Raw genomic sequence first — 57,501 nt, 5'->3', positions numbered from 1 at the left:
ATCCTGACGCTCTGGCCGGTCCTGGGCTACTGGGACCTGCTGCTCGCCCGGGCCCTCGCGGGGCCGCGGGCCGCCGTCGTGCTCCACGACCCCGTGCCTTTGGTCCGCGCCGTGGGGTACGGCAGGATCGCCGCCGCGTTCGTCTCCCGCGTCCCGCGCCTGGCGGCCGTGGTGGTGCACAGCCGGGAGGCGGCCGCCGAGGTGGAACGGGCGCTGCCCTCGGCGCGGCCGCAGCTCCTGCCCCACCCGATGCTGGTCCCCGCCGCGGACGCCGCGGAAGCGGCGCGCGACAGGGATCCGGCGGTGGCCGCGGCAACCGGGGGCCCGCGCGGCGCGGCTCCCAAGCTCCCTGCCCGGGTGGCCGGCGGTTCTGGTGCCGTCCCGCCCGCCGCGCCAGCTGGCTCCCCGGCCGGCACGTCGGCCGGGACGTCGACGACCGCCCGCACACGCCGGCCCGTGGTGCGCGTGCTCGGGCAGTACAAGGCCGGGCGCGACACCACGGCCATGGGCCTCCTCGCCGAGTCGCTGGGCGCCGAGGCCGAGCTCCGGGTGACCGGACGGGGCTGGCCCCGCGTGGCCGGGTGGCGCGTGGACGAGCGCTTCGTCGACGAGGCCGAGCTGGACGCACTGATCCGCGGCGCCGACACCGTGGTGATCCCGTACGAGCGGTTCTTCCAGAGCGGGATCGCGGTCCGGTGCCTCGAGCTGGGGACGCCGTTCGTGGGTCCCGGCGGCTCGCACCTGGAGGACCTCCTCGGCGCCGGGTCGCCCCTGCTGGTCGGCGACGGCTGGACCTGGGACGACGCCGTCCGCCACGCCCTGCGCGCCGGACGCGGCGAGATCGTGGCCGCCGGACGCGCGTACCACCTCGACGCCGAGGCGTCGTGGGCCGGTTTCGGGGACCTGTCGTGAGCGCCCCGACCGCCGTGGCCCTCGCGCGGGCCGACGAGGCGACGCCCGTCCGCCCGGCGCACGCCGCCGCACGGCCGGTCCGCCCGGCGCACGCCTCCGCGGCGGCGCGGCCGCGGCCATGGCGGAGGTTCAGGGCACGGGCCAGGGACAGCGACGCGCTGTGGCTGGGCGGCTTCCTCGCGGCGGCCGCGGCCGTCCTGGCGGTGCTGCTCCCGTACCCGGGGCCGACCGCCGCCGTCCTGGCCGTCGGGTTCGTCGCGTGGCGCGGCTGGGTGGCCGGACCCGAGCGTTCCGTGGGTGTCGGAGTGTGCGGGGCGCTCCTCGTGGTGTCGTTCCTGCCCCCGCTGCACACCGCCTTGCCGGGCTGGCTGGGCCCCGCCGCGGGCTCCGCCTGGCTGCTGGCCTTCGCCTTCCGCAGACCGTTCCTGCCCCCGTGGCGCACCGGGGCGTGGACCCTGGTGGCGCTGCTGCTGTTGGGCATGCTCGCGGGGGTCCTGTGGTGGGAGGTCACGGTCTCCCGGCTGGCGCTCGCCGTCTCCGGCTTCCTCGTCCTGCTGACCCTCGGCGCGGGGAAGGCGAACGCCGCGGAGCGGCGTTGGATCCTCGCGACGCTCGGGTTCGTCGGCGTCGTCGCCGCGGTCGCGTGCAGCCTGGAGACGTTCGTCCTGCGCCGGACGCTGTTCCCGCCCGAGGAGGGGGAGGATCCGCGCATCCATCCCCTCCTCGAGGGCACCGTCCGGGGGGAGGCGACGTTCGGCCACCCGCTGGTCGCCGGGTTCGCGATGCTCGTCGCCTTCGGCGTGGTGCTCACGGCGAGGAACCGCTGGTTCGTCAAGGCGCCGCTGCTGGCCCTCCTCGCCGTCGGCATCCTGGCCTGCGGCAGCACGTCCGTCTACGCGGCGGCGGTGGTGGTCGGCGGGCTGTGGCTGGTCACGGCGGTCCACCGCCGGTGGGTCACGGTCTGGATGGGGCTGGCGGTGGGGACGGGCGTGTGGATCTACTTCAACCAGCGCCTGTTCGAACCGGTCAGCGCCGACGTCAGCGGCACCAACGCCGCGCACCGGCTCAACTCGCTCGTGGGGATGCCGCGGCTGGTCGAGCTGCGGCCGCCCGGACAGGCGCTGCTCGGCACCGGCTGGGGCTCCGAGAGGTTCAACTACGGCAACGACTACCTCATCAACGACAACTTCTTCGCGGTCGACAACCAGTTCGCGTCCGTCCTGATGTCGGCCGGCACGGTCGGCCTGCTCCTCTTCGTCGGCGGGCTGGCATGGATCCTGGTGCACGCCGAACGGCGGATGCTGCCGCTGCTGGGTGGGGCGCTGATGATGTTCGCCAGCTTCGACGTGCTGCTGTGGGCCACGACGGGGGCCGCCCTGGTGGTGCTCCTCTCCATCTCCTCGGCCGCCCCGCGTCCGGGAGGCCGCGGGGCACCATGTGCCGAACGGGCCGACGGGCTGGCGCGTGTCGATGCCCAGGCCCGCGCCCGGTCCGCCGCGGCGCTCCGCCGCCGCGCCGCGGCGGACCGGGTGGCAGCGCGCGCAGGACTGCGCCGGCCCGGCGTGTTCCCGCGCCGGCGCCTCCCCGACGGCAGGTTCCCCGTTCGGCCGGCGGAGGACCCATGCTTCGACACGCAGGGGATGCGTCGCCCCGGCGTCTTTCCTCGCGGGATCTTCGCGGCGTGGTACCCCGCCCCGGCCGGGGAGGACCAGTGGGCGGACACCGAGGGCATGCGGGTGGCGGGCGTCTTCCCGCGCCGCCGGTTCCCGGAGCGGGACTTCCCGGTGCCGCACGGCGCCGCGGGTCCCGCGAGGGCCAAGCCCGGGCCGGCCCCGCGGCGCGCGTCCCCGCCCGACGACGCCGTGTTCGCGTACCCGCTGCGTCCGCTGGTCGGGCTACGCGCCGCCCGTGCCAACGCCCGCACGCGGCGCCGTGGCCGCCACGCCGGTCCGAAGGTCCCCGCGGCGCAGCCCGACGTAGTCCCGGATGCGCTGCCCGTGGAATAGCCGGAGCCAGAGCAGGTTGGTGTTGCCGGCCACGATGTTGCCGGCGACCTTCGCGAGCGCGGCCCCGACGGCCCCCAGAGCCGGAACGAGCAGTAGCAGCAGGACCAGGTTGGCCGCGAGCGCCAGCACCAGGGAGAGGCTGCGTAGCCCGGGCCGTCCGCGTGCGTTGAGGCCGGCGCCGGCCACCGACCCGGGGTTGCCCAGCACGACGCCGAGCAGCAGCAGCGCGATCACGGGAACGGCGGGCGCGAACCCGGGCCCGAAGAGGAACGGCACCGCCCACGCCGAGGCCGCCAGGAGCGCCACGGCGCCGAGGAGCGTCACCGCGGTGGACAGGCGGGCGGCGCGCTGGAGGCGGGCGTCGTCGTTCCGGGCGGACTCGGCGGCGAAGACCACGTCCCGGACCGCCGCGTTGAAGACGAGCGCGGCGTCGGCGATGGTCACCGCGACGGCGTAGATGCCCAGCTGCTCCGTGTCCGAGAGCGGCACGATGAGCAGCTGGTCCGCGCGGGACAGCGCGATGCCGACCACGAGGCCGGGCCACAGCGCCGACGCGTAGCGCGCCAGGTCGGCCGGCGCGGCGGGGCCGGGGGGAGCGTTGCGTGCCGGGGAGCGGCCGAGGAGACCCAGGTAGACGAGTCCGCCGGCCAGCGGGCTCGCCGCGAAGACGACCGTCGCGGACAGCGGCGTGAGCTCTCCGGCGGCGGCCAGGGCGGCGATCGCCCCCAGCCGCAGCAGGGCCCCGGATGCCTTTTCCAGGCCCACCAGCCGCCAGCGGTGCCGCCCGGCCGCCACGCCGCGGAGCAGGCCCACGGACAGCGACGGCGCGATGGCGGCGCCCGCGAGCGAGACGAGGAGGGCCAGCCCGGGGTCGCCGGCCGACAGCGCCGGGGCGAGGACGAGGATCGCGGCCGTGCCCGCGAGCCCGGCCGCCAGCAGGATCCAGAAGATCGCGAGCGCCGTGCGCCGGCCGATGCCGGACCGCCGGGCCGTGAAGTGCGTGACGGCCTCGGGCAGACCGAGGGTCAGTGCGCCGGTGGCCAGCATCAGGGGGGCCGTCGCCGCGGCCAGCTCGCCGCGCCCGCCGGGGCCGAGCGCCTGGGCGAGGAGCGGCGCGGCCGCCAGCCCGGCCGCCAGCGCGACGCCGCCGCCGGCGGTGGTCGAGACGATGCCCCGGAGCAGGCGCGACACGCTAGGCCGGATCCGCGGACGGGGTGGAGTCGACGGCCGCGGGGAGCGCGTGCGCCACGGCGGGGAACCCGGACGGCCGCGCGGGGCCCGTGGGTCGAGCCGGGTCCGGACCTGGCGTCCGGCGGGCCGTCCGGTCGTAGGCGTCCTCGAGTGCGGCCGTCCGGACCCCGACGTCGAATTCGGCCAGGACGCGCCGCCGTCCGGCGCTGCCCATGCGGGCGGCGAGCCCGGCGTCGTCGAGCAGGGTGCGCAGGTGCGCGGTGAGTCCGGCGTTGTCCCCCTCGGGGGCCAGCAGCCCGGTCACGCCGTCGGCCACGGCCTCCGGGACCCCGCCCGAGCGGTAGGACACGACCGGCAGCCCGGCCGCGGCCGCCTCCAGGAACACCATGCCGAATCCCTCGCGGGAGCCGTCCGTGGCGCGCAGCGAGGGTGCGCAGAAGATCCGGCCGCGGCGCAGGACGGAGTCCACGCCGGCCGGGGGCCGCCACCCGAGGAAGTCGACGTCGACGCCGATCTCCAGCCCCAGCTCGCGGGCCTCCCGTTCCAGCGCGGGGCGGAGCGGGCCGTCGCCGACGATGGCCAGCGTCGCGGGGCGGCCCTGGCCGCGCAGGTCCGCCAGCGAGCGCAGGAGGTGGTCGACGCCCTTGAACTCGATGAGCCGGCCGGCGAAGACGATGTCCCAGGTGCGGCCCGCGGCCGCGTCTGCGGCCGCGTCGCGGTCGGCCGGGGGCCGGAGCGGGATGCCGATCGGGATCCTCAGGATCTTCCCCGGGGGACAGCCCAGTTCCGCGAGCCGCCCGGCCACGAAGCCGGACACCGCGACGACGGCCTCGGCCTGGGCGAAGAGCCGCCGCAGCCTGCGCCGGTAGCGCGGGCTCGACACCAGCGGCAGGTGGTTGACGTCGTACCCGTGCGCCGTGGCGATGAGTGGGAGTCCGAGCCGGCGCGCGGTGGGGGAGATGAGCAGGGCCTCGGGCAGGAAGTGCGCGTGGATCAGGCGGGCGTCCACGGAGCGGAGCCGCCGCTCCACCGCCGGGCTCCAGCGGGTCCGTCGGAAGAGGCCGCGGCGGATCCTGCCCGCGGACGTGGCCGGGAAGACCACCTCATCGGCGTCCGACGCGACCGGGGACGGCCGGCGCTCCAGCCCGACGGCGACCGGGAGCCAGCGGCTCATCGCGTCCATCTGGTGCCTGATGAAGGTCTCGCTGGGCGGCAGCAGCGTGGACCGCCAGACCGCGACCGTGCCCGCTGCCTCCTCACCGGGCGTCTCCGCGGCGCCGCCCGCCACGCTCACCGCGCGTCGGCCTCCGCGCCCCATCCGCCGCGCGGGGCCGGGATCGCGGCCGGGCCCTGGTCAGGGACGCCGGCCTGGTCCCGTGCCGCGCTCCGCTCCCGCGCCGCGATCCGGTCCCGTGCGGCGCTCCGGTCCCGCGCCGCGCTCCGGTCCCGTGCCGCGCTCCGGGGCGCGCGCCGGCGTCGTGCCGTGGAGGCCAACTCGACGTAGGCCGCGGCGATGTCGCTCCACTGGTAGTGCCGGCGCGAGCGGGCGAGGGCCAGCGAGCCCAGCCGCGACCGGAGGTCGGCCGACCACAGGACGCGCAGGCAGGCTTCGGCCACGGCCTGCGGATCGGGCGCGACGAAGAGCGCCGCGTCGCCGAGGACCTCACGGTTGTAGACGGTGTCGCGCGCGACGATCGGCGCGGCGCAGGCCATGGCCTGGACCAGGGCGGGGTTGGTGCCTCCCACGCTGTGCCCGTGGAAGTAGACGCCCGCCTGGCTCCAGAGCGCGTGCAGCCGCACGTCGTCGGACAGGTGGCCGAGCCACGTCACGGCCGGCTCCTCCGCGGCGAGGCTGCGCAGGCGGTCCTCCACCGGGTCCTGGTATCCGGCGCCCCCGATGAGGATGACCGGGAAGGAGCGCCCGATCACTCGGGCGGCCTCCATGAACGCGTCCACCGAGTTCTCGGGGACCATGCGCGCCACGAACAGCGCGTAGGCGTGCGGCCGGGCCCCGCCGGGCAACGGCTCGGTGGATGTCCCGGCGGCCGCCACCGGCCCCGCCGTCGTCCCGGGGTCCGGGATGTCGCCGCCATACGCGATGAAGGTGCTGTCCCGGCCGAAGTCCACCTGCCAGCGCCGTTGGATCTCGCGGGAGTCGGCGACGAGGTAGTCCGCGAACCGCGCGGTGCAGTGGGCCCCCGCGAGGAACATGAGCTTGGCCAGCCGTCCCCACTTCTCGCGCTCCCACTCGATGCCGTCGACGTTGACGACGGTCGGGATCCGCGCGAGCTTGAGCAGCGGCAGCCAGAAGCCGTTGGCCACGTTCATCACCAGCGCGACGTCGGGACGCCGCAGCAGCGCCGCGTGCAGCGCGGACGTCAGGCCGTAGGTGAGTGTGCTGAGCTGCTTGGTCTCGAGCCCGTGCGTCTCGATGGACCGGATCCGTGGATCCCGTCCCGGATCGTCCGCGCGCAGCGCGCCCGGCCGGCTGTAGACGGTCACGTCCCAGCCAGCATCCGCGAACGCGGGCGCGAGCTTCCGCACGGCCGTTTCGAATCCCCCGTAATAGCTCGGATATCCGCGCGTCCCCAGCACGGAAATCCTTTTCCCCTTGGACATCCTTGTTCCCCCATCGATCTCTGCGCCCGAATGATGCGCAGCCCCTGCCGGTCACTCTAGGCGCTCAGCCGGCATCTGTCCCGCAAAGTTTTGGCCTGTTGCGTCAGACGGCCTGGCCGGCGATGACCTTCTTCGCGGCCGCGAGGTGCGCGGACGTGCACTTTCCCCCGTAGCCGGCCCGCCACGTCCAGCCGTCGGACGACGTCCCGGACAGCTTGGTCCCCATCGCGAGCGCCATGCAGTCGGCCATGAACTCGGTGCCGTTGGACCGGCCGTAGACCGTGTCCATGCGGGAAGCGAGGGTGCCGGGCCGGTAGTCGTAGGCCCGGTACTGCAGGATGTGCGCGCACTCGTGGTACTGGATCGCGACCGCCTGGGGGTGGTTCGGATCCAGCGTCCCGCCGCGGAGGCCGGCCGTGTCCAGCGTGATGGACTCCTTCCACCGGCCCGGCGATCCGCTCATGGACGCGAAGTTGCCCAGACCCCGCCCGGCGGTGATGGGCACGCCCCGGCACCAGCGCGCGACGTTCTTCGCGGCCGACTGCCGCCACGCGAGCTTCCCGACCGCGGTGCCGAGGGCGACCCGCGTGACCTTCGCGGCGCCGATCCAGCCGGACGTGCCGCCGTACTCCACGTGGATCCGCCCGTTGAGCGCGCGGTTGGTGCGGGTGGCGTGCGTGTAGTCGGCGGGCAGGGTGGCGACCCGGGTGGGGGAGTGCGCCGTCGCGTAGAGGTACGCGGCCACGTTCGTCTGGTATTTAGCGACGACCGCGCGGCGCAGGGCGGCCGCGGGCGCCCAGCCGGTCTTGCCGGCCGAGTAGACCTGCACGTGCCCGCCGGAGACGCGGCCCGTGGAGACCGCGCTGCGCCCGGCGGCCAGGGAGACGACGGCGGAGCCCGCGCCGGGCCGCGTCGTCACGGCCACCGCCCGGGTGGCCTGGTACTGGATCTGGTCCAGCTTCCTGGCGTAGCCGGCGGGGAACCACCCGGTCCGGCCGGCGTGGCCGACCTTGATCCAGCCGTTGCCCGAGTCCTGCGCCACCAGGTACGCGCCGGTCCCCACGGTGACCAGCCGGGCGCCCGCCGCGGACGCCGTCGCGCGCAGGCCGAACGGCCGGACGACCCGGTGGAGGGCCGGGGGGCGGGCCGGCGCGGCCGCCGGGAGGGGCAGCGCCGCCGGGAGGTGCAGGGCAGTGGGAGACGAGGCGGCGGGCGCGGCCGTTGTGGGGGCGGCCGTGGCGGGAAGCGGCACGAGGGCTCCGACGAGCAGAGCGGCGGCAGCACTGAGGAGGAGGCGTCGCATGGGGGACCTTTCGGGGGGCGTGGGGCGGCAACGTGGCCCCAAACCGCGGCGCGCAATCCGTGACGGATCCCCCTGCGCACCCCGACGTCCAACGACGTCGTCAGCGTAGCCGACGCGAACCATCCGGGGGCCGGCGACACCTAAACTGGAGGGCATGACATCAGCGGAACCCCTGGTCCTCGGCATCGAATCGTCCTGCGACGAGACGGGCGTGGGCATCGTGCGCGGCACCGAGCTGCTGGCCAACGCGGTCAGCTCGTCCATGGACGAGCACGTGCGCTTCGGCGGGGTCATCCCGGAGATCGCCTCCCGCGCCCACCTGGACGCGCTCATCCCGACCCTGCGGTCCGCGCTGGACACCGCGGGCGTCTCCCTCGACGACGTCGACGCGCTCGCCGTCACCTCCGGTCCTGGCCTCTCGGGGGCGCTCATGGTCGGCGTCGCCGCCGCGAAGGCGCTGGCGCTGGCGACCGGCAAGCCGCTGTACGCGATCAACCACCTCGTGGCGCACGTGGGCGTGGGGGTGCTCGACGGCGGGGCGTTGCCCCGCAGCCTCGGCGCCCTGCTGGTCTCCGGCGGCCACACGGAGATCCTGCGGGTCGACGCGCTGGCCTCGGACGTCACGCTGCTCGGGGCGACCATCGACGACGCCGCCGGCGAGGCCTACGACAAGGTCGCCCGCCTGCTCGGACTGGGCTACCCGGGAGGGCCGGCGATCGACCGGATCGCCCGCGGGGGCAACCCGAAGGCGATCCGCTTCCCGCGGGGGCTGACGCTGCCGAAGTTCATGGGGACCGCGGACAGCCCCGGCCGGCACCGGTACGACTTCTCGTTCTCGGGGCTGAAGACCGCCGTCGCCCGCTGCGTCGAGCAGTACGAGGCCCGCGGCGAGGAGATCCCCGTCGCGGACATCGCCGCGTCCTTCCAGGAGGCCGTCGTCGACGTGGTCACCTCGAAGGCGGTGCTGGCGTGCCGGGAGCAGGGGCTGGAGAACCTGCTGCTGGGCGGGGGAGTGGCGGCGAACTCGCGGCTGCGCGAGCTGCTGGCGGCGCGCTGCGCCTCGGCGGGCATCGCGCTGCGGATCCCCCGGCCCGGGCTCTGCACCGACAACGGGGCCATGGTCGCGGCGCTCGCGGCGCAGGTGGTCATGGCCGGAGGGCGCCCGTCCGGCATCGCGTTCGGCACCGACTCCGGGCAGCCCGTCTCGGCGATCACGCTCTAGCCGCGACGCTCTGGCCGCGACGTCCGCCGCGGGCCGCCGGGAGCGCGGCCGCCCGCTAGGCCAGGCGCATGCGCGCGACGTTGTCCTTCACGACGGAGAGCAGGTCGCCCCCGTTGTCCCGGGCGATGTCGCGCTGCCACTGGTAGCCCGCGCCGCCGCGGATGATCCGCTCGACGTCCGCCAGTTCCGCCACGCAGCCCAGCTTCCTGGCGACCGGCTCGAGCCGCTCCAGCTCCCGCTCCAGGTGCTCGGTGACGAGCATCTCGTCGCCCGCGGCGTTGAGGATGATGATGGCCTCCATGCCGTAGCGGGCCGCCCGCCACTTGTTCTCGACGCGGTACCACGGCGGCATGACCGGGATGGTCCCGCCGTTGTCGAGGGTGGTGGACATGTCGTCCACGAGACACTGCGTCAGGGCGGCGATCGCGCCGATGTCCTGCAGGCTGGAGAGGCCGTCCGCGATGCGCATCTCCACGGTGCCGAACCGCGGCACCGGGCGGACGTCCCAGCGGATCTCGGTGATGTCGTCGATGACGCCGGTGTGCACCATGTCCGCCACGTAACCCTCGAAGCCGGCCCAGGTCTCGAACTGGTAGGGCAGCCCGGCGGTCGGCAGCTGCTGGAACATCAGCGCGCGCTGCGAGGCGTAGCCGGTGTCCTCGCCGCCCCAGAAGGGGCTGGAGGCGGACAGCGCCTGGAAGTGCGGCTGGAAGTTGATCAGGCCGTCGACGATCGGCAGCGCCTTCTCCCGGCGGTCCAGGCCCACGTGCACGTGGACCCCGTAGATGACCATCTGCTGCCCCCACCACTGCGTGCGGTCGATGAGGCGCGCGTAGCGCTCCTTGTCCGTCACGGGCTGCAGCTTCGGCGGCGCGAAGGGGTGGGACCCGGCGCAGTACAGGTCCACGCCCATCGGATCCGTGACCTTGCGCAGCTCCACCAGGTTGCGGTGCAGCTCGGCCTTCGCCTGCGCCACGGTGGTGCACACGTCCGTGACGATCTCCACGGTGTTCAGCAGGAGCTCCTGCTTCACGTGCGGGTGCTCGTCGTCCGCGTCCAGGCCCCCGTGCAGCGCGTGGACCCCGGCGAGCACCTCGTTGGCGACGGAGCGCAGGTCGCCGGTCTCGGAATCCACCAGCGCGACCTCCCACTCCACGCCGAGGGTGGACTGCCGCGAAGGGGCGAAGTCGATCTGCATCCAGTCTCCTGACAGGCGAAAAAGGGGGTAGGCGAGCCCATTCTACCGGCCGGGGTAGCCTTGAAATCGTGGCCCTACGCAAGACGATTCCTACTGTGGCGTTCCTCACCGCCGCCCTCGCGCTGTCCGCCTGCACCCCCGGATCCCCGGCGGGTGGCGGGGACGCGACGCCGGGCGGCGCGCCGGCGTCGTCCGCGCCCGGTCCCACCGCCGCGTCCGAGCCGGAGCGCACCAGCTGGGGCCCGCTGGTCGGCGACGTGCGCGCCGCCCGCGCCGCCGTCGCCGAGATGAGCCTGCCGGAGAAGACCGGACAGGTGTTCGTCGACTACTACACCGGCACTGACCCGGCCGCCGAGCTCGCCACGGCGCGGCGCCTGCACCTGGGCGGGGTGATCGTCATGGGCGACAACGTCCCGCTGGCGCGCGGCGGCGACGCGGACGGCGGGGCCGCCGGAGCGGGCGCGGCGGGCGGGGCGAGCGGCGTCGACACGAAGGCGCTGGCCCGCGTCACCGCGCGCTTCCAGAAGGAGCTCTCGGCCGGCCGCGACTGGCCCGGCATCGTCTCCGTGGACCAGGAGGGCGGCACGGTGGCGCGGCTGAAGTCGCCGCTGACCGAGTGGCCCACCCCGATGGCGTTCGGCGCCGCCGGGGACGCCGAGCTGACCGAACGGGCCCAGCGGGCGATGGACGCCGAGCTGGCCGGGCTGGGGTTCACCGTCAATTTCTCCCCGGACGCGGACGTGACGATCGGGCCCGCGGACCCCGTGATCGGCGCCCGCTCCTTCTCCTCCGACCCGGAGTCCGCCGCCGACCACACGGTGGCCGCCGTGCGGGGCGCGCTGGCCGCGGGCGTGCTGCCGGCCGTCAAGCACTTCCCCGGGCACGGTTCGGTGACCACCGACTCGCACGTCGGGCTGCCGGTGCAGGACGCCGGCGTCGAGGAGCTGCGCGGCCGGGACTGGGTCCCCTTCGAGCGTTCGATCGAGGCGGGGGCGCCGATGGTCATGCTCGGCCACATCGCGGTGGACGCGCTGGAGCCCGGCGTCCCGTCGTCGCTCTCGGCGGCGTCGTACAAGGCACTGCGGGGGCTCGGCTTCGAGGGGGTCGCCGTGACGGACGCCCTGAACATGGGGGCCGTCGAGCAGTCCGCGCCCGGCGGCGGGGCGGCCGTCGAGGCGCTCGCCGCCGGGGCCGACCTGCTGCTGATGCCGACGGGCGTCGCGGAGGCGCACGCGGCCGTCGTCGCCGCCGTCGAGTCCGGCGAGGTGCCCGAATCCCGGCTGGACCAGGCCGCCGCCCGGGTCGTGGCGATGATGATGTGGCAGGGCCGGATGGCCGAAGACGCCGGCGACGCGCTGCCCGGGGACGGAGCGGACACCGCGCTGGCGGCGGCCCGCGCGTCGGTGACCGTGGTGTCCGGCGAGTGCTCCGGCCCCCTGGTCGGGGACGGGATCCGCATCGTCGGCGGCACGGCCGCGGACCGCGACCGGCTCGGCGCCGCGGCCCGCGACGCCGGCCTCGGCGTCGGCTCCGGCACGCTCGTGACCCTCCTGGGCGGCTCGCACACGCCGGGATCGGGCGACGTCGTCGTCGCCCTGGACGCGCCGTGGGGGCTCGCTGCGTCCTCCGCGCAGACGCGGATCGCGCTGTACGGGCGCGCGCCGGAGTCCTTCGAGGCCCTCGTGGACGTGCTGCTCGGGGACGAGCCCGCACCCGGAACGCTCCCGGCGGACGTGGGGGACTTCCCGGCCGGCACGGGCTGCGGGTTCTCCTAGCCCGCGCCAGTCCGCGCCAGCCCGCGCGCACGGGAATTTCCGCGGTGCCTTCCCTCACGGCGGCCACGCCTCCGGACTAGTCTGGAGCCATGCCGATCTTGAATAAGGACATGACCCTCTGCATCTCGCTGTCCGCGCGCCCGAGCAACAACGGCACCCGCTTCCACAACCACCTGTACGACCAGCTCGGACTGAACTGGATCTACAAGGCCTTCGCGCCCACGGACCTGGCCCTGGCCATCGCGGGCGTGCGCGGCCTCGGCATCCGCGGGTGCGCGATCTCCATGCCGTACAAGGAGGAGGTCATCGCGCTGGTCGACGAGATGGCGCCGTCGGCCGCCGCCATCGACTCCGTCAACACCATCGTGAACGACGGCGGGGTGCTCACGGCCCACAACACCGACTACGCGGCCGTCGCGGCCCTCCTGGCGGACAAGGGCGTCGACCCGGCGTCGACCGTCGCCCTGCGCGGCGCCGGCGGCATGGCCAAGGCGACCGCGGCCGCCCTGCGCGACGCGGGATTCACGCGCGTCACCGTCGTCGCCCGCAACGAGGACGCGGGCCGTGCGCTCGCCGGCCTGTACGGATTCGACTGGGCCGCCCACTACGACGACGCCGCGGACCTCCTGATCAACGTCACCCCGATCGGCATGGCGGGAGGGGACGAGGAGACGCAGCTGTCCTTCACCGAGGAGCAGATCGAGGCGGCGGACACGGTGTTCGACGTCGTCGCCGTCCCCGCCGAGACCCCGCTGATCCAGACGGCGCGCCTCCTGGGCAAGAAGGTCATCACGGGCGCCGAGGTCATGACGCTGCAGGCACTCGAGCAGTTTGTCCTCTACACAGGCATCACGCCCACCGCGGAGCAGGTCGCCGCGGCCGAGGAGTTCATGCGCGCCGGGTAGGCCGGCGGCGGAGGAGAGGAAACGCCGTGAGGTTGACGCTGACCCAGTTCGTGACGCTGGACGGGGTGTCCCAGGGGCCGGGCGCCCCGGACGAGGACACCAGCGGCGGCTTCACGCGCGGCGGCTGGTTTGTGCCGTTCCTGGACGAGCGGTTCATCCAGCTCGCCGCCGGGTGGCTCGCGGAGGCCGACGGGCTGCTCTTCGGGCGCCGCACGTACCAGAACTTCGCCCGGGACTGGCCGCAGATGGACGATCCGGACGATCCGTTCGCCGCGAGGATGAACGGCCTCCCCAAATACGTGGCCTCGCACGGACTGGAGACGGCCGGCTGGGAGCCGTCCACGCTCCTGGACGGGGACGTCGCGGCCCAGGTGTCCGCCCTGAAGGAGCGGCACGGGCGGGAACTGCAGATCCACGGCAGCGCCACGCTGGCCCAGTCGCTGCTCGCCGCCGGGCTGATCGACCTGGTGCGGCTGGTCGTCGCCCCGGTGGTTGTGGGCACGGGGCGGCGCCTGTTCCCGGAGGGCGGTGCCACGGCCGGGTTCCGGCTCATCGGCACGGAGTCGACGCCCGGCGGCCTCGCCGTGAGCACCTACGAGGCGGCCGGACAGCCCGCGTTCGGGACCTACGCGGGGCCCTCCGACCGGACGGAGAGCGGCGGCGGGTGACCCGCGAGGGCGCGGGCCGCGCCGCCGGGTGTTGGGGACTACTTCTTCCAGGCGGGCCCGGGGGACTTCGAGAGGCCCGCCACCACCAGCAGGGCCACGACGACCTTCGCCACCCCGACAGCCCGGGTCAGGCCCGGTCGCTCCCTGAACCAGCCCACGGCCGGAGCCCAGGGCCCGAATTCCCACCGTGCGCAATGCTCCACCGGGAACAGTGCGGTCATCACACCATCCCCGATCTTGAGCATGGCCAGCGACTCCACGATCCGGACATCCACGACGCACCTCTCTCGCTCAGCACCCATCCCCTTTAACTGCTCCCAGTATCCTCCGGGGTGTCGCCGGCGACCAGAGACGGGGCCACCTCGATGGCCACCCGGGCGTCGCCGATCCGGGTGAGGACCAGGGTGGCCTTCTTCCTCGCCGATTTGCCGGACCCCGCGAGGAGAACCTTCCTCAGCTCCTCCGGCGTGACGTCCAGGCCGCGCTTCTTGATGTCCAGGACCCCGATCTTCTCGGCCTTCGCCCACGCCCGCAGCGCCTTGACGTTGTAGGGCCGGACGTTCAACACGCGGTAGGCGCGGGCGAACGGCGTCGCCACCAGTTCGGGGGCGCAGAAGTACGCGATGTGCGGGTCGATCAGGTGCCCGCCCACGAGATCCAGCGCCTCCGCGACCAGGCCCGCGCGGATGACCGCGCCGTCGGGCTCGTACAGGAAGCCGGACGCGTCGCCGACGGGCACGTCGCCGCGGATGGAGGCCCCGGCGTCGTAGTCGTCGGGGCTGGTCAGCTCGGCGCTCCCGTGGGCGCCGATGACCAGGGCCGCGCGGCGGACCCCGGGGCGCGCCAGCGGCCCGAACCAGAGGGCGGCCTCGGTGACGTCGCCGCCGACGGAGACCCACTGGGCCTCGCAGCCCGCCGGCAGCGCCTCGTGCGGGATCCCCGGCCCCAGCTTCACGCCCACGGCCTTGCCGGCGTCGGCCAGCGACTCCACGAAGGACAGGGGCGGGCTGAACGCCTCGGGGTCGAACAACCTGCTGGTGCCCGAGCTCGACGTCGTGCGGCGCGCGGGATCCAGCCAAACGGCGTCGAACCCGGACAGGTCGAACGAGGTCGCGTCGGCGTTCACGACACGGGCGTTGCGCCAGGGCATCAGGTTCACCGTCGCGGCGGCCGCGGTGGTCTCGTCCAGCTCCACGGCGGTGACGTCCAGCTCCAGCGCGGCCATCGCCATGGCGTCCGACCCGAGCCCGCAGCCCAGGTCGGCGATCCCGCGGAACCCGGCGTCGACGAAGCGGCGGGCGTGCAGCGCCGCGACGTTCAGCCGGGTGGCCTGCTCCAGCCCGGCGCGGGTGAGCAGCATGTGCGCGGCGAACGGCCCGAGCTTCTCCGCGGCCCGGGCCCGCAGCCGGGCCTGGTGCACGACGGCGGTGACGAGTTCGGGGGAGTGGCCCTCCCGGCGCAGCCGCAGGTTCAGCTCCAGCGCCGCGGCGTCGGTGGCGGCGCCGCCCTCCGGGACGGAATTGAGCAGGGCGAAGCCCTCGGGCGAGAGCACGGGGGCGAGGTTTTCGGCGGCGGGGGAGGGCATGGACCAACCCTAGCGGGGCCCGCCCGGGCGCATGGGGAGTTCTCCCCATCGCGTGGGGTCCGGCCGGCACGGTAGATTTCTCTTCGGGCGCGCTACCTCCCTCGTCAAGCGGGAAAAGCGCGGCCCGCAGGCATCGCCGGCCCCGCGGGATCACGCGGACGGCCGGCACGGGACGGACAACTCAGGGGGGCATCGTGGGCATCGGCAACTACCAGGTCCAGCCGGCGGCCGTGCGCGGCGTGCTGGCGAACGTCCGCGCGGAGCGGGAGGACCTGGCGACCCTGCGGACCACCCTGCGCAACGACGTCGAGGACCTGATGGCCGCCGCCAAGATGCGGGCCGTCGTGACGGCCCTGTCCTCCGTGTGGAACGACGTCCTGGCCGTTCAGGCCGAGGCCGCGGAGACCCGGGTCGACAACGCCGTGAACGGGATGGAGGCCGCGCTGCGGGCCTACGAGGCCGGCGACGCGGCGATGATGGACGCGGCCCGCACGACCATGGGCCGCAGCCCCGCCCTGGCCGTCGACGATGCCATCACGGTGGGGCCGTAGCGGTGGCGTTCGACACGACCGGGCTCTCCGGATGGCCGGATCCCGACACCATCGAAACGGCGGCCGCCGCGGTCGCGGAGAGCGGCCGGAAGCTCAGCGGCGGCGTCGAGGAGTGCGAGGCCCAGTGGCGGCGGCTGTACCCGTCGTTCTCCATCGGCGACGGCGGCGCGCAGAACAAGCTCGAGACGCTTTTCGACACGGTCAAGGCGCACGGCTCGGCGGTCGAGGGCGCCGCGTCGCTGGTCGAATCCGCGCTCGACAGCTTCGCCGCGGACGTCCGGGCGGCGCAGGCCCTGCGCGATGCGGCGTTCCTGCGCATCGCCGAGCACACCCGACTGGCCGACGCCGGGGAGCCGGCCGAGGCGGGCACCTACAGCACCGCGGCCGTGCAGGAGTTCGTCAACGGCGTCTCCGCGCACCTGGTGCAGGCGGCGGAGGAGTGCGCGGGCAAGCTCGAGGGGATCGACGCGGACGCCATCGCCGACATCGGCTGGCTGCCCGAGCTCAGCCCCTCCGACGGGACCACCGCCCTGGCGTGGGCCGAGTTCACGTCCCTGGACTACACCTACACCGTGCGGACGAACGTCGAGATCCCCGTCTGGGACTACTCCGTCACCGCGCCGAGCGCCGACTGGGTCGTGGACCCGGACGGCAACGTCACGCGCGCCCCCTTCGTCTCGAGCCGCGAGCAGGTCGGCTCCCGCTTCGAGATCCAGGACGTGGCGCACCACGGGACGCGGCGGGATTGGGTCGGCCTCAAGACCCCGGTGAACCCCTGGGCCTACGAACACATCGATCGGTACCGGAACCACGTCATCCGCAACCCCGGCTCCTACAACATGGACGTTCCGCGCTTCTGGGACCTGCGGGGTCGCCTGGACGACTTCGAGAACGGCATGGCCAACGGGTCCTCCGCCGGCCGGGTGCTGCGCGTCGCGGGACCGGTCGCCTCCCTGGCGACGCTCGGGCTCACCTACAAGTCCGAGTACGACGACGCGCTGGAGGAGCTCGCGACCGAGAACCCCGGGTGGTCGCAGGATCAGCTCGAGGACCGGGCGCGCGAGGAGTCGGCCGTCAAGGGGACCACCCAGGCGGCCATGGACGTCGGCGCCGGAGCCGCCGGCGCGATGGTCGGCACGATGATCGGCGGGCCCGTCGGCACCGTGGTCGGGTTCGGCGTGGGCATCCTGGCCAGCTGGGTCATCAAGGAGTCCGGGCTGGGCGACGCGGTGAAGGACGGCGCCCAGGACCTCTGGGACGGCGCCTCGGACGCGGCGGGCGATGCGGGCGACGCGATCTCCGACGCATGGAACTCGGTCTTCGGCTAATCTGGCCGTTCCCCCCACACCCAAGGAGCCTCAACCCATGTCCGACCAGTGGACCCTCGTCGCGGCCGGCCTGTTCGGGCTGTTCCTTTTCGTCGGCGGGGTGCTCGCCTACCGCGGAACCTACCGCGCCTGGCTGGTGCTCAAGGGGGCGTTCCTGCCGGGCTGGATCGGGCTGTCGGGGCTGTACCTAGGCCTGGCGCTGATGATGGTCCCGTTCATCGGGCCCGTCCTCGACTCCGCGCCGCCGCTCCTGGTGCTGGTCTTCGCCGCTGTCTTCTTCCTGTCGATGGTCGTGGGCCTCCTGGCCGTCTTCTGGCTCCCGGGCTTCCTGCTGCCGGGGTGGGTCAAGGACTCCCGCGCACGCCAGCGACGCGGCGAGGACCGCTACTCCCGCGACATGCGTCCGGGGGGCGCCCTGCACGGCCGGCTGTCCGACGATCCGCGGACCCCGGTCCCGCCCCCCGCCGGGGGCGGCGGCCGTCCGGAGGGAGAGAACCGTGCCTGAGAACTCCGGTCCGGACGTCGACCCGGCCGACTGGCCGCGCGAGCGGCACGGGACGGTGGAGATCGCCCGCCACCCGCGGTGGACCCGGCTCGCCGGCGACGAGGACACCATGGTCCTGGCCTACCCCGCGGTCTCCCCGGGAACGTTCCGCCCCAACGTCGTCGTCCGCCGCAAGACGACGTCGGGGTCCCTCGCCGCGCTTGCGGCGCAGGGCATCGCGGGCGTCCTCGGTGGGATCGACGGCGCGCACTGTCTCTCCAACGACCGCGGCGAGGTCGCCGGGCGGCCGGCCCGCGGCCAGCTGTTCGTGTACCACGCGGCGGAGCACTCCGTCCTCGTGGACCGCTGGCTGTTCTTCGCCGGGACCGACGCCGTGGAGGTCAGCGCGCAGTACACGGTCGAGCAGCAGGAGGACATGGCCGGTCTGCTGCCGACGATGCTCGCCCAGTGCTCGGTCGAGGACGCCGAGCCCGCCGGCGGGTCCGCGATGCCGGAGCCGCTGGCCGAGCCGCGGCTTGACGCGTTCGTCTCCCGGGCGCCGGAGCGGAACGCGGAGTCGGTCGCGAAGGTCTCCGTCCTCCAGCCCTACCGCGCCGCGGGCCCCGTCCTGTCCGACGCCGCGCTCCAGCTGGTCATGGACCAGGCCGGGCGCCCGCGGCTGGGCCGGCTGCAGCTGCTGGCCCAACCCGGCCTCGCCGCCGAGCTCGTCGCCGCCGGCCTGATGGAGCCGGACGGCGCGTTCACCGAGGCGTTCGGGCTCCTCACCCTGCCCTTCCGCCAGCGCCGCCTGCATATCCGCGTCGAAGGTGCGTACGGGACGCGCGCGACCCAGCTGGACCTCTGGGTTGGCGGCGGGGGCGCCATGGTCGCGGCCCGCCCCTCACACGCCCAGCTGGTGGTGGGCCGCGAGGAGGGCGCCGTCCCGCCGGGAGCGGCCCGCGTGGAGGCCGTCCGCGAGGCCTCGATCCCCGGCACGATTGCCGCCTGGGCGGGTCTCGGGCCGGCCTGGACCGCACTCGGGAACATCGACCGGGTGCCGCTGCCGCTGTTCCGGGAGCGGCTGGCCGCCGGCGCCGAGCTCCCCGACGGCGCCGACGCTGCGACCGCGCGGATGTGGGAGCAGCCGTGGTTCGCGTGGCGCTTCACCCTGCCGGAGCACGGCATGCAACGGGCCTGGCTGAACGCCGGGGACGCGGGGCACTACGCTACGGGAACCACCGACGACGGCGCCATGATGATGCAGCCGACGCCGTCGGCGCACGTCTGGCGGACGATGTCGCAGGAGACCGGCGCCGCCCTGCAGCTGCGGTGACCGGCATCCCACGCGCCCCCCGCCGCGGAGTACGGTGGATCCGTGGGGACTAACGAGGGGACCGGCGCCGACGAACCCGCCGACGACACGGGCATCCGCGACGCCGGAGACGGGCGCACCGGGGACGGGCAGACCGAGGACGACGCCGGTGTGCTGGGCCGCTTCCCGGAGGCTGTCGACGCCTTGCGGGACATGGACGGGGCGCCCCCGGAGCGCCCGGGGGCCGCGGGCACCGCGTTCCGCGTGCTCCTCGGCGCGGGCATGGTGGTGGGCTCGTTCGCCGCGCTGGCGCTGGTCTCCGCCGTCGTGCTGCAGGGCCTGCTGGCCGGGAGCTACATCCGCTCCGGCGGCGACTACTTCGGCGCGGGGCCCGAGGGCCGGATGGCCCGCGAGCTGCTGGGCCTGCCGATCGACGGCTTCGTCGCGGCGCTTTTGGTCTCGCTGGCGGCGATCTGCGTGGGGGCCTACGGGGTGCTGAGGACGCGCCGCAGGGCGTAGCTCTTGGCACTCGCCTTGACCGAGTGCCAGCCACCTCATAGAGTCGTTCTTAGCACTCGGGCCCTCCGGGTGCTAAAGCCTGAGGTACTTGCCAGCTGGCACCGCGACGACGGCTGGTACACCCCAACGGCCCCTTAACCATTGGTACTCACGCAAAGGAGAGATCCGCATGTCGGTCTCCATCAAGCCTCTCGAGGATCGCATTGTTGTTCAGCCCCTCGAGGCAGAGCAGACCACGGCTTCCGGCCTGGTCATCCCCGATACCGCCAAGGAAAAGCCCCAAGAGGGCAAGGTCGTGGCAGTCGGCCCCGGCCGCGTCGATGACAATGGCAACCGCGTGCCGGTCGACGTCGCCGAGGGCGACATCGTCCTCTACTCCAAGTACGGCGGCACCGAGGTCAAGGTCGGCGGCCAGGAGTACCTGGTGCTCTCGGCCCGCGACGTCCTGGCCATCGTCGTCAAGTAGTTTTCCCGCATGAAGCCCCGGCCCCTGGCCGGGGCTTCACGCAGTTACCAAGGAGTAGCAACATGGCAAAGCAACTCATTTTCAACGACGACGCGCGCAAGGCCCTCGAGGCCGGGATCGACAAGCTCGCCAACACCGTCAAGGTGACCCTCGGCCCCCGCGGCCGCAACGTGGTCCTCGACAAGAAGTGGGGAGCGCCCACCATCACCAACGATGGCGTGACGATCGCCCGCGAGATCGAACTGGACGACCCGTACGAGAACCTCGGCGCCCAGCTGGCCAAGGAGGTCGCCACCAAGACCAACGACGTCGCCGGCGACGGAACCACCACCGCGACCGTGCTGGCCCAGGCCCTCGTCAAGGAGGGCCTGCGCAACGTTGCCGCCGGCGCCGCCCCGGGCGAGATCAAGCGCGGCATCGAGGCGGCCGTCGAGGCCGTCGCCGAGCGCCTCGCCCAGATCGCCCGCCCCGTCGAGGGCCAGGACGTCGCCAACGTCGCCGCCATCTCGGCGCAGAACGACGAGATCGGCGACCTGCTCGCCGAGGCGTTCGGCAAGGTCGGCGCCGAGGGCGTCATCACCATCGAGGAATCCAACACGACGCAGACCGAGCTGGTCCTCACCGAGGGCATGCAGTTCGACAAGGGCTTCCTGTCCCCGCACTTCGTCACCGACCCGGAGCGCCAGGAGGCCGTCCTCGAGGACGCGCTGATCCTCATCAATTCCGGCAAGATCTCCACCGTGGCCGAGTTCCTGCCGCTGCTGGAGAAGGCGCTGCAGGCCGGCAAGCCGCTGTTCGTCATCGCCGAGGACGTGGACGGAGAGGCGCTGTCCACGCTCGTCGTCAACAAGCTGCGCGGCACGCTGAGCGTCGTGGCCGTCAAGGCACCGGGCTTCGGCGACCGCCGCAAGGCCATGATGCAGGACATCGCGACCCTCACCGGCGCGCAGGTCGTGGCCCCCGACCTCGGCCTGAAGCTGGACCAGGTCGGCATGGAGGTCCTGGGTTCGGCCCGCCGGATCACCATCACGAAGGACATGACCACGATCGTCGACGGCGGCGGCACGGCCGAGGACGTCTCCGACCGCGTGTCGCAGCTCAAGGCAGAGCTCGGCCGCACGGATTCCGACTGGGACCGCGAGAAGCTGCAGGAGCGCCTGGCCAAGCTGGCCGGCGGCATCGGCGTCATCAAGGTCGGCGCGGCCACCGAGGTCGAGCTCAAGGAGCGCAAGCACCGCATCGAGGACGCCGTCTCCGCGACGCGCGCCGCGATGGAGGAGGGCATCGTCGCCGGCGGCGGCGCCGCCCTCGTCGACGCGCTCTCCGTGCTGGACACCGACCCGGCCGTCCTGGCGCTCGAGGGCGACGCGGCCGCGGCCGTCGGCATCGTCCGCCGCGCGCTGGTCCAGCCGCTGCGCTGGATCGCCCAGAACGCCGGCCACGACGGCTACGTGGTGGCCTCCAAGGTCGCCGAGTCGCCGGTCAACCACGGCTTCAACGCCAAGACCGGCGTCTACGAGGACCTGCTCGCCGCAGGCATCATCGACCCGGTCAAGGTCACCCGCTCCGCGCTGCGGAACGCGGCGTCGATCGCGGCCCTGGTCCTGACCACGGAGACGCTGGTCGCCGAGAAGCAGGACGAGGAAGACGAGCACGCGGGCCACAGCCACTAGGCCTCAGCCCGACGCCGGACTCCGGCGGCCGCCCCGGCGGCCAGCGACGGCGCCGGATCCCCACGGGGGTCCGGCGCCGTCGTCGTGTCCGGAACCTTCGCCGTGCCCGACGCCGCGCCGTGGCTGTCGCGTCGCGGTGGTCGTCCCCGGAAACGACCGTTGACTGGCCACGATCTAGGGGTCGGCGTGGTGCGTGGTCTTTCCACCGCCCGCGGTTAAGGGTTTACGACGGGTTGTTCGCGGCATAGGATCCGAGCAGGGGACACCGCAACCAGCGGTGCGGGGATGTGCGGTGGGGCTGCGCATCCCAGAACTTGGGGAGTAATTTTCATGGGGTCATCACTCGCAATACGCTCTGTCCGCGCCGTCATCGCCGTGGGGGTGATGCTGGCGATGCTTCTGATGTGGATGTTGTCCATGTCGGGCGGTGCGCGTCCGGCCGCCGCCCAGGACGCCGAATCCTCCGGGTCGGCATCGAGCTGGTCTCAGCCGGCGGCCGAAGAACCTGCCGCCGAAGCACCGGCCGTCGCCGAAGTGCCCGCCGCGGAGGCGCCCGCCGCCGAAATCGTGGCCGCACCCGCACCCGAAGCCGTTGAACGGCCGAGCCAGGAAGCCCCGGCCGGTGCCGGCGCGACCTCCGAGCAGAAGAAGGACGACGACAAGTCCGACGGCGGCAAGAAGGACGACGACAAGTCCGACGGCGGCAAGAAGGACGACGACAAGTCCGACGGCGGGAAGAAGGACGACGACAAGTCCGATGGCGGGAAGAAGGACGACGACAAGTCCGACGGCGGCAAGAAGGACGACGACAAGTCCGACCGCTGCGACGACGACGGCAAGGGCTACGACCGGGCCGGCCACAAGGACGACGGTAAGAAGGGCGGCCACCAGGGCGGCGACGACTGCGACGACGACGGCAAGGACGACGACGAGTCCGATCGCTGCGACGACGACGGCAAGGGCTACGACCGGGCCGGCCACAAGGACGACGGTAAGAAGGGCGGCCACCAGGGCGGCGACGACTGCGACGACGACGGCAAGGACGACGACGAGTCCGACCGCTGCGAGGACGACGGCTACGGCCACGGCCACGGCTGGGATGGCAAGAAGGACGGCGAGAAGGGCGGTTGGAAGGACGGCCACAAGGGCGGCGACAAGGATGACTGGAAGGACGGCCACAAGGGCGGCGACAAGGATGATTGGAAGGGCGGCCACAAGGACGACGACTGCGACGACTACTCACCCGAGCCGTCCGAGGAGCCGACGTACACGCACGAGCCGTCCGAGGAGCCGACGTACACGCACGAGCCTTCCGAGGAGCCGACGTACACGCACGAACCCACCGAGGAGCCGACGGAGACGCACGAGCCCTCGGAGTCCAGCGTCGCGGTGACGAACTCGGCTCCGGCCACGGCCGTCGTCATTCCGCCGGCGACCACGCCCCCGACGTTTAGGGCGATGCCCGCGGGCGCGCTGGCCGAGACTGGCCTGGCCTCGGCCGGGCTCACGGTGCTCGCGCTCGGTCTCGTCGGCGCGGGAGCGATGCTTGTCGCCTCGTCTGCCGCGCGGCGCCACAAGCGGCAGCACTAGCAGCGCGGTGACCCGGGGCGCGCCCCGGACACCGTAGCCGCGTACGCACGGACGGCGCGGGACCTCCCCAGGGGAAGTCCCGCGCCGTCCCGCGTTCCGCCCGGCGGCGGTGTGACGTTGGACCTCCAAGATCACTTTTCGGTAACGACGACTGCTAGAATGGATGGCTTGGGCGGACCGAGCCGCCACCGGGCAACCGGATCAGCCAGCCGAGAGGACGACGTCCGCCATGGCCCACGCCCTCGACAGCACGAGGAGTCCCGGACGCCGGGCGCCCTCGCCGCTGCCCGGAACCGGCGGAAACGGCCCGCGGGACACGTCCGCGAAAGCCCCCTACCGCCCGGAAGTGCAGGGTCTGCGCGCGTTCGCCGTCCTCATGGTCGTCGTGTACCACGTCTGGCTCGGCCGCGTCTCCGGCGGCGTCGACGTCTTCCTGCTCGTCTCCGCGTTCCTCCTGACCGCGTCGTTCACCCGCAAGGTCGAGGCGGGCGGGCCGCTGCGGCTGGGCTCGTACTGGCTGCACCGCTTCAAGGGGCTGCTCCCCGCCGCCGTGGTGGTGCTGCTCGCGGTCCTGGCCGCGACCGCCTCCCTGCTCCCGCGCTCGCGCTGGCCGGACATCTTCACCCAGACGTGGTCCAGCCTGTTCTACACGCAGAACTGGACGCTGGCGGCGGAGTCCGTGGACTACTACGCGGCCGACCACTCCACGGCCAGCCCACTCCAGCACTTCTGGTCGCTGTCCATCCAGGGACAGGTCTTCATCCTGTGGCCGCTGGTCTTCGCGGCGTGCGCCTTCGCCTGGCGCGGCCTCCGCCGCCTGCGCCCGGGGTTGTCCTACCGGACGGTGCTCGCCGTCGCGTTCGGCGCCGTGTTCGCCGCGTCTCTGGCCTACTCCGTGCACGCGACCGCCACGAACCAGGCGTTCGCCTACTTCGACACCCGCGCACGCCTCTGGGAATTCGCCCTGGGGTCCTTGCTGGCCCTCGCCGTGCCCTTGGCCGCGCGCCTCCCCGCGGCCGCCCGGGTCGCCCTGGGCTGGACCGGACTCGCCGCCATGCTCGCCTGCGGCGTCGTGCTGCAGGTGCAAGCCCAATTCCCCGGCTACATCGCCCTGTGGCCCACCCTCGCCGCCGGCGCCATCATCGCGGCCGGCGACACGGGGGGCCGCCGCGGCGTGGACCGCCTGCTGGCCGCCCCGCCGCTGGTCCGCCTCGGCGGCATCTCCTACGCGCTGTACCTGTGGCACTGGCCGATCCTCGTGATCTACCTGGCGGTCAAGGGGGAGTCCGAGGCCGGCCTGATCGGCGGGACCGCCGTCATCGCGCTGTCCCTGGCGCTGGCCTGGGCCACCACGAAGGCGATCGAGACGCCGTTCCACGCGTGGCACTGGCCCGCGCAGCGCCGCCGCCGGCTCGGACTGGTGGTGGCCGTCATGGTCGGGCTGGTCGCCGCCCCGCTGTCCGGTTGGCAGGCACGCGTCGCCGCCTACGAGGAGGCCGCGCAGGCGCAGGCGCCGGGCGACAACCCCGGGGCGCACGCCCTGCGGCCCGGCTTCGAGTTCGACGGCGACCCGGCCGCCGTCGTGCGCCCGCTGACCAGCCGCGTCTCCGACGAGTGGGCGAACTACGGCGGGGACTGCACCGGCGACTACGCGCTGACGGACCCGCGCATGGAGTTCTGCCAGATGGGCGGGGACCCCGCGACGGCGACGAAGACCGTCGTCGTGCTGGGCGACTCCCACGGGCAGCACTGGACCCCGGCGCTGGCCGTGGCCGCCGAACGCAACGGCTGGGCCTGGGTCCTGGTGAACCGGCCGGCCTGCCGCTTCGGGGCCGAATCCGCGGAGCGCGAGGCCGAATGCAACGACTTCAACGAGGCGGCCACCCGGTACGTGCTGGACGCCAAGCCGGACGCCGTGCTGACCGTCGCCTCCCTGACGGCCCACCACGGCGGCCCGGACGGCACCGCGCCGGCGGACCACGAGCGCGTGGTGCCCGGCTACCTCGCCGGCATCCGGCCGTTCCTGGACGCCGGGCTGCAGGTCGTCGGGATGCGCGACACCCCGCGCTTCGACCGCAACATCGTCGAGTGCGTCGACCTGCGGGGACCGGAGGACGCCGAGTGCACGCGGCCCGTCGACGAGGTGATGGCCCCGGTCTCCCCCCTCCGGGAGCTCCAGACGCGGATCGAGCGCGGCGAGCTGCCGCGGAACCTGGGCTTCTTCGACATGACGGACCAGCTGTGCCCCGACGGGACCTGCCGCCCCGTCATCGGCAACGTGCTGGCCTACATGGACGAGTCGCACCTGACCAAGACGTACGTCGAGACCACCGCGCCCGTGTTCGAGCAGCGGTTCCGGGCGGCCGCGGGCTGGTGACCGTCCCGCGGCGCGCCCCGCGCCCGGTCCAGCGCCTGTGGGTTTGGGCACATCGGACGCGCAGAATGTCGCTCGCTGGACGGGCGATCTAGGATGGTGGGAACCCCCCTGCCGGTTCGCGAAAGGCCCCCCGTGACTGAGTTCAACCCGTTCGCCCTCGAAGGCCTCACCTACGACGACGTCCTCCTGCTGCCCGGCCCGACGGACGTCATCCCGTCCGAGGCCGATACCGCCACGCGGCTCACGAAGCGGATCTCGCTGAACATCCCGCTGGTCTCCGCGGCGATGGACACCGTCACCGAGGCGTCGATGGCGATCGCGCTGGCCCGTCAGGGTGGCATCGGCATCATCCACCGCAACCTCTCGATCGAGACGCAGGCGGACCAGGTGGACCAGGTCAAGCGCAGCGAATCCGGGATGATCACGAACCCCGTCACCGTCGGCCCCGAGGCGACCCTGCGCGAGCTGGACGACCTGTGCGCGCACTACCGCGTCTCGGGGCTGCCCGTGGTCGACGCCGGCAAGAAGCTCCTCGGCATCATCACCAACCGAGACACCCGCTTCATCCCGCAGGAACAGTTCCTCACCACCAAGGTGTACGAGGTCATGACCCCGATGCCCCTGGTCACCGCGCGCGTCGGCGTGGGCCGGGCCGAGGTGATCGAGCTGCTGGGCAAGCACCGGATCGAGAAGCTGCCGCTGGTCAACGACGACGGCGTGCTGCAGGGCCTGATCACCGTCAAGGACTTCGACAAGGCCGAGCAGTACCCGCTGGCCACCAAGGACGACGAGGGGCGGCTCCGGGTCGGGGCGGCCGTCGGTTTCTTCGGCGAGGGCTACGACCGCGCCATGACCCTCGTGGAGGCGGGCGTGGACGTGCTGGTCGTGGACACCGCCAACGGCCACAGCCAGGGCGTGCTGGACATGATCGCCCGCCTGAAGAAGGATCCTGCCGCCGCGCACGTGGACGTCATCGGCGGCCAGGCCGCGACCCGCGAGGGCGCGCAGGCGCTCATCGACGCCGGCGCCGACGCCATCAAGGTCGGCGTCGGACCGGGCTCGATCTGCACCACGCGCATCGTCGCCGGCGTCGGCGTCCCGCAGGTCACCGCCATCTACGAATCGGCCAAGGCCGCGATCCCGGCGGGCGTCCCGCTGATCGCGGACGGCGGGCTGCAGCACTCCGGCGACATCGGCAAGGCGCTCGTCGCCGGCGCCGATTCGGTGATGCTCGGCTCGCTGCTGGCCGGCACCGCCGAGTCCCCGGGCGACCTGGTGTTCATGAACGGCAAGCAGTTCAAGGCCTACCGCGGCATGGGCTCGCTCGGCGCCATGCAGACGCGCGGCAAGAACACGTCCTACTCCAAGGACCGCTACTTCCAGGCGGACGTCCCGACCGACGAGAAGCTGATCCCCGAGGGCATCGAGGGGCAGGTCCCGTACCGCGGCCCGCTCTCCGCGGTCGCCCACCAGCTCGTCGGCGGCCTGCGCCAGACCATGTTCTACGTCGGCGGCCACACCATCGTGGAGCTGAAGGAGAAGGGCAAGTTCGTCCGCATCACCGCGGCCGGGCTGAAGGAGTCCCATCCCCACGACATCATGATGACCGTCGAGGCTCCGAACTACCGCTCGCGGTAGGACGGCCCGGCGGCGAGGAGACGACGATGTCCCAACCCAAGCAACTCAAGAAGCTCACCCGGGAGCGCATGGACGCGACCGGCGAGAGCTACACCACCGCGCGCAAGGCGATCCTCGCGGGCAAGCCGGCCAACCCCGTGAACGCGGCGCGCGGCGGGGGCCCCGGTGCCGCTCCCGACTCCCGGCCCGGGGACGGGGCCGCCGAGGAGCAGGAGCTGCCGGAGTACCCGGCGCCCGACAACGTCACGCAGTACGACGCCGGGCTGTGGCACCGCGTCCTCACCCAGGCCGGCGTGACGAACCCGATCACCGGCGCCGCGCCGAGCGAGGCGCTGCTGGCCGGCATCGCCGGCGGCATCGGGTTCATGGTCTTCACATTCGAGTACGAGTCCGTGACGACGGCGACCGTCGTCACCCGCTCGCACCCCGAGCCCTACACGGCGAGCCTGCTGGCGCGCCTCGGCGTGCCGGTGCGCGAGACGCACACGAGCAGCGTCAAGCAGGCGCAGGCCAACCTCGACGACGGGCTCGACGAGGGCCGCGCCGTCGTCGTGCGGGTGACCGAGGGCGCGCTGCCGTGGATCGACTCCGACGAGCTCGAGGAGAGCGAGTCGGTGGACGTGGCGGTCGTGGGGGAGGACGACGGCGACTACCTGGTCGACGACGGGTCCGGCGCCCTGCGCGTCGTCGCCGCGGCCGAACTCGCCGCGGCGCGCTCGCGGCGGAAGAAGGACCGGCACTGGCAGGCGTGGATCCCGGAGCCCGTCGCGCCGCGCGTGAAGGTGCTGCGCCGCGGCGTCGTCGAGGCGATCGACCAGACCACGGGCCGGCTGCTCGGCACCGCCCCGCTGCAGGGCATCCCCGCGCACTTCGCGAAGAACTTCGGCGTCGCCGGGATGCGGAACTGGGCCGAGCGCCTGCGCGACACGACCACCCGGCGCGGCTGGACCGCGCTGTTCGCCGACGAGGAGCGCCTGCGCGGGGGCGTCGGACAGCTCGCCGGCTTCCTCGACTCCGACCGGTTCTGCGGCGCCGGCGGGCTGCGCGGGCTCTACGCCGATTTCCTCGAGGAGGCCGCCGCCCTGCCGGGCCTCGCGGGTCTGGCCGCGGCCGCCGCGCCGTACCGGGAACTCGCCCCGCTGTGGGAGGAACTGGCCGAGGTCGTGGACCCCGACGTCGAGGCGGGGGAGCGGTCGGCGCTGTTCGCCCGGATGGCTGACGTGGTCGAGCGGATCGCGGACGCCGAGGAGTCCGCGGCCCGCGGGCTGCGCGAGGCGCTCGAGGCGGCCACGGCCTCCTGAGGCGGCCACGCGGGCCCGGCCTGCCGCCGTCGTGGTGGGGGACCCCCGGGACCGCGCTGATAGGCTGGCTGGGTGACTTACGAGATTGAAATCGGGCGCGGCAAGCGCGGTGTACGGGCCTATTCGCTGGACGATGTGGCCATCGCCCCCAACCGGCGGACCCGCGACCCCCAGGACGTTTCGGTGACCTGGCAGATCGACGCGTACCAGTTCGCGACGCCGATCATCGGCGCGCCGATGGACTCCGTGATGAGCCCGCAGACCGCGATCGCGCTGGGTCGGCTCGGCGGGCTCGGCGTGCTGAACCTCGAGGGCCTGTGGACCCGGTACGAGGATCCCGCGCCGGTCCTGGCCGAGATCGCGGCGCTCGAGGGGGACACCACCTCGGGCAAGCACTTCAACCCGGCCGTCACCCGCCGCCTGCAGGAGCTGTACAGCGCGCCGATCCAGCCGGAGCTCATCACGTCCCGCCTGGCCGAGATCCGCGAGGCGGGCGTCACCGTCGCCGGCTCCCTGACGCCGCAGCGCACGCAGGAGCACTACCGGACGGTCCTCGCCGCCGGCGTTGACATCTTCGTCATCCGCGGGACCACGGTCTCCGCCGAGCACGTGTCCAAGTCGCAGGAACCCCTGAACCTCAAGCAGTTCATCTACGAGCTCGACGTCCCCGTGATCGTCGGCGGGGCCGCGGGCTACACCCCGGCGCTGCACCTTATGCGCACCGGCGCCGCGGGCGTCCTCGTGGGCTTCGGCGGCGGCGCGACCGGGACCACCCGCCGCGCGCTGGGCATCCACGCCCCACTGGCCACCGCCATCTCCGACGTGGCCGCGGCCCGCCGCGACTACCTCGACGAGTCCGGCGGCCGCTACGTGCACGTCATCGCCGACGGCGGGCTGGGCACCAGTGGCGACGTCGTGAAGGCCATCGCCATGGGCGCGGACGCCGTGATGCTCGGCAGCGCGCTGGCCCGGGCCGAGGAGTCGCCCGGGCAGGGCTGGCACTGGGGCATGGAGGCGCACCACGACACCGACCCCCGCGGGGACCGCGTGCGCGTGGGGACGGTCGGCCCGTTGGAGCAGGTGCTTTTCGGGCCCTCGCACCACACGAACGGCACCTCGAACCTGATCGGGGCGCTGCGCCGCTCGATGGCGACCACCGGCTACTCGGACCTCAAGGAGTTCCAGCGCGTCGACGTCGTGATCTCCCCCTACCAGGCGGGCTAGCGCCATGGTGACGCCCAACGACCCCCCGGGCGCCGGGGGACGCGCGACCGACGCGGCCCCCGGAACGCTGAGCCCGGAGTTCCGCGCGGCCTCGCTGGACGCGATGCGCCACGCGGGCGCGGACGGCGGCCCGGAGCTGGACCTGCTGATCGTCGGCGGCGGGATCGTCGGAGCCGGCGCCGCCCTCGACGCCGCGACCCGCGGCCTGCGCGTGGGGATCGTCGAGGCGCGCGACTGGGCGTCCGGCACCTCCTCGCGCTCGTCCAAGCTCATCCACGGCGGGCTGCGCTACCTCGAGATGCTCGACTTCGGCCTGGTGCGCGAGGCGCTGCAGGAGCGTGGGTTGCTGATCGACCGGATCGCGCCGCACCTGGTGCGTCCGGTCCCGTTCCTGTACCCCCTGACCAAGCGCTTCGTCGAGCGGCCGTACGTCGGGGCCGGCATCGCCCTGTACGACGGCATGTCCCTCGCCTCCGGGCACAGCCGCGGCGTGCCCTTCCACAAGCACCTCAGCCGTCGCGGCACGCTGCGCAGCGCCCCCAGCCTGAAGGACGACGCGTTCGTCGGCTCCATCCGCTACTACGACGCGCAGGTCGACGACGCCCGGCTGGTGGTCGACGTCGTCCGCACCGCGGCCAAGTACGGTGCGCTGGCCGCCAACCGCGTGAAGGTGGTGGACTTCCTGCGCGAGGGCGAGCGCGTCGTCGGCGCGCGCCTGCAGGACCAGGAGAGCGGCGAGCGCTTCGACGTCCGCGCCAAGCAGGTCGTCAACGCGACCGGCGTCTGGACCGACGAGACGCAGGACCTCGTCACGGACCGCGGACAGCTGAAGGTCCGCGCGTCCAAGGGCATCCACCTGGTGGTTCCGCGCGACCGCTTCCAGTCCACCGTGGGGATTATCCTGCGCACCGAGACGTCCGTCCTGTTCGTCATCCCGTGGGGCCGGCACTGGATCATCGGCACGACCGACACCGAGTGGACGCTGGACAAGGCGCACCCCGCGGCGTCGAGCCGGGACATCGACTACGTGCTCGAGCGCGTCAACCGGGTGCTCAAGCGCCCGCTGACGCGCGAGGACGTCGAGGGTGTCTACGCCGGGCTGCGCCCGCTCCTGGCGGGGGAGAACGACTCGACCGCCAAGCTCTCGCGCGAGCACGTCGTGGCCCACCCGGTGCCCGGGCTGGTGGTCGTCGCCGGCGGAAAGTACACCACCTACCGCGTGATGGCCCGCGACGCCGTCGACGAGGCGGTGCGCTCGATGGACGAGGGCGCCCCGGCGTCGTGCACCGACACCATCCCGCTGCTCGGGGCCGAGGGCTACCAGGCCGCGTGGAACAGCCGACACCGGATGGCGCGCGCCGCGGGCGTGCACGTGGCCCGGGTGGAGCACCTCCTGCACCGCTTCGGGTCGCTGACCGGGCACGTGCTCGAGCTCATCGCCGCGGACCCCGACCTCGGCCGCCCGCTGCCGGGGGCCGACGACTACCTGGCCGCCGAAGTGGTCTACGCGACGACGCACGAGGGCGCCCGCCACATCCACGACGTGCTGACCCGCCGCACGCGCATCTCCATCGAGTCCTGGGACCGCGGCGTGGCCGCGGCGCCCGAGGTCGCGCGCCTCATGGCGCCGCTGCTGGGCTGGAGCGACGCGCAGGCCGAGCGGGAGGTGCGCCACTACCTGGCCCGCGTCGAGGCCGAGCGCGCCAGTCAGGAACAGCCCGACGACGTCACCGCCGACAGGACCCGCATGAACGTTGAAGACATTGTCCCGGTCCGAGATTAGCGGGCTCGACGGGCTCACGTCCCCGGAACTCGTCCAGCTCGACCTGGCCGTGCCGGACCGCGACGCCGCCGTCGAGGTGCTCGCGCGCCGCCTGTTCGACGCCGGGCGGATCACCGACCTCGAGGGCTTCATGGGACAGGTCCGCGCCCGGGAGCACCAGCTCGCCACCGGGCTGCCGGGCGGGATCGGCATGCCGCACGCCCGCACGGCGTTCACGGACCGCGTGAGCATCGCCGTCGGCATCACCGCCTACGGGCACGCCCTGGACTTCGGGGCGGCCGACGGGCCGGCCACGGTGGTCCTGCTGCTCGCGACGCCCGCCGACAGCTTCTCGCTGCACCTCGGGATCCTCGCGACGCTGGCGCGGAGCCTGTCGAAGCAGGCGTTCCGCGAGTCGCTCCGCCGCGCCTACGACCCGGAGGTCATCGCCGAGCTGATCAACTCCTCCGTCGACTTCGAGGACGTCTGACGTCCCGCCGCGGGGCGGGGCGGCGGCGCCCGGGCCGGACCGGCGGGGCCAGCGTCCGGCGGACGTCCATTCGTTGTTCTACAGCCAATCGAAGTAGGGTTAAGCCGTGCTTAAAACCGCCCTGAAGCCCCAGTGGATCCTCGCGCTCCTCGGGGCCCTGCTGGTCGCGTCGGGCTTCGTGCTCCTGAGCCAATGGCAGTTCGACCGCTCGAAGGACGCCGCCCCGCCGCCGCCCAGCACCACCGAGCGCCCCGTGCCGCTCACCGAGCACTTCCGCCCCGGCGAGCCGATGATGGCCACCGATGCCGACCAGGTCGTCTCCGCCGAGGGCGCCTTCCTGCCGGACCGGCAGGTGCTGGTCCGCAACCGCGTGCACGAGGGGCAGACCGGCTACTGGGTCGTGGCGGCCTTCCAGGTCGACGGCGCGGAGAACGACGCCGCCATCCCCGTGGTCCGCGGCTGGCAGCCCGACGACGCCGTGCCGGCCCCGGCGCCCACCGGTGGGCTGACGGTCACCGGCCGGCTCCTGCCGACGGAGTCGCCCATCGACGGCCGGCAGCCCGACGCCGCATTGGCGTCGCTCTCCGTGGCCCAGCTCATCAACCTCTGGGACGTGGACGCGTACAGCGGCTTCGTCGTCGCCTTCGACGTCCAGGACGATGACGGCGCCCCCGCCGGCGCCGCGGAGTCCGGTCTGGAGCAGGTCGCCGTCGGCCCCCAGCCGCAGGAGCAGCCGATCAACTGGCTGAACGTCTTCTACGGGATCGAGTGGGTGGTCTTCGCGGGCTTCGCCGTGTTCCTCTGGTGGCGGCTCGTGGCCGACGACTACCGCCGCCAGCAGGAGGACCTCGAGGACGAGGCCGCCCACGCCGCGCAACTGGATCCCGGACAGCAGGATCCGGCCCCCACGGGCCCTGCGCAGCAGGACCCGACCCCCACGGGCCCCGCGCAGCAGGACCCGGCCCCGACAGACCCCGCCCGCCACCGCCCCGCGACCGACAGCAAGGACCCGAAGTGAGCCAGCAGCCCGCGCCCGCCCGCCAGAAGAAGCGCCGCTTCGCCGGCACGCCCGCCCAGATCCGCAGCGCCGCGGCGTTCTACAAGGTGCTCGCCTACGCCACGGGCGTCATGCTGCTGCTGGTCGTCGTCGAGATGGTCGCCAAGTACGGCTACGGCACGGAGATCGTCGTCGGGGGCACGCTGGCCGACGGCAGCTCCAACACGTTCGGCTTCCTGCCCGAAGGATCGTTCGAGGGCGGGATCAACCTCTCCACGGTCGTGCTCATCGTGCACGGGTGGATGTACGTGGCCTACCTGATTGCGGACTTCCGCCTGTGGTCGCTCATGCGGTGGCCGTTCAGCCGCTTCATCACCATCGCGCTCGGCGGCGTCGTGCCCCTGCTGTCCTTCTTCATGGAACGCAAGGTCCACAGCGAGGTCGAGCGCGAGCTGGCCACCCACCCCGAGGCCGCCAAGCGCTACTGACCGCTCCCGTGGTCGCCCTGCATCGCTGACGGCATCCGCGGACACGCACCCCCGGCGCCGCCCGTGCCGGGGGTCACGCGTCACCGGGGTGCGTCCCCCGGCGCGCGGCGGCTAAGCTGGAACCCGTGACCAATCCTGTCCCCACCCCAGAGCACAAGCCGGTTCTGGTCGTCGACTACGGAGCCCAGTACGCGCAGCTCATCGCACGCCGCGTCCGCGAGGCCAACGTGTATTCGGAGATCGTCCCGCACACCCTCACCACCGAGCAGATCCTGGCCAAGGACCCCGCGGCCATCATCCTTTCCGGGGGGCCGGCCAGCGTCTACGCGGAGGGCGCCCCGTTCGTCGGGCCCGAGCTCTTCGAGGCCGGCGTGCCGGTCCTCGGCATCTGCTACGGGTTCCAGGCGATGGCCAAGGCCCTCGGCGGCAAGGTCGCCCAGACCGGCCTGCGCGAGTACGGCGCGACCGACGCCACCGCGGTGCTGGAGAAGTCCGGTTCCATCCTCAAGGGTCTGCCGGGCGTCCAGAACGTGTGGATGAGCCACGGCGACTCCGTCCAGGAGGCGCCCGAGGGCTTCGAGGTCCTGGCGACGACCGGCGGGGCCCCCGTCGCCGCGTTCGCGAACGACGCCAAGCGCCTCTACGGCGTCCAGTGGCACCCCGAGGTCAAGCACTCGGTGTACGGCCAGCGGGTGCTCGAGAACTTCCTGTTCGACGGCGCGGGGCTGGAGCCGGACTGGACCACCGGCAACATCGTCGAGGAACAGGTCGAGCGGATCCGCGAGCAGGTCGGCACCGGTCGGGCCATCTGCGGGCTCTCCGGCGGCGTCGACTCCGCGGTCGCCGCGGCCCTGGTGCAACGGGCCATCGGGGACCAGCTGACCTGCGTGTTCGTGAACCACGGGCTCCTGCGCGAGGGGGAGGCCGAGCAGGTCGAACGCGATTTCGTCGCGGCGACCGGCGCGAAGCTCCACATCGCCGACGAGCGCGAGCGCTTCATGAACGCCCTGGCGGGCGTCACGGATCCGGAGACGAAGCGCAAGATCATCGGCCGCGAGTTCATCCGCGCCTTCGAGGCCTCCGAAGCCGCGATCATGGCGGACGCGGCGGCCGAGGGCGACAAGGTGAAGTTCCTCGTCCAGGGGACGCTCTACCCGGACGTCGTCGAGTCCGGCGGCGGGGAGGGCGCGGCGAACATCAAGAGCCACCACAACGTGGGCGGCCTGCCCGAGGACCTGCAGTTCGAGCTCGTCGAGCCGCTGCGGGCCCTCTTCAAGGACGAGGTCCGCTCCGTGGGCGCCCAGCTGGGCCTGCCCGCCGAGATCGTCCAGCGCCAGCCGTTCCCGGGGCCCGGCCTCGGCATCCGCATCATCGGCGAGGTCACCGAGGAGCGCCTCGAGCTGCTCCGCAAGGCCGACGCCATCGCGCGTGCCGAGCTGACCGCTGCCGGGCTGGACCGCGAGGTCTGGCAGATGCCGGTCGTGCTGCTGGCGGACGTCCGCTCCGTCGGCGTCCAGGGCGACGGCCGCACCTACGGCCACCCGATCGTGCTGCGGCCGGTCTCCTCGGAGGACGCCATGACCGCCGACTGGTCGCGCCTGCCCTACGAACTGTTGGCCCGCATCTCCAACCGCATCACCAACGAGGTCGATGGCGTCAACCGCGTGGTTCTGGACGTGACCAGCAAGCCGCCGGGAACCATCGAATGGGAATAGCGCGCGCGTGCGGGGCGCCGTCCCACCGGTAGCGGAAAGGGAGGGGCCGCGGCCCCTCCCTGCCCGCATCGCGTCACCGCGGACGGGATGGGTCCGGACGTGTTTCGGTCAGCTCACCGGTCCCCTCCGTCCAGTACCTTAGATGGTGCCCTGCGCGCCGGACCGTGCGCGGGGATTCACGTTTCGTGCGCGCAGTCGAGGCACGGGCGCATGGAAGCCGGCGCACGGGCGGCGCAACAGCAAGGAAGGCGGGTGTTCCGGTGGTAGGGACTCAGGAGAGCGAGGCGGCGCTGGCCGCCTGGCTGGAGAAGCTGGGCCCCGGCGCAGGGACCGACACGCTGTTGCGCTTCGCCGGATCGGCGACCAACAGCATCGACCTCACGCACGCCCACCCCTCCGGCCTGGCCCAGTTCCTCGCCGGCCGGCGCACGCGGCTCTCGATGCTGCTGCGCGACACCGAGACGTACAACGCCGGACGCCGGACCGCGCGCGGGCTGCGCGCCAAGATACAGGAGCTCTCCGAGGACCGCGGCATCGACGTCGGGTACCTGGCCTCCGGGATCGCGACGTGGCGCGCCACCCAGGACGGGCGCAGCGAGCAGTTCAGCGCCCCCATCATGCTGGGCCGCGTCTCCCTGACCCTGCGCGAGGGCCAAGACGACCACGAGGTCCAGCTCACCGGGCGCGCCCAGGTCAATCCCGCACTGGTGCGCTACTTCGCGGAGACGCACGGCCTCGACATCGACGAGGAGGCGCTCGGCGGCGCGGCCTACATGACCGCCCGCTTCGACCCGCGCCAGGCCATGGACACCCTGCGCGAGCAGGTCGCGGAGATCCCGGGCACCGTGATCGAACACCGGCTGCTGGTCTCGACGTTCGCCGACCTCGCCGACCCCGCCGACCCGGCGCGCCTGGACCCCCGGCACCCGGTCATCGCCCGCCTGTTGGCCGTGGACGCCGGAGAGACCGTCAGCGCCGAGGACCCGGAGATCACGGTCCTCAGCAGCGACGAGCGCGACCCGGCGGACGAGATCCTGGTGCTCGACGCCGACGCCAGCCAGCAGGAGGTCCTCGACCTGGTCGAGGCGGGGGAGTCCGTGGTGGTCTCCAGCCCGCCGGGCACGGGGCAGACGCAGACGGCCATCAACGCGGCGGCGGTCCTCGCCGGGCAGGGCAAGCGCGTCCTCGTGGTGGCCGAGCGCAGCGCGACGGCGCGGGGCCTCGTCGAGCGCCTCGACGAGCTCGACCTGGGCAGCCTGGCTCTGCGCATGTCGCCGGAGACCGGCGCCGAGGAGCTGCGCGACCAGCTCACGCGCGCCATCCTGCGCAACGAACGGGCCACCGAGCCGCAGCTGGAGAAGCTCCACCAGACGCTGACCGATCGCCGCCACGCGCTGCTGGACCACGTCCGGTCCCTGCACAACGTGCGCAGCCGCTGGGGCTGCTCGCCGTACGAGGCCATGCAGGAACTCGCGCGGCTCACCGCGCTGGATCCGGCCCCGGCGACCACGGTGCGTCTGAAGCGCAGCGTGCTGGACAACATCACGAGCCGGCGGGAGACGGCCGCGAAGCTGCGCCGCGCGGCCGAGGTCGGCAGCTTCAGCTCCGCGATCACGCGCAGCCCCTGGTACGGGGCGCGCCTGCGCAACCGCAAGGAAACCGAGAACGCGCTGGAGCTCGTCACCGGCCTCGCCGAGGATCTCCCGACGCTCCGCGAGGGCATGCTCAGGGTCGCGGAGCATTCCGAGATCAAGCTGGGCTCGACGTTCGTGGAGTGGGGCGAGCAGCTCGAGCTGCTCGTCGACGTGCGCGGCAGCCTGGACAAGTTCGAGCCCGATATCTTCGACCGGGCGGTCGACGACCTCATCGGCGCGACCGCGCCCTCCGGGTGGCGGCGCGAGCGCGGGATCGAAATGAGCTCCATCACCCGCTCGCGGCTGCGCCGCGTCGCCAAGGAGTACGTGCGGCCCGGCGTCCACATCGCCGACCTGCACGAGTCCCTGAAGGACGTCCAGCGGCAGCGCAGCATGTGGACCCGCTACGCGACCAGCCAGCGGCACCCCCTGGTGCCGACCGGCCTGCTCGAGCTCAACAGCGCCTACCGCGACGCCGACGTGCGCCTGGCCAAGCTGGCCGATGCGCTCGCGAGCACTGACGCGGACGACTCGCTGCAGCGGCTTCCGGTCGACGATCTCATCGCCCGGCTCGACGCCCTGGTCGAGGACCGCGCCTCGCTGGAGGTGCTGCCGGAACGCACCCTGCTCCAGGAGCAGCTGCGCGAGCAGGGACTGGCCGACCTGCTGCGGGACCTCGCCGAGCGCGAGGTCGGACCGGACGAGGTCGCGTCCGAGCTGGATCTGGCCTGGTGGCAGTCGGTCCTCGAGGCGATGATCAGCGGAGACGACTACCTCGCGATGGCAGACGGCGCCAAGCTGCGCCGCCTGGAGGCGGAGTACCGCCTCGCGGACAACACCCACATCGCCTCGGGCTCCTCGCGGCTGCGCTGGCTCCTGGCCCAGCGTTGGAAGGCCGCGCTCGCGGACCACCGCGCGGCGTCCCGCGAACTGCGCGGCATGCTCAAGGACGGCGAGCCGACGCTGGAGATGCTGGCCAGCCTGGGGACCCCGCTGGTCAACTCCCTGGTGCCGCTGTGGATCGGCTCGCCGCTGCTGATCCCTGCGGCCGTGCCCGCGGACATGGAGTTCGACGCCGTGATCCTCCTCGACGCCGACTCGCTCTCCCTCCGCGGGGCCATCGGGTCGATCAGCAGGTCGCGGCAGGTGGTCGCCTTCGGCGACGCGATGCTCGGCACGCCCCGCAGCTTCGACGTGTCCGTGGATCCGACCGCGTCCACGCGCGAGCCCGCCCAGCCGGTGAGCACCTTCGCGGCGCTGTCGACCGTGCTGCCGCTCCGCCGGCTCGACACCGTCTACCGCGGCGTCGACGAGGGACTGACCGAGTCGCTGGGTCGCGCCTACTACGGCGGCCAGCTCCACCGCCTGCCGGCCGCCCGGGCCATGTCCGGGGGCATCCCGTCCCTGTCCGTGGACTACGTCAGCGACGGCACGGGAATGCCGGGCCCCGGCGGCGAGGCCGTCGAGACCACCGTCGCCGAGGTCCACCGCGTCGTGGATCTGGTCTTCGGCCACGTCCGGCGCCGGCCCCACCGCTCCCTGGCCGTGATCACGGCCAACCAGCGGCACGCCGCCCGCGTCGCCGAGGCGATCGCGCTGCAGCTGCCGAACTACCCGTGGGCGGCCGAGTTCTTCAAGCGCACCGACGAGAAGTTCCAGGTGTCCTCGGTCGACCGGGCGCACGGCCTGGTCCGCGACGCCGTGATCTTCTCGCTCGGCTACGGCCGCACCCCGCACGGCAAGGCCGTGCACGACTTCGGCGCCCTGTCCGGGGAGCGCGGCGACGAGCTGTTCGTCACCGGTGTGACCCGGTCGCGGGACCTGCTGCACCTGGTGACCGCCGTGCGTCCGGAAGACCTGGACGAGACGCGGCTCACCGGCGGGGCGAAGCAGTTCATCGAACTCGTCGGCCGCGTCCTGGCGGGGGAGTCCGGTGTCGACGACGAGGGCGGGCCGCTTGCCGACCCGCTCGTCGCGGACCTGATGGACCGGCTCGTGGAGCGCGGGGCCGTCGTCGAGCCCCGCTACCGCGGGGTCCTGGACCTGGCCGCACAGGCCGCCGGGGCAGGCGCCAGCGGACAGCCGCCCCTGGCCGTCGTCTCCGACGGCACGGAGGCCTACCGCGGGATGACGGTGCGCGCGCGCAGCCGCCTCCGCCCGCAGCTGCTGGAGTCCATGGGCTGGCGCTACGTCCCGCTGTGGACCATCGACGTGTTCAGCGATCCGGCGTCCATCGCCGCGGAACTGGCCGGCCACCTCGGCCTGGATCCGGCGGATCCGGCGGAACCCGACGCGAAGGAGCGGACGATGAACGGAACGGCGGGAACCGGCGGCAGGAAGCCGGAAGCTCCGGCGAAGGCGCCGGAGGACGGCGCGTCCGCGGACGGCGTGATCCCGACCACGGCGGCGGAGGATGACCCCCGCGCCTGGGGCGACGCCGCGGAGGACCGCGACTCCTGGCTCCGCGAGCAGCGCCCGCCGCACTGGGACTAGGCGCAGCGGCAGCATACGCCCCGGCACCGGCCGCCCATCGCGGTCAGCCATTGCGGTCAGCCATCGCGGTCCGCGACCAGGAGCAGGAAGATCTGTCCCCGGCTGGCGGCTCCGGCCAGCAGCGCCGCCTGACGGCGCGTGGCGGCGACGACGACCATGCCGGCCGGCCGTTCCGCTGACGGCCAGGCCGTCGCGTCGGCGCCCGCGGGCACCCAGAGGACCGGCACCGCCCGGGCCAGGACCGACGAGGCGACAGGCCGCTCGAATCCGTTGCCCTCGCTGAGCACGACGTCGACGAGTTGGCCGGGGGAGAGCAGCCCGACGGTTTCCGGGTCGCTCGGATGCAGCGGCACCGCCACCGTTCCCGGAGCGGTCCCGGTCAGCAGCCCGGGCCCGACGAGCGACGCGGAAGGCACGGGCGATCCCGCCGCCAGCGGCACGGCGAGCTGGGACCCGGCAACGTCGTCGGCGCGCGCGTGGACGTCGGGCGGAATCGCCGCCGTGGCCAGCTCCCGGACGGCGAGCGATCCGGCGTCGAGCACGGACCCCGCGGGCAGGTCGCGGGCGGCGACCACCACGGGGCGCGTCGGGACGTGGTCCGGGGCGACCACTGCCAGCCCCGCGGCCACCGAGAGCGCCGCGAAGCACGCGGCCAGCGGCCTGCGGTACCGTGCCTGCAGTTCGCGCCAGGACCTGCGGTGCCGCGTCTCCCGGTAGCCCGCGGCGCCGCGGGCATCGACGCGTCCCGGGCCGTCCCGCCCAGACCGACCGTTGCGTATCCCCATGGCACCAGTGAGCCAGAGGGAGACGGCGAAGCCGCCCGCAACCCGTGGATTGTGGACGGCCCCGTTCCGTGGCGGCGAAAGCGCCGCCTGTGGAGGGAAGGTCCCTAGGAGCCGGCTCCGGAGGTCGCCGGCGCCGGGGACTTCTGCGCCGCCGGGGACGCCGCGCCCTGCGGGGCGCCGCCGGCGGAGGCGCCGGCGCTTGCGGGGGAGGCCGACTCGGAGCCCGACGTCGATGCGGAGCCCGACGGGGCGGCCGCGGCGGCCGCCGATCCGCCGCCGCGCGAATCGGTGCGGTAGAAGCCGGAGCCCTTGAAGACCACGCCCACGCTGTTGAACTTCTTGCGCAGTCTTCCGGCGCACTCCGGGCAGGAGGTCAGCGAGTCGTCCGTGAACGACTGGACGATCTCGAACGAGTGCGTGCAATCCTTGCAGGCATAGACGTAGGTGGGCATGGCGTTCCTTCCGGAAGTTACGTGGCGGGGGACGGGCCGCCGCCCGTGCGGGCCAGCCGTGCTGGCACTCGCGACCCCTGAGTGCCAATTCTACATCACGCGGGTGGGCCGTCCCCGAGACGCCGGATGCCCGCGGCCGTCACCACGGCGTCGACCCGGCGGTCCAGCGCGTCGTGCTCGAAGGAGTCCGCGGGCAGCACCTCGTGGTCGAACACCAGGGACACCAGCTCCGGCCGCCGCTCCAGCGCGTCGAGCGAGGCGATGAAGCGATCGTAGTAGCCACCGCCCTGGCCCAGGCGGGCGCCCCGTTCGTCGACCGCCAGCGCCGGGACCAGCACCACGTCGACCTCCAGCATGCGCTCGGGCCCGTGCCGTTCCCCGACGGGCTCCTGGACCGGTGCCACCCTGGACCGGCTGGTCGGCACGCCGGGGTACCACTCGGACCAGCTGAGGCGTCGCCCGGGCTCGCAGATCGGAACCAGCACGCGGTATCCGGTGGCGTGCAGGAGGCCGAGCAGATGCCCCGTCGGGGGCTCGGCGCCGAAGGACAACACGGAGGCCACGGTGCGCCGCGGCGCGTTGTCCGCGAGCCACGGCAGCAGGTGCCGTTCCGCCGCGTCGACCTGGTCCTGGCGTGCGCTCGGCTCCATCGCTCGCCGCAACGCCCGCTGGCGGGCACGGGCCTCGTCCTTGGATAGCGTGTCCACGGTTCCATCCTAGGCGGGGGCGCGGCCCGGGCGTCATGCGCCCGGCTAAGCTTTCACCATGGCTTACGGCGCGCGGATGTGGCCGGTCACCCTGGAGAGCGGTGACCTGGTGCTGCGTCCGTTGCGCCAGCGGGACAAGGCGGAGTGGATGGCGCTCCGTCGCCGGAACGCCGACTGGCTGAAGGCGTGGGAGGCCACCCAGCCCGATCCTTCGGGTCCGCTGCCCAGCTACCGCTCGATGGTGTCCTCGCTCAACGCGCAGGCCCGGGCCGGCCAATCGATGCCGTGGGTCATCGCCATCCGCGAACCACGGGCGGCGCGGCCCGTGATGGCGGGCCAGCTGACGGTTTCCGGGATCCTCTGGGGCTCGGCCCTGACGGCCTCCCTGGGGTATTGGGTGGACCGCGAACAGGCCGGCCGGGGCCTGGCCCCCACCGCCGTCGCGCTGGCTACCGACCACTGCTTCGGCGCGCTGGGCCTGCACCGCATGGAGATCAACATCCGGCCGGAGAACGCGGCCAGCCTGCGCGTGGTGGAGAAGCTCGGCTTCCGGGACGAGGGACTGCGCCGCGCCTACCTCCACATCGACGGCCGCTGGGCGGACCACCGCACCTTCGCGTTGACGGCCGAGGAGGTCCCGGAGGGCCTCATGGCACGGTGGCGCGGGTCGCTATGACGGCCGGGACCGCGAAACGCCGCAGATCAACGGACACACCGCGGAGAATGCGGGGGTGTTGCCCCGCCTGCCAGTAGCGTCTGGTGTGTGGACGTCCATGTCGAGAGTTCCGTGGTCCTCGTGGCCATGGTCTGCGTCATGATCGCCTTCGTCATTCCCGGACTGTTGCGCTGGGGGCGCGACGCCACCCACCGCCCACGGTCCACGATCAGCGCCCGCCCACGGAGGAACACGATGGCCACTGCAGCACCCCCGGCAGCCGCCGGGCGAACCGCGCGCCTGCGCCTGCGCTACGGCCGTCTCGCCATCGCCGCGGTGGGGGCCCTGGCCGCCGTGACCGTCGTCGTCGGCGGAGTGCTGGCGCCCTTCGGCGTCGTTGCCGGCTCCGTCCCGGGCTTCGCCCTGGCCGCGCTCGCCGCCAGCTTCATCGGCCTGCGGAGCCTCGCCGTGCGTGAACGCCGACGCCGCTCGCTGGCGCGCATGGAGGCCGCGTTCGCCGAGGCGATGAGCGGACCGCCCGCCTCCGCGCAGCCGCGCAGGGCCAGCGAGCTCTTCGATGCCCAGACCGCGACGGCCGTGGATCCGTCCGCGGCGCTCACGGCGCAGGAAGCGCGGGCGGAGGCACGCCGCGCGGCCGCCGACGCCGTGCCCCGCCCGGTCGAGGTCCCGACGTGGGAGCCCGTTGACGTTCCCCGCCCCCTGTATGTCGACGCCGCGAAGGCGGAGCGTTCCGCCCCCGCACCGTTCCCGGCCGAGGAGCCCAAACGTCCCCACACCGTGACGAGCATCCTGCAGGACACCCGTATCCAGAACGCCCCGGCAGCCACGGACACGGGCATGGCCGCTCTTCCCCTGAACGCCATTTTGGGTGCGGCCACGGCCGAAGCACCCGCGCAGGGCCAGGAGCACGAGGGCCGGATCGACCTCGACGCCGTCCTGCAGCGCCGACGCGCCTGACTCCGCCGGTGTCCCAGCGGTCGCGTTGGCCCGAAGACCTCCAACTGGAGACCCTGGTGGCGCAGGCCGCGGAACTGGTGGGCGCGGCCACGGGTCACGACCTCGGCGGCAACTCCGAGGACCTCCGCCAGGTCCAGCTGCAGCACCGGCCCGGTGCGGGCGTCAGCGCGCTCTACCGGCTCCCGGCGATCGCCGGCGGCGGCTTCATCGGGCTCACCACGGAGACGTTGCCGGAGACCGAGGGCGTCGTCCGGATCGAGATCCCCGCCGACCAGGAACTCGCCGAGCCCGACGCCGGGGCGCTCACCGTCAGCGTCTGGCGCCACCCGCAGGATCCCCGGCTACCCGGACTGCGCCTGGCGACCATGGCCGACCGGGTCCAGCGCCAGTGGGGCGACGCCGACCGGCTCACCGGTCTGGAGACCATCACCTACCGCCCGCTCCGGCGCGCCGTGATCCGCGCGGAGTTCGCGACTCCCGCGCCCGTCGTGGCGAAGCGGCGGATCTACCTGAAGGTCATGCGCGCCGGACTCGCCGCGGACCTGCACGAGCGGCACCGCATGCTCTCGGCGGCGGGCCTGCCCGTGCCGACTCCGCTCGGAGATCCGGTGGAGGACATCGTCGCCCTGGCCGAGGTGCCGGGACTGCCGCTGTCCCGCCTGGTGCTGCGGGACGGCGCCGTCGGGGTGGACCCCGCCTCCCTCGTCGACCTGCTGGAGCGGATCCCGGCGAAGGCCCTGTCGTTGCCGCGCCGGCCCGCGTGGACGGACCGGATCGACCGGTACGCCTCGGCGGCCGCCATCGCGGTGCCGCTGCACGCGGACCGGATCCGCGCGCTCCGGGGGCGGATCTGGTCCGCGGTGGAGTCATCGGACCGGGGACCCGTGGTGCCGACCCACGGCGACTTCTACGAGGCGAACCTGCTGATGCTGGGACAGGACGTCTCCGGGCTGTTGGACGTCGACGCCGTGGGTCCCGGGCACCGCGTGGACGACCTCGGCTGCTTCCTGGGACACCTTGCCGTGCTGCCCGCCGTCGACCGCCGCTACCGTCGGATCCCGGAGGCCCTCGACCACTTCGGGAGCGCCTTCGAGGAAATCTGCGATCCCCGCGCGCTGTGGGCGCGGGCCGCCGGCGTCGCGGTGTCGCTCGTCGCCGGGGCGCGCACACCCGGCTCCACGTCGTGGGGGCGCGACGCCGAGGGCCGGCTGGCCGCGGCGGAGGCGCTGGCCGAGCGCGCCGGCTGACCACGCGGATGAGAGCCTTCTCATCCCCGTCTCCTTCCGCTCTCATCCGCGGACCCCACACTGGAGGGGAAGCGAACGGATGGCCCCCACCGGCGGGGCACTGGAGAAGGAGAACACCATGAAGAACCGCGCATTCTGGACCGTGACCGGCACCCTGGGAGTGGTGGCGATCGGCGCCGGCGTGGCCGTTGCGGACACGCCGCCCGCGCCGAGCGACGACGCCGCCACCACGACGTCGGTGCCCGCCACGCAGCCGGGTGTGGACGGAGCTCCCGCCACCACGACGGCGCCGGACCGCGGCCCGGGTGTAGGACCGTCTATCGTCAGGACCGAGGACTTCACGCAGCGCGGCGCCTCGGCGGCCTCGGCCGCGAGCCCGGTGTCGGCGGCGTCTTCCGCGTCGGCCGCGAGCCCGGTGTCGGCGGCGTCGCCCACGAGTCCGGCGTCCCCGAGCAGCGCGCCCAGCGCCCCATCCGCCGACTAGTCTCCGGGACGAGAGGCGTAGGGCGGGGTAGCGCCCGGCACGGCACGAAGGCGGGTCCCCCGGGGCCCGCCTTCCCGCGTTCCGTCCCCGGGCCCGGCCGTCCCCGGGCCCGGCCTTCGCGGGGCCCTCAGCCGTGGCGCCCGCGCGCGGCTAGCGGGAAACGGCCAACCGGTAGCCGATACCGCGGACCGTCTCGAAACGGTCCGCCCCGAGCTTGTTGCGCAGGTACCGCACATACACGTCCACCACGTTGGACGACGGATCGAAGTCGTAGCCCCACACGCGGGAGAGCAGCTGCTCGCGGCTGAGCACCTGGCCCGGGTTGCGCAGGAAGGCCTCGGCCAGCGCGAACTCGCGCGCCGAGAGGTCGACTGCCCGGCCCTCGACGGTCGCCCGGCGCCCCCGGAGGTCAAGGGCCAGTCCGTTGTGCTCCAAGCCGTTCAGATCGGCCCCGTTGGCATCCGGCTTCAGGCGCCGCCGCACGCGGGCCAGCAGCTCCTCGAAGCGGAAGGGCTTGGACATGTAGTCGTCCGCCCCGCTGTCGAGGCCGGCGACGGTGTCGTCCACGCTCGACCGCGCCGTCAGGATGATGACCGGAACGTCGTTGCGGGCGGCGCGTAGTTGGCGCAGGACCTCGAACCCGTCCACGTCCGGCAGGCCGAGGTCCAGCACCACCAGCTCGAAGTCGCCCGTGCGCGCCAGGTGCAGTCCCTCGGCTCCCGTTTCGGCGATCGCGGGCTGGAAGCCCGCCGCGCGCAGGCCCTTTGCGACGAATCCGCTGATGCGGTCCTCGTCCTCAATGATCAGGATCCGGCTCATGTCCGTCCTTGTCTTCGGGCGGGGGTGCGAAGCCCCGCAGCGGGAGGTGCAGGTAGAAGGTCGATCCCCGACCCGGCGCAGACTCCACGCGAACGTCGCCGCCGTGGGCGGCGGCGATGGCCCGCACGATGGTCAGGCCAAGGCCCGACCCCTCGGCCCGGCTGCCGTTGCTGCCCCGGGCGAACCGGTCGAAGATCTTCTGCCGGTCGTCGGGCAGGATGCCGACGCCCTCGTCGCGGACCCAGAGCAGCACGGCATCGCCCGCGAGCGAGGAGCCGACCGCGACCGTCGATCCGTCCGCCGAGAACTTGACGGCGTTTTGGCACAGCTGGAGCATGGCCTGCGTCACGCGGCGGAAGTCGAGCTCAACGGTCCCGTGGCCGCGCCCCTCGACGATCCACCGGCGGTCGCCGAGGGCGCGGGCCTTCTCGACGACGTCGTCGAGCAGGTGGTCCAGTTCGATCGGCCGCGGCACCACGAAGTCCGACCGGTCGGACTTCGCGAGGGTCACGAGGTCGTCCACCAGGAGGGTCATCCGGTCCAGTTCGTCCAGCGCTATGGCACGCGTCTGCGCCACGTCGGTGGGGTCGGAGCCATCCTGCAGCTCGAGGTTCCCCTGGATGATCGTGATCGGCGTGCGCAGCTCGTGCCCGACGTCGTCGAGCAGTTGGCGCTGTGAGCGCAGGGCCAGCTGCAAGCGGTCGAGCATGTGGTTGAACGTCCGCGAGAGGTCGGCCAGGTCGTCGGTGCCCGAGACCGCGAGGCGCTCGTCGAGGTCGTGCTCCGTGATGCTCTCCGCCGTCCGCCGCAGGTCGCGCAGCGGCTGCAGCAGGCGCGAGACGAGCACGCCGCCGAGCGCGCCGGCGAGGATGAGCGATCCGAGCCCGGCGGCGAAGAAGACCGCGTACGTCCGGTTCAGCTCCTGCAGGGCCGCGCGGCTGTCGAAGGCGAGGACGTAGAGCATCGGCCGTTCGTCGCCGGAGAGCTGGACCGGAACGACGACGAGCCGGTAGTCGGTGGTCGCGGTCGAGGCATTCTGCAGGACCACCCGTTCGGGCGGGCCCTGGGCGACCAGCTGGTCCACGAGTTCACGATCCGCCTCGAGCCGCAGCTCAACCGACTCCGGCGCCTGCCAGCGCACGCCGCGGCCTTCCAGCGCCATCAGTCCCTCGTGGGGCGCCGGGACCGTGCGTTGTATCGCCACGTAGACGAGGTCGGAGGCCCGGGTGAAGGGTTCGCCGGTTTCGGGCACGACGCCGTCCGTCGCGAGGACCCGGAACACGTCGACGGACCGGCGCAGCGATTCGTCCATGCGTTCGTTGGCCTGGCCGCGCTGCACGCCGTAGGACGTGATCCCGGCGACCAGCAGTGTCATCAACGCCAGCATGACCATGGAGACCAGGATGCGCGCGGCGACCGATCCGCGGCGCCGGAACCACCGCCCCCGCGGCGGGACGGACGAGGCGGCGCCGGTCCGCGGGGAACGAGGCCCGGAAGGGGCGTCGGGCGGGGGGCCGACGCCGGTGGTGCGCGGCGGCGACGCGGGGCGCGGCGGCACGGATACGGGACGGGACTGCTCGCCGAGGGACATCAGTCGTCGCCGTCCGATTCGTCGTCGTCGTCATCGTCGTCGTCATCGTCGTCGTCCCGGTCCCCTTCGACGGGGGGCGCGGGCCGGACGGGACCGGCGGAGCGGGTCGGGGGAGCCGGCTTGGTGGTGGTGGGCGGCGCGGGGGACGAGGTGGGTGCCGCGGAGCCCGAACCCTCGCCCGAAGGCGACGGGGTGGGCGACGGCGACTCGGAGGCCGCCGGTCCGGACGGCGACGGTTCGGGCGTGCCGGGCACGGGGTCGTTGTCGGAGGGGGCCTGCGTGCCCAGGCCGGGACCGAGGTCCACCGGCCGGGGATCGGACAGGGCGGCACCCAACATCGCGGCAACCGCCAGCAGGGTCGCCGCGACGGCCGCGGTGAGCAGTGGCTGGACCCGACGAGGAAGCATGCCGCCCATTAAACGGCCGCCAGATGAGACGAGCATGAGAATGCCGCCGCGGCCGCCGCCATGCTCAGCTCCCGGTGTCGTCGCCGGGGTGCCGGGCCGGGCCGCTGCCGGTGTCCCCGGCCGCGCCGCCGTCGTCCGGTGCCGCCCCTCCGCCGGCCTCCGGATCCGCGGGGCCGGCGCCCGGCGAGCCCGGGTCGTCCTCCTCCGCGTCGAGCAGCGCCTGGTCGGCGAGCTGCCGGGCCTCCCGTGCCTGCGCGGGGAGGCCGAGGCCGTCGAGCACCGCGGAGAGACCCAGCTGCGCGGCGTAGTAGTGCGCGACGCTGGTCCGGTGCTCCTCGGCGATCAGCCGGTACATGGGGACGGCCTCGCCGCCGCGGCCCGTCTCGGCGAGCACGTGGGCGGCGAACAGCTCGGCGTTCGCGCTGCCGTCGTCGTCCTCGGCCTCGCGGAACAGGTCCGCGGCCTCCAGCGCGGCGGCGACGGCCTCGGGCCCGTGCCCCAGGGCCCACAGGCTCCGGGCGCGGGTGTCGCGGAAGTCCGCGGAGTGCCACTCGGCGCCGTGGTCGTCGGCGAGTCTGATGGCCTCGTCGAGGTGGACGAGCCCGTCGGCGTCGCCGGACTCGCAGAGGGCGTGGCCCAAGGCGTGCAGGGCCTGGGGGAGGGCGGCCGGATCCGCCTCCGCGCCCCGGCGGGCCAGGGTCGCGGCCCGTTCGAAGTAGGGGAGCGCGTCGGTGGACCCCTCCTCGCGGGTCAGCAGCGTCCCGGCGGACAGCAGGGCGCGCGCGGCGTCCCCGGGCAGCCCCTCGCGCTCGAACAGGCCGGCCGCGCGGTCCCAGGCCGCCAGCGCCTCGTTCTCGCGCTCCTGGTGGCGCAGGCAGTGGCCCAGCGACATCAGTGTCCGGGCCTGGTCGGCCTCCTGGCCGGCCAGCTCGAGCGAGGAGGCGAGGCCCTCGAGCACCTCCTCGGCGAGCAGGAACTCCTCGGCCTCCAGCAGCTGGTTGCCCAGGGCGAGCAGGACCGCCCAGGTCTCGCCGAACTCGCCGCGTTCGGCCTGTTCGACCGCGATCCGCCACGCCGCGACGGCGGATTCCTGGTCCAGCGACTGGGAGGCGAGGTTCGCGACCAGTGCCGCGGCGGAGACGGCGCCGCGCCGCACGCCGGCGCCCGAGTAGAGCTCGAGGGCGCGCACGGCACACCCCTCGGCCTCGAGGGGGTGGTCGAGCGCCGAGTGCGAGGCGGCCTTGACCATCCAGACCGCGGCCTGCATGGCGCGGTTCACGGGCAGCGCGAGGAGCTCGTCGGCCTTGCGCAGGGCGTCCTGCGGCTGTCCGGCCTTCGCGTAGCCGTGCGCCAGATACAACAGCGCGCCGGCCTGGCTCTCGCTCCGCCCGCCGTCGCGGTAGGCCGCGGCGCAGGACTCGAGATCCTCCAGCGCGGACTCCTCGCCGGCCTCGTACCGGCACACGGCCAGCGGCAGGCGCACGTCGGCCAGCACCTCCTCGGGGGCGCCCGAGGCCGCGTGGGTGGCGAGGGCGGCCTCGAGGATCGCGGCCTCCTCCGGGCGCGGCTCCCGGAACAACAACGGTCCCAGGTGCTCCTCGAGGTCGGCCTGGTGGGCGCGGCCCAGTGCGCGCAGCAGCAGGACGCGGCGCCGCGCCGCCTCCGCGGCGGCGTCCTCCTCGCCGGACAGGTGCCGCACCGAGGCGACGACGCCCCACAGGGACAGGGCCGTGTCAGCGTCGGCCGCGGCTCCGGCGGGAACTTCGGAGCCCGCCACCTCGGCGGCGGGTTCCCCGGCGGCGGGCGCCGCGGTGGTGGGCCCGCCGCCGCCCAGCAGCGCCAGCCCCGACTCGGCCGCGCGCACCGCGCCGTCGTGGTCCTCCCCGTAGGCGCGCTCGTAGGCGAGCTCGAGCCATCCCCGCGCGTCGGCGGGGGAAGCCAGGGGGTTGGGCTGGGGTTCGGCCAGGATGCCGCGCAAACGCTCGGCGAGGGCAGACAATACGGGCGCCTCCTTGTTGGTCGCCGGGGACCGGTGAGCTTGTCCTCCAGCCTACTGCCTGCCCCCGTCAACTAGCTGTCGCAGGAGCGGCTGGGCGCGGTAGGGGATGTGCTCGCTGAGCGCCAGCGAGGTCTCGGTGCGGATGACGCCACGCATCCGCAGGATCGCGCGCAGGACGAGCTGCAGGTTGTGCGTGTCGCGCGCGGCCACCCGGCACCAGATGTCGCCCCGGCCGGAAATCTCGTGCACCTCCAGGACCTGTTCCTGGCGGCGGAGAGCCGCGATGACGGCGTCGAGTTCGCGGTGCGCGACCTCGATGGTGATGAAGGCGAGCACGTCGAAGCCCAGCGCGGCCAGGTCGACGTCGCGGCCGCCGTCGCGCAGCACCCCGGCACGGTCCAGTCGCCGCAGCCGGGATTGGACGGTGTTGCGGGCCACCCCCAGCGCTTCGGCCAGATCGCCGATCTGCGCGCGGGGGTGCGCCAGCAGCTCGAGCAGCAGCCGGATCTCCAGGTCGTCCACCGTGGCCATTTCGACTCCCTACGCGTCACATTCACGGGTCATTTTGATCACCGCGATCAATTCTGCCGCAATTCCTGGCTCATGGTCGTCAATGCGGCCGCACCATGGAGGAGTTCGCGTGCGCCACGACCCCGCGCACGGGCAAACCACCGGACCCGGAAGGCACCATGACCGTCATTAACGAGCTGCGGATGCGCGCCGCCGCCGATCCGGCCGGGCGCTCGGGATGGGACGCCTCCGTGCGGACCCGGCTGGTGCTCACGGGCACGGTCATGGCCCTGCTCCTGGTGGGCGCGAACCTCGCCACACCCCTCTACCCGCTGCTCCAGGAGCGGCTGCAGCTCGGCCCGTTCGCCGTCACCCTGGCCTTCTCGTCCTACGTGCTCGCGCTGATCGCCGGGCTGGTGCTCTACGGCCACTGGTCCGACCACATCGGGCGCCGGGCCGCGCTGGTGCTGGCCGTGTGCGTGGGCCTGGCGGGCGGACTCGTCTTCGCGTTCGCGCCGTCGCTGCCGGTCCTGATCGCTGGGCGGGCGCTGCAGGGGGCGGCGGTGGCGCTGGCCACGGGCGCCAGCAGCGCGGCACTGCGCGAACTGCTGCCGATGCACCCCGAGTGGGCCGGCCGCTTCACGCTGCTCGCCTCCGCCGGCGGGGTCGCGGCCGGCCCGGTGGCGGGCGGCCTGCTCAGTTCCCTGCCCTCGCCCACCACGACGCCGTTCCTCGTCCACGCCGTGCTGCTCGCCGCCGCGCTGATCCCGCTCTGGCTGCTGCGGGCACGCCCCGCGCTGTTCCCTGCCCCGGGACGGCAGGCGCAGCGCGCGCTGCGCCCGCGCCGGCTGGCGCTCTCGGCCGAGGCGCGGCCCCAGTTCTGGACGGCCGCCGTCGTCGGCTTCCTCAGCTTCTCGCTGTTCGGCTTCGGGCTGTCGCTGGCCCCCACGTATTTCGCCCAGCTGTTCGGCGTCGAATCCCGGGTGCTGACCGGGGCCCTGGCGGCCCTCACGCTCGCCGCGTCCGCGCTGAGCCAGCTGTTCGGCCGCGCGCACCGGCGCCTCCTGCCGGCCGCCCTGGCCCTCATGGCCGCCGGCGTGGCGCTGATCGCCGTCGCCGGGGAGCTGCGCAGCCTCCCGCTGCTGGTCGGCGCGAGCATCCTCGCGGGGCTCGCCCAGGGCGCGGCCTTCCGGAGCGCCTTCAACGACGTCGCCGCGAGCGTCCCAGCCGCGCAGCACGCGCAGGTCGTGAGCACGGTCTACGTGGTCACCTATCTGGGGAGCGCCGTGCCGGTGCTGGGGCTGGGTCTGCTCGCGTCCGGCGTCGGCCTACCCGCCGCGGTCACCTGGTTCGCCGCGGCCTGCGCCGCCGGCTGCCTGGCCGTCGCGGTCGCCGTCGTGGCGCGCCGCGGCCGGCGCGGTGGCCGGCGCGGTGCCCGGTGGGGCCGCGGGTACGCCGCCTAGCCCTCCAGCGGTCCGGACTGGCCCTTGACGTGGCTGAAGACCAGCGTGGTCTCCGTGTGCCCGACGGCCTCGTCGGTGGCCAGATGGTCCAGGACCCAGTCCCGCAGCGCCTCGGTGGACGCCACGGCGACGTGCAGCAGGTAGTCGGTCCCGCCGGAGACGTGGAACATCGACAGGACCTCCGGCAGCCGCGGCACCTTGCCCGTGAAGCGGTCGATCTCGTCCCGGTCGTGGACGCGGAGCTTGACCGCGATCAGTGCCTGCACGCTGCGCCCGATCGCCGGGAGCGAAAGCTCCGCGTGGTAGCCCTCGATCACCCCGCGCTCGACCAGCTGGCGCGTGCGCAGGAGGGCCGTCGACGGCGCGATCCCGGCGCGCTGGGCCAGCGCGGCATTGCTGATCCGCGCGTCGGCGAGCAGTTCGGCGATGATGCTGCGGTCCACGGCGTCGAGCGGGACGGGGGCGGCGGGGAGAGAGGCGGGCATGGGGATATTCCACCATAGGAAACACCGCGGCGGATCCACACGGCCGGGACCGGACAGTACGCTGGAGCCATGACCGACACCCACCGCGTCCCGGGCGCCGACTTCGACACGCGGTTGGCCGCGTACTGCGTCGTCGTGCGCGATGGACGGATCCTCCTGGCCCTGTGGGACATGCGCCGGGCGGCCCCCGAGTTCGCCCCGCGGTGGACGCTGCCCGGCGGCGGCGTGGACCTCGGCGAGTCCATCGAGGACGGCGCGGTGCGCGAGGTGGCGGAGGAAACCGGCTTCGAGGTCCGGCTGACGCGCCTGCTCGGCGTCGACTCCGGGCACATCCCGCCCGAGCTGCGGCTCAGCGAACCCGCCCGGCCTCTGCAGACCGTCGCCGTGACCTATGCCGCCGAGATCGTCGGCGGGGAGCTCGCGCACGAGGTCGACGGCACCACGTCGGAGGCCGCGTGGTTCGCGCTGGAGGACGTGGCACGGCTCGAGCGCACCACGCGGGTGGACCAGGCGATCTCGCTGTTCCACGGCGCACCGACGAAGGGAAGCACATGATCGAGTTCCGCGACATCGAAAAGCGGTACGACGACTCCGAGCCCGCGGTCAGCGGGCTCAACCTGCGGATCCCGGACGGCCGCATCACCGTGTTCGTCGGACCCTCGGGATGCGGCAAGACCACGTCGCTGCGCATGATCAACCGCATGGTCGACCCCACGTCCGGCACGATCGAGGTCGACGGCCGCGACGTGTCGCGCGTGCCGCCGCACGAATTGCGGCGCTCGATGGGCTACGTCATGCAGCAGGGGGGCCTGCTCCCGCACCGGACCGTCGCCGACAACGTCGCGACCGTGCCGCGGCTCCTCGGCGCCGGCAAGGCGGAGGCGCGCGGGCGCGCGGCCGGGCTGCTGGAGCGCGTCGGGCTGGACCCCGCGCTCGCCGGCCGCTATCCCGCGCAGCTTTCCGGCGGGCAGCAGCAGCGCGTCGGCGTGGCCCGGGCGCTCGCCGCCGACCCGCCGATCCTGCTCATGGACGAGCCGTTCAGCGCCGTCGACCCGGTGGTGCGTTCCGAACTCCAGCGCGAGCTGCTGCGGCTGCAGGACGAGCTGTCCAAGACGATCGTCTTCGTCACGCACGACATCGACGAGGCGGTGCTGCTGGGGGACCAGGTCGCGGTCTTCGGCGCGGGCGGCGTGCTGCATCAGTTCTCGCCGCCCGCCGAGCTGCTGTCCGCACCGGCGAACGACTTCGTCGCCCGCTTCGTGGGGCGCGACCGCGGATTCCGCGCCCTCTCCTTCCAGCCGGCGTCGCGGATCGCGCTGCGCCCGACGTCCGCGTACGACGCCGCGGCGCTCGCCTCCGCGCCGCGCTTCGCCTCCGACGGATCGCTCCGGGCGGCGCTGGACGCGGTCCTGGCGTCCCCGGACGGAGTCGCCGTCGCCACCGGCCCCGGCGGGCACGACGTCGGGACCGCGGACGCCACGGACGTGATGGCCGCGCTGGCCGCCGTGCGCGGGGAGGACGGGGCCGGCCGCGTGGGCCCGGTCCCCGCGCCGGACGGGGATCCCGGATCGGACGGGGATCCCGGATCGGACGGGGATCCCGGATCGGCCGCGGCTGAGGCGTCCGTGGGCGGCCCGGCCGGCCGGCGGGCACCGGGCGGGGGCGTGGCCGATGGAGTGGCTTAGCCGGAACTGGGACCGGGTGCTGGAGCTCTCCGGCGCCCACCTGTACCAGTCCGTGGTGCCGCTGGTCCTGGCGACGCTGATCTCGATCCCGCTGGCCCGCGCGGTGCGCTCCAACGGGAGCCGGCGCCGCGTGGCGCTCCGCGGGGCCGTCACCCAGGCCAGCGCCCTGCTCTACACGATCCCGTCGCTGGCGCTGTTCGTGGTGCTGCCGGTGATCCTCGGGACCCAGATCCTGGACCCGGTCAACGTGATCGTCGCCCTGACCATCTACGCCGTGGCGCTGTTGGTGCGCAGCGCCGCCGACGCCCTGGAGTCCGTGGACCCCGACGTCCTCCGGGCCGCCGACGCCATGGGCTACCGCCCGCTGCGCCGCTTCTTCGCCGTCGACCTTCCGTTGTCCCTGCCGGTCCTGTTCCCGGCCCTGCGCGTCGTCTCGGTCAGCAACATCTCCCTGGTGAGCGTCGGCGCGCTGATCGGGATCGAGAACCTCGGAACGCTCTTCATGGACGGGTTGCGCCGCAACTTCCCGTTCCAGATCCTCGTCGGCATCGCCGCGACCCTGGTGCTCGCGCTGGTGATGGACCTGGCCCTCGTCGCTCTGCAGCGGCTGACCACGCCGTGGGTCCGCGCCGGGCGCGCGGGCAGCGGCGGCCGCGGACGCGCCCGACGCGGCGGCGTGGGCGGCGCGGGCGGGGCCGGCGCGGGACCGTCCGTCCCGGCCGGCCAGGCGCTCGCCGCAGGGGCGGGTTCGGCGCCCGTCTCCGCGCCCGTTTCCGGGACCCCTGCCGGCGCCCGCCCGGACGGGGGCGCGCGATGAGGCCGCTCGCGGTGCCCGCCGGGGCGGTCGACCAGCTGGGGGAGTGGCTGTCGCGCCCGGAGACGCTGTCCGGACCGGGCAGCATCGGGGTCCGCGTCGCCGAGCATCTGGCCTACGCCGGCCTCGCGCTGTCCCTCGCGCTGGCGATCGCGCTGCCGATCGGCCTGTACGTGGGCCACACCGGGAGGGGGCGGGTCGGCGTCGTCGCCGCGGCGGGCATGCTGCGCGCGCTGCCGACCCTGGGCATGGTCACGCTCTTCATCCTCGTTTCCGGCACCCTGGGGATCATGCCGCCCATATGGGCCCTGGTCCTCCTCGCGGTGCCGCCCCTGCTCGCCGGGACGGCCGCGGGCATCGGGGCCGTGGCGCCGCAGGTCGTCGACGGAGCGCGGGCCATGGGCATGACCGAGTGGCAGGTGTTGTTCCGCGTGGAGGTGCCCAACGCCCTGCCCGTGCTCATGGGTGCGGTGCGGCTGGCCGTGCTCCAGGTGATCGCCACGGTCGCCGTCGTCGCGGTCATCAACCTGGGCGGTCTGGGGCGCTACCTCATGGACGGGATCGCGGTCCGCGACTACGGGCAGGTCCTGGGGGGTGCCGTGGTGATCGCCGCGTTGGCTATTGTGGTGGATGCGGTGCTGGCTACGGTCCAGAAGCTCGCCGTCTCGCCCGGCTTGGCCACCCCCTCAGGAGGAAAACCATGAACCACTCGATCGCCGCCGCGCCCCGCCCGCGCCGCCGCGCCCTCGTCGGCGCCGCGGCGGGCATCGCGCTCGCCCTGTCCCTGTCCGCCTGCGGCGGCGGGGGCGACCCGCTCGCCGACGACTCCGCGGAGGCCTCCGGCGGCGTCGACCGCCCGCTCGTCATCGGCTCGGCCGACTTCCCGGAGAGCCAGATCATCGCGGAGATCTACGCCGGCGCGCTCACGGCCAAGGGCATCGAGGCCAGCACGACCCCCGGCATCGGGGCGCGCGAGGCGTACGTCGGAGCGGTCGAGGACGGCTCCGCCGACGTCGTGCCGGACTACTCCGGCAACCTGCTGCTCTTCTTCGACGAGGACGCCACCGCCGTGTCCGCCGCCGACATCGCCGCGGCGCTGGCCGAGGCCACCCCCGAGGGCCTCGGCGTCCTGGAACCGTCCGAGGCCGAGAACAAGGACGCCCTCGTGGTCACCGCCGCCACGGCGACCGAGTACTCGCTGACGAGCATCGAGGACCTCGCCAAGGTCTGCGACCAGCTCGTCCTCGGCGCGCCGCCGGAGTTCAAGACCCGCGCCTACGGGCTGCCCGGGCTCGAGTCCACGTACTCCTGCACGCCGAAGTCCTTCGAGCCGATCGCCGACGGCGGCGGCCCGCTGACGATCCAGGCCCTGATCAGCGACCAGGTCCAGGTCGCGGACATCTTCACCACGACCCCCGCGATCATCGACAACGGGCTCGTGGTCCTGGAGGACCCGAAGAACAACTTCATCGCCCAGCAGGTCCTCCCGCTGATCAACACCGGGGCCGTTGGGCAGGATGCGGCCGACGTGCTCAACGAGGTCTCGGCCCAGCTGACCACCGAGGACCTGATCGAGCTGAACCGGGCGGTCTCCGGCGACGCGAAGCTGGAGCCGGCGGACGCGGCGGCCGAATGGCTCACCGAGAAGGGCCTCGCCGAGTAGGCGGAACGCTCCGCCGCCCGCCGGGTCCGGGGGCGCCGCCGCCACGCCCACGGGCGCGGCGGCGGCGCCCCTCTTTGCGTGGCGCGTCGCCGGTGAGCCCGGCCCGCCTGTGAGAAGCTAGGGAAATGCCGCACTTCAAGCAGTCGACCAAGCTCCACAACGTCCTCTACGACATCCGTGGACCGCTGCTCGAGCACGCCCAGCGCATGGAGGCCGAGGGCCACCGGATCCTGAAGCTGAACATCGGCAACCCCGCGCCGTTCGGCTTCGAGGCGCCCGACGCCATCCTCGTGGACATCATCCGCAACCTGCCCAATGCCCAGGGCTACAGCGACTCCCGCGGCATCTTTTCGGCGCGCACCGCGGTCTCGCAGTACTACCAGACGCGCGGGATCCAGACCATCGGCGTCGACGACATCTACCTCGGCAACGGCGTGTCCGAACTCATCACGCTCAGTCTCAACGCGCTGCTCAACAACGGGGACGAGATCCTGATCCCGGCGCCGGACTACCCGCTGTGGACGGCGTCCGTGTCCCTGGCCGGGGGTACGCCGGTGCACTACCTCAACGTGGAGGAGGAGGGGTGGCTCCCGGACCTGGAGGACATGGCCGCGAAGATCACCCCGCGCACCAAGGGGCTGGTCATCATCAATCCCAACAACCCGACGGGCGCGGTCTACCCCCGGCACATCCTGGAGGGCATGCTGGAGCTGGCGCGCAAGCACCACCTGGTGGTCTTCTCCGACGAGATCTACGAGAAGATCCTGTACGACGACGCCGTCCACTTCAACACGGCGTCCCTCGCTGACGACGTCCTGATCCTGACGTTCAGCGGGCTGTCCAAGGCGTACCGTGTCTGCGGCTTCCGCGCCGGCTGGATGGCGATCTCGGGACCGAAGCACCTCGCCTCCGACTACATCGAGGGGATCAACCTCCTGACGAACATGCGCCTGTGCGCCAACGTGCCCGCGCAGCACGCCATCCAGACCGCCCTCGGCGGCTACCAGTCGATCGACGATCTGATCCTGCCCGGCGGCCGGCTCAAGGAACAGCGCGACGCCGCCTTCCGCCTGCTCAACGAGATCCCCGGTGTCTCCGTGCAGCAGGCCAAGGGCGCCCTGTACCTGTTCCCCCGCCTCGACCCCGAGGTCTACCACATCCGCGACGACGAGCAGTTCGCGCTGGACCTGCTCAAGCAGCAGAAGATGCTCATCTCCCACGGGCGGGCCTTCAACTGGATCGCGCCGGACCACTTCCGCCTGGTGACGCTTCCGGCCGTCCGGGACATCGAGGACGCGGTGGGCCGCATCGCGGAGTATCTGGAGGATATC

At 73.5% G+C, this 57,501-nt stretch carries 51 protein-coding genes (1 of these 51 only partly in view); 35 read left to right on the top strand and 16 right to left on the bottom strand.

Going from position 1 to position 57,501, the window contains the following annotated elements:
* Positions 1-912 carry the final stretch of a hypothetical protein gene (locus ACETWP_RS04800; protein ID WP_373971078.1) on the top strand. 1,101 nt of this gene lie to the left of the window's left edge, so the window shows 912 of its 2,013 coding nt (coding positions 1,102-2,013); the start codon falls outside the window, past its left edge; it ends in the stop codon at positions 910-912.
* Positions 909-2,918, top strand: a complete 2,010-nt coding sequence (locus tag ACETWP_RS04795) for an O-antigen ligase family protein (RefSeq protein WP_373971077.1) — start codon at positions 909-911, stop codon at positions 2,916-2,918. The genes ACETWP_RS04800 and ACETWP_RS04795 overlap by 4 nt, the downstream gene beginning before the upstream one ends.
* Here ACETWP_RS04795 and ACETWP_RS04790 read toward each other — a convergent pair.
* From ACETWP_RS04790 to ACETWP_RS04775, 4 genes are all read right to left on the bottom strand, one after another.
* A complete protein-coding gene (locus tag ACETWP_RS04790) occupies positions 2,808-4,109 on the bottom strand; it encodes a lipopolysaccharide biosynthesis protein (RefSeq protein WP_373971076.1) in 1,302 nt (433 codons plus the stop codon). The two genes, ACETWP_RS04795 and ACETWP_RS04790, sit on opposite strands and share 111 nt — an antisense overlap.
* A gap of 1 nt (position 4,110) precedes the next feature.
* Positions 4,111-5,403, bottom strand: a complete 1,293-nt coding sequence (locus ACETWP_RS04785) for a glycosyltransferase (protein WP_373971075.1) — start codon at positions 5,401-5,403, stop codon at positions 4,111-4,113.
* Complete coding sequence (locus ACETWP_RS04780; RefSeq protein WP_373971074.1) at positions 5,400-6,704, bottom strand: glycosyltransferase; 1,305 nt, start codon at positions 6,702-6,704, stop codon at positions 5,400-5,402. Before ACETWP_RS04780 ends, ACETWP_RS04785 begins: the two co-directional genes overlap by 4 nt.
* A 127-nt stretch (positions 6,705-6,831) precedes the next feature.
* Positions 6,832-8,031, bottom strand: coding sequence for an SH3 domain-containing protein (locus ACETWP_RS04775; RefSeq protein ID WP_373971073.1), 1,200 nt, complete (start codon positions 8,029-8,031; stop codon positions 6,832-6,834).
* A gap of 154 nt (positions 8,032-8,185) precedes the next feature.
* Between ACETWP_RS04775 and tsaD the strand changes: the two genes are divergently transcribed.
* Positions 8,186-9,253, top strand: coding sequence for a tRNA (adenosine(37)-N6)-threonylcarbamoyltransferase complex transferase subunit TsaD (tsaD, locus tag ACETWP_RS04770; protein WP_373971072.1), 1,068 nt, complete (start codon positions 8,186-8,188; stop codon positions 9,251-9,253).
* Between the two features lie 55 nt (positions 9,254-9,308).
* Here the strand turns inward: tsaD and ACETWP_RS04765 are convergent, their stop codons facing one another.
* Entirely contained in the window at positions 9,309-10,451 is a 1,143-nt protein-coding gene (locus ACETWP_RS04765; protein ID WP_373971071.1) for a glutamate--cysteine ligase, read from the bottom strand.
* 95 nt (positions 10,452-10,546) lie between these two features.
* On the opposite strand from ACETWP_RS04765, the gene ACETWP_RS04760 reads away from it, so the two are divergent.
* The 3 genes from ACETWP_RS04760 to ACETWP_RS04750 all read left to right on the top strand — a co-directional run bounded on the left by ACETWP_RS04760 (position 10,547) and on the right by ACETWP_RS04750 (position 13,799).
* Positions 10,547-12,226 (top strand): glycoside hydrolase family 3 N-terminal domain-containing protein, encoded by a 1,680-nt coding sequence (locus tag ACETWP_RS04760; protein ID WP_373971070.1) that lies wholly within the window; start codon positions 10,547-10,549, stop codon positions 12,224-12,226.
* 89 nt (positions 12,227-12,315) lie between these two features.
* Complete coding sequence (locus tag ACETWP_RS04755) at positions 12,316-13,131, top strand: shikimate 5-dehydrogenase (protein ID WP_373971069.1); 816 nt, start codon at positions 12,316-12,318, stop codon at positions 13,129-13,131.
* A 26-nt stretch (positions 13,132-13,157) separates the two neighbouring features.
* Positions 13,158-13,799: a dihydrofolate reductase family protein gene (locus tag ACETWP_RS04750; protein WP_373971068.1), complete on the top strand. Its 642-nt coding sequence runs from the start codon at positions 13,158-13,160 to the stop codon at positions 13,797-13,799.
* 38 nt (positions 13,800-13,837) lie between these two features.
* On the opposite strand, the gene ACETWP_RS04745 is transcribed toward ACETWP_RS04750, so the two are convergent.
* Together ACETWP_RS04745 and ACETWP_RS04740 are read right to left on the bottom strand one after the other, a co-directional pair.
* Entirely contained in the window at positions 13,838-14,074 is a 237-nt protein-coding gene (locus tag ACETWP_RS04745; RefSeq protein WP_373971067.1) for a hypothetical protein, read from the bottom strand.
* A 32-nt stretch (positions 14,075-14,106) separates the two neighbouring features.
* Positions 14,107-15,384 carry a class I SAM-dependent methyltransferase gene (locus ACETWP_RS04740; protein ID WP_373971066.1) on the bottom strand — a complete coding sequence of 426 codons (1,278 nt, stop codon included), beginning with the start codon at positions 15,382-15,384 and terminating at the stop codon, positions 14,107-14,109.
* A 194-nt stretch (positions 15,385-15,578) separates the two neighbouring features.
* On the opposite strand from ACETWP_RS04740, the gene ACETWP_RS04735 reads away from it, so the two are divergent.
* From ACETWP_RS04735 to ACETWP_RS04650, 18 genes are all read left to right on the top strand, one after another.
* Positions 15,579-15,935: a DUF6507 family protein gene (locus ACETWP_RS04735; protein WP_373971065.1), complete on the top strand. Its 357-nt coding sequence runs from the start codon at positions 15,579-15,581 to the stop codon at positions 15,933-15,935.
* A 2-nt stretch (positions 15,936-15,937) separates the two neighbouring features.
* Positions 15,938-17,263 carry a hypothetical protein gene (locus tag ACETWP_RS04730; protein WP_373971064.1) on the top strand — a complete coding sequence of 442 codons (1,326 nt, stop codon included), beginning with the start codon at positions 15,938-15,940 and terminating at the stop codon, positions 17,261-17,263.
* 37 nt (positions 17,264-17,300) lie between these two features.
* On the top strand, positions 17,301-17,768 hold the full coding sequence (locus tag ACETWP_RS04725; protein ID WP_373971063.1) for a hypothetical protein: 468 nt from the start codon (positions 17,301-17,303) through the stop codon (positions 17,766-17,768).
* Complete coding sequence (locus ACETWP_RS04720; protein ID WP_373971062.1) at positions 17,761-19,080, top strand: hypothetical protein; 1,320 nt, start codon at positions 17,761-17,763, stop codon at positions 19,078-19,080. Before ACETWP_RS04725 ends, ACETWP_RS04720 begins: the two co-directional genes overlap by 8 nt.
* Before the next feature lie 42 nt (positions 19,081-19,122).
* Positions 19,123-19,578 (top strand): hypothetical protein, encoded by a 456-nt coding sequence (locus ACETWP_RS04715; protein ID WP_373971061.1) that lies wholly within the window; start codon positions 19,123-19,125, stop codon positions 19,576-19,578.
* Positions 19,579-19,747: 169 nt separating this feature from the next.
* Positions 19,748-20,044 (top strand): co-chaperone GroES, encoded by a 297-nt coding sequence (groES, locus tag ACETWP_RS04710; RefSeq protein ID WP_373971060.1) that lies wholly within the window; start codon positions 19,748-19,750, stop codon positions 20,042-20,044.
* A 62-nt stretch (positions 20,045-20,106) separates the two neighbouring features.
* Positions 20,107-21,717 carry a chaperonin GroEL gene (groL, locus tag ACETWP_RS04705; RefSeq protein ID WP_373971059.1) on the top strand — a complete coding sequence of 537 codons (1,611 nt, stop codon included), beginning with the start codon at positions 20,107-20,109 and terminating at the stop codon, positions 21,715-21,717.
* A gap of 330 nt (positions 21,718-22,047) precedes the next feature.
* Positions 22,048-23,307: a hypothetical protein gene (locus ACETWP_RS04700; protein ID WP_373971058.1), complete on the top strand. Its 1,260-nt coding sequence runs from the start codon at positions 22,048-22,050 to the stop codon at positions 23,305-23,307.
* Between the two features lie 229 nt (positions 23,308-23,536).
* Positions 23,537-25,684 carry an acyltransferase family protein gene (locus ACETWP_RS04695; RefSeq protein WP_373971057.1) on the top strand — a complete coding sequence of 716 codons (2,148 nt, stop codon included), beginning with the start codon at positions 23,537-23,539 and terminating at the stop codon, positions 25,682-25,684.
* Positions 25,685-25,816: 132 nt separating this feature from the next.
* The gene (guaB, locus tag ACETWP_RS04690; RefSeq protein ID WP_373971056.1) at positions 25,817-27,322 is read left to right on the top strand and encodes an IMP dehydrogenase; all 1,506 of its coding nucleotides are present in this window, start codon (positions 25,817-25,819) and stop codon (positions 27,320-27,322) included.
* A 26-nt stretch (positions 27,323-27,348) separates the two neighbouring features.
* Positions 27,349-28,623: a BtrH N-terminal domain-containing protein gene (locus ACETWP_RS04685; protein WP_373971055.1), complete on the top strand. Its 1,275-nt coding sequence runs from the start codon at positions 27,349-27,351 to the stop codon at positions 28,621-28,623.
* 72 nt (positions 28,624-28,695) lie between these two features.
* Positions 28,696-29,847, top strand: a complete 1,152-nt coding sequence (locus ACETWP_RS04680; protein ID WP_373971054.1) for a GuaB3 family IMP dehydrogenase-related protein — start codon at positions 28,696-28,698, stop codon at positions 29,845-29,847.
* A 4-nt stretch (positions 29,848-29,851) separates the two neighbouring features.
* On the top strand, positions 29,852-31,630 hold the full coding sequence (locus ACETWP_RS04675; protein ID WP_373971053.1) for a glycerol-3-phosphate dehydrogenase/oxidase: 1,779 nt from the start codon (positions 29,852-29,854) through the stop codon (positions 31,628-31,630).
* Entirely contained in the window at positions 31,611-32,099 is a 489-nt protein-coding gene (locus tag ACETWP_RS04670) for a PTS sugar transporter subunit IIA (RefSeq protein ID WP_373971052.1), read from the top strand. The genes ACETWP_RS04675 and ACETWP_RS04670 overlap by 20 nt, the downstream gene beginning before the upstream one ends.
* Positions 32,100-32,205: 106 nt before the next feature.
* Entirely contained in the window at positions 32,206-33,117 is a 912-nt protein-coding gene (locus tag ACETWP_RS04665) for an SURF1 family protein (protein WP_373971051.1), read from the top strand.
* The gene (locus tag ACETWP_RS04660; protein ID WP_373971050.1) at positions 33,114-33,584 is read left to right on the top strand and encodes a DUF3817 domain-containing protein; all 471 of its coding nucleotides are present in this window, start codon (positions 33,114-33,116) and stop codon (positions 33,582-33,584) included. Before ACETWP_RS04665 ends, ACETWP_RS04660 begins: the two co-directional genes overlap by 4 nt.
* 125 nt (positions 33,585-33,709) lie before the next feature.
* Positions 33,710-35,299, top strand: a complete 1,590-nt coding sequence (gene guaA / locus ACETWP_RS04655) for a glutamine-hydrolyzing GMP synthase (RefSeq protein WP_373971049.1) — start codon at positions 33,710-33,712, stop codon at positions 35,297-35,299.
* Positions 35,300-35,559: 260 nt separating this feature from the next.
* Positions 35,560-39,426 carry a DNA helicase gene (locus ACETWP_RS04650; protein ID WP_373971048.1) on the top strand — a complete coding sequence of 1,289 codons (3,867 nt, stop codon included), beginning with the start codon at positions 35,560-35,562 and terminating at the stop codon, positions 39,424-39,426.
* A gap of 56 nt (positions 39,427-39,482) precedes the next feature.
* Here ACETWP_RS04650 and cpaB read toward each other — a convergent pair whose 3' ends face one another.
* The 3 genes from cpaB to ACETWP_RS04635 all read right to left on the bottom strand — a co-directional run bounded on the left by cpaB (position 39,483) and on the right by ACETWP_RS04635 (position 41,370).
* Positions 39,483-40,211 (bottom strand): Flp pilus assembly protein CpaB, encoded by a 729-nt coding sequence (gene cpaB, locus ACETWP_RS04645; protein ID WP_373971047.1) that lies wholly within the window; start codon positions 40,209-40,211, stop codon positions 39,483-39,485.
* 104 nt (positions 40,212-40,315) lie between these two features.
* Positions 40,316-40,663 carry an FmdB family zinc ribbon protein gene (locus ACETWP_RS04640; RefSeq protein ID WP_373971046.1) on the bottom strand — a complete coding sequence of 116 codons (348 nt, stop codon included), beginning with the start codon at positions 40,661-40,663 and terminating at the stop codon, positions 40,316-40,318.
* A 95-nt stretch (positions 40,664-40,758) separates the two neighbouring features.
* A complete protein-coding gene (locus tag ACETWP_RS04635; RefSeq protein ID WP_373971045.1) occupies positions 40,759-41,370 on the bottom strand; it encodes a 5-formyltetrahydrofolate cyclo-ligase in 612 nt (203 codons plus the stop codon).
* A 58-nt stretch (positions 41,371-41,428) separates the two neighbouring features.
* Between ACETWP_RS04635 and ACETWP_RS04630 the strand changes: the two genes are divergently transcribed.
* The 4 genes from ACETWP_RS04630 to ACETWP_RS04615 all read left to right on the top strand — a co-directional run bounded on the left by ACETWP_RS04630 (position 41,429) and on the right by ACETWP_RS04615 (position 44,734).
* Complete coding sequence (locus tag ACETWP_RS04630; RefSeq protein ID WP_373971044.1) at positions 41,429-42,046, top strand: GNAT family N-acetyltransferase; 618 nt, start codon at positions 41,429-41,431, stop codon at positions 42,044-42,046.
* Positions 42,047-42,133: 87 nt separating this feature from the next.
* Positions 42,134-43,003, top strand: coding sequence for a hypothetical protein (locus ACETWP_RS04625; RefSeq protein WP_373971043.1), 870 nt, complete (start codon positions 42,134-42,136; stop codon positions 43,001-43,003).
* A gap of 8 nt (positions 43,004-43,011) precedes the next feature.
* The gene (locus ACETWP_RS04620; RefSeq protein WP_373971042.1) at positions 43,012-44,250 is read left to right on the top strand and encodes an aminoglycoside phosphotransferase family protein; all 1,239 of its coding nucleotides are present in this window, start codon (positions 43,012-43,014) and stop codon (positions 44,248-44,250) included.
* Between the two features lie 118 nt (positions 44,251-44,368).
* Complete coding sequence (locus ACETWP_RS04615; RefSeq protein WP_373971041.1) at positions 44,369-44,734, top strand: hypothetical protein; 366 nt, start codon at positions 44,369-44,371, stop codon at positions 44,732-44,734.
* 150 nt (positions 44,735-44,884) lie between these two features.
* On the opposite strand, the gene ACETWP_RS04610 is transcribed toward ACETWP_RS04615, so the two are convergent.
* The 5 genes from ACETWP_RS04610 to ACETWP_RS04590 all read right to left on the bottom strand — a co-directional run bounded on the left by ACETWP_RS04610 (position 44,885) and on the right by ACETWP_RS04590 (position 50,081).
* Positions 44,885-45,553, bottom strand: a complete 669-nt coding sequence (locus ACETWP_RS04610) for a response regulator transcription factor (protein WP_373971040.1) — start codon at positions 45,551-45,553, stop codon at positions 44,885-44,887.
* Complete coding sequence (locus ACETWP_RS04605) at positions 45,531-47,144, bottom strand: sensor histidine kinase (protein WP_373971039.1); 1,614 nt, start codon at positions 47,142-47,144, stop codon at positions 45,531-45,533. Before ACETWP_RS04605 ends, ACETWP_RS04610 begins: the two co-directional genes overlap by 23 nt.
* On the bottom strand, positions 47,144-47,551 hold the full coding sequence (locus tag ACETWP_RS04600; protein WP_373971038.1) for a hypothetical protein: 408 nt from the start codon (positions 47,549-47,551) through the stop codon (positions 47,144-47,146). Before ACETWP_RS04600 ends, ACETWP_RS04605 begins: the two co-directional genes overlap by 1 nt.
* Positions 47,552-47,615: 64 nt before the next feature.
* A complete protein-coding gene (locus tag ACETWP_RS04595; RefSeq protein ID WP_373971037.1) occupies positions 47,616-49,550 on the bottom strand; it encodes a tetratricopeptide repeat protein in 1,935 nt (644 codons plus the stop codon).
* Positions 49,551-49,601: 51 nt separating this feature from the next.
* Positions 49,602-50,081, bottom strand: a complete 480-nt coding sequence (locus ACETWP_RS04590) for an Lrp/AsnC family transcriptional regulator (protein WP_373971036.1) — start codon at positions 50,079-50,081, stop codon at positions 49,602-49,604.
* Between the two features lie 158 nt (positions 50,082-50,239).
* On the opposite strand from ACETWP_RS04590, the gene ACETWP_RS04585 reads away from it, so the two are divergent.
* Positions 50,240-51,523, top strand: a complete 1,284-nt coding sequence (locus ACETWP_RS04585) for an MFS transporter (RefSeq protein ID WP_373971035.1) — start codon at positions 50,240-50,242, stop codon at positions 51,521-51,523.
* On the opposite strand, the gene ACETWP_RS04580 is transcribed toward ACETWP_RS04585, so the two are convergent.
* Positions 51,520-52,008: an Lrp/AsnC family transcriptional regulator gene (locus ACETWP_RS04580; protein ID WP_373971034.1), complete on the bottom strand. Its 489-nt coding sequence runs from the start codon at positions 52,006-52,008 to the stop codon at positions 51,520-51,522. The two genes, ACETWP_RS04585 and ACETWP_RS04580, sit on opposite strands and share 4 nt — an antisense overlap.
* Before the next feature lie 69 nt (positions 52,009-52,077).
* On the opposite strand from ACETWP_RS04580, the gene ACETWP_RS04575 reads away from it, so the two are divergent.
* The 6 genes from ACETWP_RS04575 to ACETWP_RS04550 all read left to right on the top strand — a co-directional run.
* Complete coding sequence (locus ACETWP_RS04575; RefSeq protein ID WP_373971033.1) at positions 52,078-52,563, top strand: NUDIX hydrolase; 486 nt, start codon at positions 52,078-52,080, stop codon at positions 52,561-52,563.
* Positions 52,560-53,693, top strand: a complete 1,134-nt coding sequence (locus ACETWP_RS04570) for an ABC transporter ATP-binding protein (protein WP_373971032.1) — start codon at positions 52,560-52,562, stop codon at positions 53,691-53,693. The genes ACETWP_RS04575 and ACETWP_RS04570 overlap by 4 nt, the downstream gene beginning before the upstream one ends.
* Complete coding sequence (locus ACETWP_RS04565) at positions 53,680-54,510, top strand: ABC transporter permease (RefSeq protein WP_373971031.1); 831 nt, start codon at positions 53,680-53,682, stop codon at positions 54,508-54,510. Before ACETWP_RS04570 ends, ACETWP_RS04565 begins: the two co-directional genes overlap by 14 nt.
* Positions 54,507-55,211 carry an ABC transporter permease gene (locus tag ACETWP_RS04560; RefSeq protein ID WP_373971030.1) on the top strand — a complete coding sequence of 235 codons (705 nt, stop codon included), beginning with the start codon at positions 54,507-54,509 and terminating at the stop codon, positions 55,209-55,211. Before ACETWP_RS04565 ends, ACETWP_RS04560 begins: the two co-directional genes overlap by 4 nt.
* Positions 55,208-56,170: an ABC transporter substrate-binding protein gene (locus ACETWP_RS04555; RefSeq protein WP_373971029.1), complete on the top strand. Its 963-nt coding sequence runs from the start codon at positions 55,208-55,210 to the stop codon at positions 56,168-56,170. Before ACETWP_RS04560 ends, ACETWP_RS04555 begins: the two co-directional genes overlap by 4 nt.
* A 125-nt stretch (positions 56,171-56,295) precedes the next feature.
* A partial coding sequence (locus tag ACETWP_RS04550) for a pyridoxal phosphate-dependent aminotransferase (RefSeq protein ID WP_373971028.1) occupies positions 56,296-57,501 on the top strand: 1,206 nt, incomplete at its 3' end.

Origin of the sequence: Arthrobacter halodurans (assembly GCF_041877255.1) — a bacterium.
Taxonomy (GTDB): Bacteria; Actinomycetota; Actinomycetes; order Actinomycetales; family Micrococcaceae; genus Arthrobacter_N; species Arthrobacter_N halodurans.
The sequence above is the reverse complement of the archived record's forward strand: the minus strand, read 5'-3'. Positions and strand labels throughout refer to the sequence as shown.

What these genes read in the sequence shown, in the direction of transcription:
- ACETWP_RS04775 (WP_373971073.1), bottom strand. Translation starts at nt 8,031, where the DNA reads ATGCGACGCCTCCTCCTCAGTGCTGCCGCCGCTCTGCTCGTCGGAGCC.
- tsaD (WP_373971072.1), top strand. Translation starts at nt 8,186, where the DNA reads ATGACATCAGCGGAACCCCTGGTCCTCGGCATCGAATCGTCCTGCGAC.
- ACETWP_RS04765 (WP_373971071.1), bottom strand. Translation starts at nt 10,451, where the DNA reads ATGCAGATCGACTTCGCCCCTTCGCGGCAGTCCACCCTCGGCGTGGAG.
- ACETWP_RS04755 (WP_373971069.1), top strand. Translation starts at nt 12,316, where the DNA reads ATGCCGATCTTGAATAAGGACATGACCCTCTGCATCTCGCTGTCCGCG.
- ACETWP_RS04740 (WP_373971066.1), bottom strand. Translation starts at nt 15,384, where the DNA reads ATGCCCTCCCCCGCCGCCGAAAACCTCGCCCCCGTGCTCTCGCCCGAG.
- ACETWP_RS04725 (WP_373971063.1), top strand. Translation starts at nt 17,301, where the DNA reads ATGTCCGACCAGTGGACCCTCGTCGCGGCCGGCCTGTTCGGGCTGTTC.
- groES (WP_373971060.1), top strand. Translation starts at nt 19,748, where the DNA reads ATGTCGGTCTCCATCAAGCCTCTCGAGGATCGCATTGTTGTTCAGCCC.
- groL (WP_373971059.1), top strand. Translation starts at nt 20,107, where the DNA reads ATGGCAAAGCAACTCATTTTCAACGACGACGCGCGCAAGGCCCTCGAG.
- ACETWP_RS04700 (WP_373971058.1), top strand. Translation starts at nt 22,048, where the DNA reads ATGGGGTCATCACTCGCAATACGCTCTGTCCGCGCCGTCATCGCCGTG.
- ACETWP_RS04695 (WP_373971057.1), top strand. Translation starts at nt 23,537, where the DNA reads ATGGCCCACGCCCTCGACAGCACGAGGAGTCCCGGACGCCGGGCGCCC.
- ACETWP_RS04685 (WP_373971055.1), top strand. Translation starts at nt 27,349, where the DNA reads ATGTCCCAACCCAAGCAACTCAAGAAGCTCACCCGGGAGCGCATGGAC.
- ACETWP_RS04675 (WP_373971053.1), top strand. Translation starts at nt 29,852, where the DNA reads ATGGTGACGCCCAACGACCCCCCGGGCGCCGGGGGACGCGCGACCGAC.
- cpaB (WP_373971047.1), bottom strand. Translation starts at nt 40,211, where the DNA reads ATGGGGATACGCAACGGTCGGTCTGGGCGGGACGGCCCGGGACGCGTC.
- ACETWP_RS04640 (WP_373971046.1), bottom strand. Translation starts at nt 40,663, where the DNA reads ATGCCCACCTACGTCTATGCCTGCAAGGATTGCACGCACTCGTTCGAG.
- ACETWP_RS04630 (WP_373971044.1), top strand. Translation starts at nt 41,429, where the DNA reads ATGGCTTACGGCGCGCGGATGTGGCCGGTCACCCTGGAGAGCGGTGAC.
- ACETWP_RS04615 (WP_373971041.1), top strand. Translation starts at nt 44,369, where the DNA reads ATGAAGAACCGCGCATTCTGGACCGTGACCGGCACCCTGGGAGTGGTG.
- ACETWP_RS04610 (WP_373971040.1), bottom strand. Translation starts at nt 45,553, where the DNA reads ATGAGCCGGATCCTGATCATTGAGGACGAGGACCGCATCAGCGGATTC.
- ACETWP_RS04605 (WP_373971039.1), bottom strand. Translation starts at nt 47,144, where the DNA reads ATGTCCCTCGGCGAGCAGTCCCGTCCCGTATCCGTGCCGCCGCGCCCC.
- ACETWP_RS04600 (WP_373971038.1), bottom strand. Translation starts at nt 47,551, where the DNA reads ATGCTTCCTCGTCGGGTCCAGCCACTGCTCACCGCGGCCGTCGCGGCG.
- ACETWP_RS04590 (WP_373971036.1), bottom strand. Translation starts at nt 50,081, where the DNA reads ATGGCCACGGTGGACGACCTGGAGATCCGGCTGCTGCTCGAGCTGCTG.
- ACETWP_RS04585 (WP_373971035.1), top strand. Translation starts at nt 50,240, where the DNA reads ATGACCGTCATTAACGAGCTGCGGATGCGCGCCGCCGCCGATCCGGCC.
- ACETWP_RS04580 (WP_373971034.1), bottom strand. Translation starts at nt 52,008, where the DNA reads ATGCCCGCCTCTCTCCCCGCCGCCCCCGTCCCGCTCGACGCCGTGGAC.
- ACETWP_RS04575 (WP_373971033.1), top strand. Translation starts at nt 52,078, where the DNA reads ATGACCGACACCCACCGCGTCCCGGGCGCCGACTTCGACACGCGGTTG.
- ACETWP_RS04570 (WP_373971032.1), top strand. Translation starts at nt 52,560, where the DNA reads ATGATCGAGTTCCGCGACATCGAAAAGCGGTACGACGACTCCGAGCCC.
- ACETWP_RS04565 (WP_373971031.1), top strand. Translation starts at nt 53,680, where the DNA reads ATGGAGTGGCTTAGCCGGAACTGGGACCGGGTGCTGGAGCTCTCCGGC.
- ACETWP_RS04560 (WP_373971030.1), top strand. Translation starts at nt 54,507, where the DNA reads ATGAGGCCGCTCGCGGTGCCCGCCGGGGCGGTCGACCAGCTGGGGGAG.
- ACETWP_RS04555 (WP_373971029.1), top strand. Translation starts at nt 55,208, where the DNA reads ATGAACCACTCGATCGCCGCCGCGCCCCGCCCGCGCCGCCGCGCCCTC.